At 35.3% G+C, this 50039-nt stretch carries 39 protein-coding genes and 2 pseudogenes; 18 read left to right on the top strand and 23 right to left on the bottom strand.

The window, feature by feature from the left end:
• Positions 1-29 precede the first annotated feature (29 nt).
• Positions 30-602: pseudogene (locus A9G40_RS03160) on the bottom strand (IS5 family transposase); the annotation flags it as partial.
• Between the two features lie 149 nt (positions 603-751).
• Positions 752-2335 carry a glutamine-hydrolyzing GMP synthase gene (gene guaA, locus A9G40_RS03155; protein WP_065581860.1) on the bottom strand — a complete coding sequence of 528 codons (1584 nt, stop codon included), beginning with the start codon at positions 2333-2335 and terminating at the stop codon, positions 752-754.
• 271 nt (positions 2336-2606) lie between these two features.
• Here guaA and A9G40_RS03150 point away from each other — a divergent pair, with 271 nt between their 5' ends.
• Both A9G40_RS03150 and A9G40_RS03145 read left to right on the top strand, forming a co-directional pair.
• Positions 2607-3038, top strand: coding sequence for a hypothetical protein (locus A9G40_RS03150; protein WP_065567570.1), 432 nt, complete (start codon positions 2607-2609; stop codon positions 3036-3038).
• A 3-nt stretch (positions 3039-3041) separates the two neighbouring features.
• Positions 3042-3509: a MarR family winged helix-turn-helix transcriptional regulator gene (locus tag A9G40_RS03145; protein ID WP_065567571.1), complete on the top strand. Its 468-nt coding sequence runs from the start codon at positions 3042-3044 to the stop codon at positions 3507-3509.
• 223 nt (positions 3510-3732) lie between these two features.
• Here A9G40_RS03145 and pta read toward each other — a convergent pair whose 3' ends face one another.
• The gene (gene pta / locus A9G40_RS03140) at positions 3733-5883 is read right to left on the bottom strand and encodes a phosphate acetyltransferase (RefSeq protein WP_065581859.1); all 2151 of its coding nucleotides are present in this window, start codon (positions 5881-5883) and stop codon (positions 3733-3735) included.
• A 66-nt stretch (positions 5884-5949) separates the two neighbouring features.
• Entirely contained in the window at positions 5950-7155 is a 1206-nt protein-coding gene (locus A9G40_RS03135; RefSeq protein ID WP_065581858.1) for an acetate kinase, read from the bottom strand.
• 194 nt (positions 7156-7349) lie between these two features.
• Here A9G40_RS03135 and yfbV point away from each other — a divergent pair, with 194 nt between their 5' ends.
• Genes yfbV through A9G40_RS03120 form a run of 3 tightly spaced genes read left to right on the top strand, consistent with a single transcriptional unit; the run spans position 7350 to position 9065 of the window.
• Complete coding sequence (yfbV, locus tag A9G40_RS03130; protein WP_065581857.1) at positions 7350-7811, top strand: terminus macrodomain insulation protein YfbV; 462 nt, start codon at positions 7350-7352, stop codon at positions 7809-7811.
• Positions 7812-7816: 5 nt separating this feature from the next.
• Positions 7817-8329: a primosomal replication protein PriC gene (gene priC / locus A9G40_RS03125; RefSeq protein ID WP_065581856.1), complete on the top strand. Its 513-nt coding sequence runs from the start codon at positions 7817-7819 to the stop codon at positions 8327-8329.
• Positions 8330-8372: 43 nt separating this feature from the next.
• Positions 8373-9065, top strand: a complete 693-nt coding sequence (locus tag A9G40_RS03120) for a hypothetical protein (RefSeq protein WP_065581855.1) — start codon at positions 8373-8375, stop codon at positions 9063-9065.
• Positions 9066-9255: 190 nt separating this feature from the next.
• On the opposite strand, the gene A9G40_RS03115 is transcribed toward A9G40_RS03120, so the two are convergent.
• The 5 genes from A9G40_RS03115 to rluD all read right to left on the bottom strand — a co-directional run bounded on the left by A9G40_RS03115 (position 9256) and on the right by rluD (position 14614).
• Positions 9256-9657 carry a hypothetical protein gene (locus A9G40_RS03115; RefSeq protein WP_065581854.1) on the bottom strand — a complete coding sequence of 134 codons (402 nt, stop codon included), beginning with the start codon at positions 9655-9657 and terminating at the stop codon, positions 9256-9258.
• Positions 9658-9766: 109 nt separating this feature from the next.
• The gene (locus tag A9G40_RS14565) at positions 9767-9985 is read right to left on the bottom strand and encodes a DUF7710 domain-containing protein (RefSeq protein WP_141671974.1); all 219 of its coding nucleotides are present in this window, start codon (positions 9983-9985) and stop codon (positions 9767-9769) included.
• Positions 9986-10411: 426 nt separating this feature from the next.
• Positions 10412-11626 carry a hypothetical protein gene (locus tag A9G40_RS03105; protein ID WP_141675178.1) on the bottom strand — a complete coding sequence of 405 codons (1215 nt, stop codon included), beginning with the start codon at positions 11624-11626 and terminating at the stop codon, positions 10412-10414.
• A 1237-nt stretch (positions 11627-12863) separates the two neighbouring features.
• Positions 12864-13631, bottom strand: a complete 768-nt coding sequence (gene pgeF, locus A9G40_RS03100) for a peptidoglycan editing factor PgeF (RefSeq protein ID WP_065581863.1) — start codon at positions 13629-13631, stop codon at positions 12864-12866.
• A gap of 8 nt (positions 13632-13639) precedes the next feature.
• Positions 13640-14614 (bottom strand): 23S rRNA pseudouridine(1911/1915/1917) synthase RluD, encoded by a 975-nt coding sequence (gene rluD, locus A9G40_RS03095; protein ID WP_065581851.1) that lies wholly within the window; start codon positions 14612-14614, stop codon positions 13640-13642.
• A 91-nt stretch (positions 14615-14705) separates the two neighbouring features.
• Between rluD and bamD the strand changes: the two are divergent.
• The 6 genes and pseudogenes from bamD to infA all read left to right on the top strand — a co-directional run.
• Positions 14706-15428: pseudogene (bamD, locus tag A9G40_RS03090) on the top strand (outer membrane protein assembly factor BamD); the annotation flags it as partial.
• A 391-nt stretch (positions 15429-15819) separates the two neighbouring features.
• The gene (leuS, locus tag A9G40_RS03085; protein WP_065581849.1) at positions 15820-18402 is read left to right on the top strand and encodes a leucine--tRNA ligase; all 2583 of its coding nucleotides are present in this window, start codon (positions 15820-15822) and stop codon (positions 18400-18402) included.
• 35 nt (positions 18403-18437) lie between these two features.
• Positions 18438-18932 carry an LPS assembly lipoprotein LptE gene (lptE, locus tag A9G40_RS03080; protein ID WP_065581848.1) on the top strand — a complete coding sequence of 165 codons (495 nt, stop codon included), beginning with the start codon at positions 18438-18440 and terminating at the stop codon, positions 18930-18932.
• 7 nt (positions 18933-18939) lie between these two features.
• Positions 18940-19944, top strand: coding sequence for a DNA polymerase III subunit delta (gene holA / locus A9G40_RS03075; RefSeq protein ID WP_065581847.1), 1005 nt, complete (start codon positions 18940-18942; stop codon positions 19942-19944).
• A complete protein-coding gene (nadD, locus tag A9G40_RS03070) occupies positions 19938-20591 on the top strand; it encodes a nicotinate-nucleotide adenylyltransferase (RefSeq protein WP_065581846.1) in 654 nt (217 codons plus the stop codon). Before holA ends, nadD begins: the two co-directional genes overlap by 7 nt.
• Positions 20592-20812: 221 nt before the next feature.
• Positions 20813-21031: a translation initiation factor IF-1 gene (gene infA / locus A9G40_RS03065; protein WP_025315083.1), complete on the top strand. Its 219-nt coding sequence runs from the start codon at positions 20813-20815 to the stop codon at positions 21029-21031.
• 111 nt (positions 21032-21142) lie between these two features.
• Here infA and A9G40_RS03060 read toward each other — a convergent pair whose 3' ends face one another.
• A complete protein-coding gene (locus tag A9G40_RS03060; RefSeq protein ID WP_065581845.1) occupies positions 21143-22585 on the bottom strand; it encodes an amino acid permease in 1443 nt (480 codons plus the stop codon).
• A gap of 205 nt (positions 22586-22790) precedes the next feature.
• Positions 22791-23057, bottom strand: a complete 267-nt coding sequence (locus tag A9G40_RS03055) for a YkgJ family cysteine cluster protein (protein WP_065580500.1) — start codon at positions 23055-23057, stop codon at positions 22791-22793.
• Between the two features lie 117 nt (positions 23058-23174).
• Between A9G40_RS03055 and efpL the strand changes: the two genes are divergently transcribed.
• Entirely contained in the window at positions 23175-23747 is a 573-nt protein-coding gene (gene efpL / locus A9G40_RS03050) for an elongation factor P-like protein EfpL (protein ID WP_065567057.1), read from the top strand.
• 14 nt (positions 23748-23761) lie between these two features.
• A complete protein-coding gene (gene ttcA, locus A9G40_RS03045; RefSeq protein ID WP_065581844.1) occupies positions 23762-24655 on the top strand; it encodes a tRNA 2-thiocytidine(32) synthetase TtcA in 894 nt (297 codons plus the stop codon).
• Positions 24656-25246: 591 nt separating this feature from the next.
• On the opposite strand, the gene glnE is transcribed toward ttcA, so the two are convergent.
• The 6 genes from glnE to aceE all read right to left on the bottom strand — a co-directional run bounded on the left by glnE (position 25247) and on the right by aceE (position 36566).
• Entirely contained in the window at positions 25247-28087 is a 2841-nt protein-coding gene (gene glnE / locus A9G40_RS03040) for a bifunctional [glutamate--ammonia ligase]-adenylyl-L-tyrosine phosphorylase/[glutamate--ammonia-ligase] adenylyltransferase (RefSeq protein ID WP_065581843.1), read from the bottom strand.
• Between the two features lie 458 nt (positions 28088-28545).
• Positions 28546-29538 (bottom strand): hypothetical protein, encoded by a 993-nt coding sequence (locus A9G40_RS14560; RefSeq protein ID WP_141675177.1) that lies wholly within the window; start codon positions 29536-29538, stop codon positions 28546-28548.
• 13 nt (positions 29539-29551) lie between these two features.
• Positions 29552-30496, bottom strand: a complete 945-nt coding sequence (locus A9G40_RS03030; RefSeq protein ID WP_065581841.1) for a CYTH domain-containing protein — start codon at positions 30494-30496, stop codon at positions 29552-29554.
• A 369-nt stretch (positions 30497-30865) separates the two neighbouring features.
• Positions 30866-32290: a dihydrolipoyl dehydrogenase gene (lpdA, locus tag A9G40_RS03025; protein ID WP_065581840.1), complete on the bottom strand. Its 1425-nt coding sequence runs from the start codon at positions 32288-32290 to the stop codon at positions 30866-30868.
• 16 nt (positions 32291-32306) lie between these two features.
• Entirely contained in the window at positions 32307-33887 is a 1581-nt protein-coding gene (aceF, locus tag A9G40_RS03020; RefSeq protein ID WP_081302128.1) for a pyruvate dehydrogenase complex dihydrolipoyllysine-residue acetyltransferase, read from the bottom strand.
• Positions 33888-33899: 12 nt separating this feature from the next.
• A complete protein-coding gene (gene aceE / locus A9G40_RS03015) occupies positions 33900-36566 on the bottom strand; it encodes a pyruvate dehydrogenase (acetyl-transferring), homodimeric type (protein WP_065581839.1) in 2667 nt (888 codons plus the stop codon).
• Positions 36567-36932: 366 nt separating this feature from the next.
• Here aceE and lipB point away from each other — a divergent pair, with 366 nt between their 5' ends.
• Both lipB and lipA read left to right on the top strand, forming a co-directional pair.
• The gene (gene lipB, locus A9G40_RS03010; RefSeq protein ID WP_065581838.1) at positions 36933-37553 is read left to right on the top strand and encodes a lipoyl(octanoyl) transferase LipB; all 621 of its coding nucleotides are present in this window, start codon (positions 36933-36935) and stop codon (positions 37551-37553) included.
• A 10-nt stretch (positions 37554-37563) separates the two neighbouring features.
• Positions 37564-38523: a lipoyl synthase gene (gene lipA, locus A9G40_RS03005; protein WP_065581837.1), complete on the top strand. Its 960-nt coding sequence runs from the start codon at positions 37564-37566 to the stop codon at positions 38521-38523.
• A gap of 35 nt (positions 38524-38558) precedes the next feature.
• On the opposite strand, the gene A9G40_RS03000 is transcribed toward lipA, so the two are convergent.
• A complete protein-coding gene (locus A9G40_RS03000; protein WP_065581836.1) occupies positions 38559-40331 on the bottom strand; it encodes a DUF3413 domain-containing protein in 1773 nt (590 codons plus the stop codon).
• Between the two features lie 309 nt (positions 40332-40640).
• Between A9G40_RS03000 and A9G40_RS02995 the strand changes: the two genes are divergently transcribed.
• From A9G40_RS02995 to A9G40_RS02985, 3 genes are all read left to right on the top strand, one after another.
• A complete protein-coding gene (locus tag A9G40_RS02995; RefSeq protein ID WP_065581862.1) occupies positions 40641-42293 on the top strand; it encodes an AAA family ATPase in 1653 nt (550 codons plus the stop codon).
• 114 nt (positions 42294-42407) lie between these two features.
• Entirely contained in the window at positions 42408-42929 is a 522-nt protein-coding gene (gene fabA / locus A9G40_RS02990) for a bifunctional 3-hydroxydecanoyl-ACP dehydratase/trans-2-decenoyl-ACP isomerase (RefSeq protein WP_065581835.1), read from the top strand.
• 237 nt (positions 42930-43166) lie between these two features.
• Positions 43167-43646, top strand: a complete 480-nt coding sequence (locus A9G40_RS02985) for a thermonuclease family protein (protein WP_065581861.1) — start codon at positions 43167-43169, stop codon at positions 43644-43646.
• A 20-nt stretch (positions 43647-43666) separates the two neighbouring features.
• On the opposite strand, the gene A9G40_RS02980 is transcribed toward A9G40_RS02985, so the two are convergent.
• From A9G40_RS02980 to A9G40_RS02960, 5 genes are all read right to left on the bottom strand, one after another.
• The gene (locus A9G40_RS02980; RefSeq protein WP_065581834.1) at positions 43667-43945 is read right to left on the bottom strand and encodes a DUF5339 domain-containing protein; all 279 of its coding nucleotides are present in this window, start codon (positions 43943-43945) and stop codon (positions 43667-43669) included.
• 167 nt (positions 43946-44112) lie between these two features.
• Complete coding sequence (gene cspE, locus A9G40_RS02975; protein WP_034909833.1) at positions 44113-44322, bottom strand: transcription antiterminator/RNA stability regulator CspE; 210 nt, start codon at positions 44320-44322, stop codon at positions 44113-44115.
• A gap of 577 nt (positions 44323-44899) precedes the next feature.
• A complete protein-coding gene (locus A9G40_RS02970) occupies positions 44900-46585 on the bottom strand; it encodes a hypothetical protein (protein WP_065581833.1) in 1686 nt (561 codons plus the stop codon).
• Positions 46586-47171: 586 nt separating this feature from the next.
• Complete coding sequence (proC, locus tag A9G40_RS02965; protein ID WP_065581832.1) at positions 47172-47981, bottom strand: pyrroline-5-carboxylate reductase; 810 nt, start codon at positions 47979-47981, stop codon at positions 47172-47174.
• A gap of 342 nt (positions 47982-48323) precedes the next feature.
• Complete coding sequence (locus A9G40_RS02960; protein ID WP_141675176.1) at positions 48324-49724, bottom strand: hypothetical protein; 1401 nt, start codon at positions 49722-49724, stop codon at positions 48324-48326.
• Between the last annotated feature and the right edge of the window lie 315 nt (positions 49725-50039).

Here is a 50039-nt window from a genome sequence, read left to right as displayed (position 1 = left end):
CTTGTATTTCTCTACCGTCGATGGCTTTAAGGCTTTTTTCCGTTTAATTCTCTTTCTGCGTTGATGGCTTGATTAAGCGCATCAATATATTGACTGGGCTCAACAATACGCTGCTCATTACGTGCTTTGCCTTTATTGGCATTTGCTTTTAGGTGAGTACTGTCCGTATATAATACCCGACCACTTATCAACCCTTTGGCAATGGCCTGCTCAACAATATTATCAAAAATCTGTTGATAGATTTCACTGTCATTAAACCGACGGCGACGATTTTGACTAAGTGTTGAGGCGTCAATCACTTTTTCGGTTAATCCCATTCCCAGAAACCAGCGGTAAGCTAAATTCACCTGAATTTCCTGAACCAGACGACGTTCACTGGGGATACCGAAAAGATACCCCAATAGCATGATTTTAAACAGTCTGACCGGATCTTCTGCCGGACGACCGTTATTCGGGCAATAAAGTGGTGCTACCGCTTCTCGAATAAATTCAAAATCAATGACTTTAGCTATTTTACGAACAAGATGATTTTGGGGGACAAGCGCATCTAGTGAGATTTGCTCTATTTTTTCTGGTGTCGCTGGAGTTGGTTTTTTTAGCATAGAAGAACTTCTCTTATAGTGGACTCCTCTCTATTAGATCAAAGAACTCGCCAAAAAGCGAGTTCTTTGTCATCAATCTGAAGCCTTGTTATACAAGGCTTAATATTAATAAAAAAGACTATAATAAGATCCTATAAGATGGATTGCAATTACTCCCATTCTATCGTCGCAGGGGGCTTTCCACTTATATCATACACAACACGCGATATACCGTTGACTTCGTTGATTATACGGTTTGATACGCGTCCTAAGAAGTCATAAGGTAAATGAGCCCAATGAGCTGTCATAAAGTCGATAGTTTCAACGGCACGCAGTGAAACAACCCAATCATATTTACGCCCATCGCCCATCACACCAACAGAGCGTACCGGTAGAAATACGGTAAACGCTTGGCTTACTTTATGATATAACTCAGCTTTGTAAAGTTCTTCGATAAAGATAGCATCGGCCTTGCGTAATAAGTCACAATACTCTTTTTTAACTTCACCAAGCACGCGAACACCAAGACCTGGGCCTGGGAATGGGTGGCGATAAAGCATATCATAAGGCAAGCCCAGTTCTAAGCCCACTTTACGTACTTCATCTTTAAATAATTCTCGTAGGGGTTCAACTAAGCCCATTTTCATATCTTCAGGTAAGCCACCAACATTATGGTGTGATTTGATCACATGTGCTTTACCTGTATCCGCAGCAGCAGATTCAATAACATCAGGATAGATTGTACCTTGAGCTAACCATTTTACATCTTTTAATTTTGCTGCTTCTTCATCAAATACCTCAACAAATTCACGGCCAATAATTTTACGTTTAGCTTCAGGATCAACTTCGCCTTTTAATGCAGTCATAAAACGATCTTCAGCATTAACCGCGATAATATTCAAACCAAATTTATCGCCAAACATGTCCATTACTTGTTGTGCTTCATTTAAACGTAATAAACCATGATCAACAAAAACACACGTTAACTGATCACCTATTGCCTGGTGTAATAATAACGCAGTAACGGATGAATCAACACCGCCAGATAAACCTAATAGTACTTTATCGTTACCAACTTTCTCTTTTATACGAGCTACCGCATCGGTAATAATTGAAGATGGCGTCCATAATTTTTCACAATGGCAAATATCAATTACAAAACGTTGCAATAGTTCAAAACCTTTCACCGTATGAGTGACTTCTGGATGGAATTGCACACCATAAAACTGTTTTTCATCATTTGCCATAATCGCATATGGGCAAGTTTCTGTTTGACCGATTAAGGTAAAAGTATCTGGTAATGATGTGACTTTATCACCATGACTCATCCAAACATCAAGTTGATCAATACCCGTATCGCTTATACTATCTAAAATGCCTTCAGTTAATTTAGATTTTGCAACAATATCAACTTTCGCGTAACCAAATTCACGCTGATTAGAAGCGGTAACTTGCCCCCCCTGCCCTACTTGAATTGCCATAGTCTGCATACCATAACAGATCCCAAGTACAGGTACGCCAGCATTAAAAACATATTCAGGTGCTCGTGGGCTGTTAGCTTCGGTCGTGCTTTCTGGTCCACCCGATAAAATGATACCTTTAGGATTGAATTTTTTAATTTTTTCTTCTGACACATCCCATGGCCAAAGTTCACAATACACACCAATTTCACGAATTCGGCGAGCAATTAACTGAGTAACTTGAGAACCAAAATCAAGGATTAAAATACGCTGCTGGTGGATGTCTTTTTTCATCAATTTTATTCCTAAACTATGAACTAATACAAAATTAGGCTGATATTGTACCATTTACCAATTAAATTGAGAGTATTAATTAAAAACAATTATAAATATTTTATATTATTAATAATTTTGAAATCATCTTATTACAAAGTCCAATATCTAGTCATCAAATTAACCTTGTAATAAGTCAACAAATCAAAAACTTGAATTTTCTTTACTTAATTAATAAGTAAACTTATAATAAGCAAACTTATGACAAGATAACTTATTAAAAGGAGACACTATGAATACCATTTCAATTTCTTTCATATTACCAACCAAAGCTAAACCAACTCAAATTTGGCAATACTATACTGATCTTAATTTAAGAAAATTATGGGAAACTGATCTTGAAGACTTTCGTATATTTGGTGACTTAAAAACAGGGTCTAAAGGTATTTTCAAATTACAAAATATACCGGAAATGGAAGTGACTTTATCAAAGATTATTGATGAGCAAGAATTTACAGAACAATTTGATATGCCTGAAATAGGTTTACTGTTTTTCTCACATCAAATTATTGAAATATCGCATAATCAATATGCATTAAAATCAGAAATTTCTCTAAAACCGGATCCAAAAATGGATACTAAAGCATCCTATGATTTTATAAAACAGATTTCAGATGATATTATAGATAAAACTTACAAATTAAATGGCTTAGTTGAAGGGTAAATTATGACAAAGGACAATAAGTTTTTGACTCAATTCCAAACTGATTCTGAATCTATTGGTTTTATTTTTATGAAAACTTATTCGTCCTGGCATACGAATATCAAAAATTGCTTGAAAAAACAGTCTATCACTCATCCTCAATTTATAGTGCTTGCAACGCTTGCTTATCTATCACAGCAACCAGACGAAATAACACAAGTTATTTTATCAAATAAAACAAATATCGATGTGATGACAATTTCCCAAATATTAGAGAATTTAGAAAAAAAAGATTATATAAAACGCTCTTGCTCAATTAAAGATAGTCGAGCAAAATCCATTCAATTAACACAAAAAGGATTGAATAAAGCAAATGAAACTGTACCTTTGGTTGAACAAATAGATAAAGATTTTTTTTCAACATTACAAGGTGATAAAGAACAATTTATGGAAATGTTATTAACACTATTAAAAACCAACATGAAGGGATAAAATCATTTATAAATTTTTATTATTTATTGTTTTTATCAACTTTGAATGCATCAACTTGACTTAAAATAAGTTTTTGAAGACTTTGTCTCAAATTTCTAGAACAAAATACTTTAAAACTAAATCGTTATAACTCAAGCTGTTAAAGCTCATTACTTGACTAAATTTAATTAAAAAAGGTGATATTACATCACCTTTTATCTATAGTTAGAACGTTTTGCTAAACTTATTTTGCAGCGTTTTGTTCTTGTGCTGATTGAATTGCAGTTAATGCAATGGTGTAAACAATATCGTCAACTAATGCACCACGAGATAAGTCATTAACTGGTTTACGCATACCTTGTAACATTGGGCCAATCGAAACAAGATCAGCTGAACGCTGTACAGCTTTATAAGTCGTATTACCGGTATTAAGATCAGGGAAGATAAACACAGTCGCTTTACCTGCTACTTGTGAATTTGGCGCTTTCGATTTTGCTACATCTGGCATTACCGCGGCATCATATTGCAATGGACCATCGATCATAAGATCTGGACGTTTTTCTTGAGCAATGCGAGTTGCTTCTTTCACTTTTTCAACATCAGCACCTTGACCCGAGCTACCTGTTGAGTAAGAGATCATCGCAACGCGTGGTTCAATACCAAAGGCGATTGCTGTATCAGCTGATTGAATCGCAATTTCGGCTAACTCTTGTGCATTTGGATCTGGATTAATTGCGCAGTCGCCATAAATATACACTTGATCAGGCATTAACATAAAGAATACTGATGAAACAAGTGAACTACCCGGGGCAGTTTTAATTAATTGTAATGGTGGACGGATAGTATTAGCAGTTGTATGCACAGCACCTGACACTAAACCATCAACTTCATTTGCTTCAAGCATCATTGTACCAAGTACTACATTATCAGCTAATTGCTCACGAGCAATTACTTCTGTCATACCTTTATTTTTACGTAATTCAACTAAACGAGGTACATATTTTTCACGAATTAATTCAGGATCAACAATTTCAACACCTTGACCTAAACTCACACCTTGAGAAGCGGCAACTTTACGCACTTCGTCCGGATTTCCAATTAATACGCATTTAGCGATATTTCGCTCAGCACAAATTGCGGCTGCTTTAACTGTTCTTGGTTCATCACCTTCTGGTAATACCACTACTTTTTTCGCATTACGCGCAAGTTCAGTTAATTGGTAACGGAATGCAGGAGGAGACAGACGACGTGCAGAATTTACTACTTCATTTAATGATTTAACCCATTTAGCATCGATATGATCAGCCACATAGTTTTGGGTGTTTTCCATACGTTCTTTGTCATCAGCAGGGATTTCTAAATTGAATTGTTGTAAATTAATCGACGTTTGGAAAGTGTTAGTTTTAACTGTAAATACAGGTAACCCCGTATCAAAAGCAGGTTGGCATAATTTTGCGATTTTTTCGTCGATTTCGTAACCACCCGTTAAAAGCACACCACCAATAGCCACACCATTCATAGCAGCTAGACTAATCGTCACTAATACATCAGCACGATCGGCAGAAGTCACTAACAGTGCATTTGGTTGTAGATGACTGATAATGTTAGGCACACTACGTGAGCAAAAAGATATATGTTTAATGCGACGGTTTTTGATATCACCTTCATTAATAATTTTTGCGTCAAAATGTTTAGCAATATCAATAGAACGACAAGCACTTAAATCCATATTCCAAGGAATACATCCAAGTACTGGCAATGGGCTATGTGCATTTAAATCATCGATAGTGATTTTTTTATCATCAAATTTAGGAGTGTGATAAATTTCAGCAACATCAGGACGAGCAAGGCTTTGTTCTTCAACTGGCGCATTAACTTTATTAACAATCACACCAACGATTTTTTCGTTTTTAATGCCACCAAAGTTAGATCGAGCAATTTCAATGCGATCTCTAAGTTGCTCTGGCGTATCTTTGCCCATATTGACCACAAAAATAATTTCGGCACCAAGCGTTTTAGCGATATTATTATTGAGTTCATTAGCAAAAGGATAATCAGACGTGGGTACAATACCCTCAACCAAAACAACATCAGCACCTTTCGTGTTTTCGGCATAAAGGGCTACGATCTCTTCCATTAACACATCTTGTTGATTTAAACCTAATAGGTTTTCAACATGGCTCATTTTAAGCGGTTTTAGTGTTGGGATTGAAGTGTTATGACTAACTAACGTTGTGGTATTGTCTGGCGCATCGCCACCCGCTCTAGGTTGTGCTACTGGTTTGAACACGTTTAAGTTAATACCTTGACGCTCCATAGCTCGAATAACACCAAGACTCACGCCCGTTAATCCAACATTGGTACCAGTAGGAATGAGCATAATAGTACGAGACATAATTGTTACCTCTTAATTCTTTTTATATAAAAAACAAACCGCCATTTAGGCGGTTTTAAATATTTATTACGCAGTTAGGCGCGCAGCATCTTGAGCAATAACAAGCTCTTCATTAGTTGGGATTACCATCGCAATAGCTGAACCATCTTTAGTAATTGTTCCACCTTTACCAAAACGCGCAGCTAAGTTACGCTCTTGATCAAGTTCAAAGCCAAGAATGCTTAATTTTTGTAATGCCATACGACGAACTTCTTCAGAATTTTCCCCAATACCGCCAGTAAAGACGATAGCATCTAAACGACCGTCTAATAACATTGCATAACCACCAATATATTTCACTAAACGATGAACAAAAACATCTAAAGCATTTTTGGCATCTTCATTAGTATCATAATTATCGGTGACATAACGGCAGTCACTGCTTACACCTGTCAAACCTAATAAACCTGATTTTTTGTTTAAAAGATTGTTAATATCGGCAACTGACATTTTTAAATTGTCGTGTAAGAAGAACATAATAGCAGGATCAATATCACCGCTGCGTGTACCCATAACTAAACCTTCGAGTGGCGTTAACCCCATTGAAGTTTCAATACATTCACCATTTTTGACGGCAGTAATTGATGCACCATTACCTAAATGACAAGTGATCACATTCGTTTGGTCAACAGGTTTATTTAATAATCTTGCAGCTTCACGGCTAACATAATAATGGCTAGTACCGTGCGCACCATAACGACGAACGCCATGCTTAGTATAAAGCTCATTAGGAAGAGCATATAAATAAGCTTCTTTTGGCATAGTTGTATGGAATGCAGTATCAAACACAGCCACATTTTTATTTTTTAAGTGTGGAAAAGCCTCAAATGCCTCACGAATACCGATTAAATGTGCAGGATTATGTAACGGCGCAAAAGCAGATGCTTCTTCGATTCCTTTTAATACTGAATCATCAATAACAACTGACTGGGTATATTTTTCGCCACCATGAACAATACGATGACCAATAGACTTAATACTATCTAATAATTCTGGTTTTTGTGGGAAGATACTATTAACGATAAATTTAATTGCTTCACTATGTGCAGCGCCTGCACCTAAAGATGCTTCACCTTTAACACCATCAAGTTTCCACTTAATGCGTGCATCAGGCAGGTTAAAACATTCGGCTAATCCAGAAAGAAACTCATCACCGTTTTCAGGGTTAATAATAGCAAATTTTAATGATGAACTTCCGCAATTAAGAACAAGAGCGTTATTACTTGATGACATAGTAATTCCTATAGATTGAATAAAAAGATATATACCAATCAAAATTGGTAACTAAGCACATGATTTAAAATCAATGTGACTACGCTAAGGTGACTTCTGGTATCTTACTTTTTGAGATAGAATAATGAGAGTCCCCAATTTGAATGGTACTATTTTAAGATAATAACAAGTGAATGTCGAGGAATCGGAAAAATATGAATGTAATAAGCACATTTAAAGCAGGTCAACGATATATAAAGCTTTGCCCGACAGATAAACAATTAGCATATTCATTTCCTGAATTAAAAATCATTAACTACATAAAAACTACAAGCAAATACTTACCACCAATCGTTATTGGTTTGCTAGTTTGGCAATATTACATGCCAGCACAAATTGCGGTAACAGCAATAACCGTACTATTTACTTTAAGCTTACCGCTACAAGGGATATATTGGCTAGGTAAACGAGCGCTATCACCACTCCCTCTTAATTTAATTGATTGCTATAACCAGTTAAAAGCAAAATTAGTTGCGAAAAAAATCGTCGCTGAGAATAGCCCTGAAGTCAACAAATTAACGTTTGAAGAATTTATGAAACTGATCAAACTTGCAAAAGAACATTTAGGCGACTATTTTGGTCAAGATAATGATAACTCACCTTATGATAAAGGCTAATATCCATGGCAGATTTAATTAATACTCTACAAAATCAAATTGACCGACTTGAACAGCAAATCAGTTTAGCCAACGAACAACAATATCAAGAGCCTTATTTTGACGAACAATTATTTCAAACCAATAACATTGTCACAGACAAAGCCTTTTATCTTGCAAAGATCAAACAAACATATCAAGCGTTAATGGCTAATATCAAATCAGAAAAAGTTGAACAAATCACCTTTTTATCAGACACATTAGTCAACCAAATTGCCGCCCTAACACGCGAACTTGCTACCCACAACTTACGTCGCAAAGATCTAAAAAACATTTTTGAAGAAACATTAGCCCAAAAACACATGCGCCATTTAGATTATTTACGTCGATTACAAGAGATGAAATATGAACTAGAATTATCACCTGATGTGATCAACCAAAGCAAAATTGCTGCGCTTGATAACCGCATCTACCGCTGTGAACAAGCCATTAACAAGATTGAATTAGAAATGGAAAATGATGGGAATTTAGCTGAATAAACATAGATTAAAATACATAGATTAAAATAAGTCGTGAAAATTTATGGAACAAAAATTTAAAAATTATCGTATTGATGCTATTGATAACATTCAAAAAAAAACCTTTAAGCCACTTTCTAGCGATGGAAATATTCGATTTCGATATAATGCTGTATATAAAATTATAATGATTGCTTTTTATATTTTACTAGTCATTAACTGGATTTATTACTCATTCAAAGTAGGTAGGGAAACAATTCTTTCAGATTTTTTTAATACTAGTTACTGCATTTTTTCGATAGTAATTAGTTTTATTATCGCTCTCTTCTTTTATTTAATGACTAAACCAAATTTAATTGCGGTGAAAGTTCCCATACCACGGTGGGAAAGAATTAAATTCTTGCTAGGGCATTTTTTTCAATTTTTTCTATGCTCGATTTTTATTACAATTTGCCTACCAATCAATTTAGTTCATCTCTACCCGGGAAATACATATAATTATTTGACAGATTATGAAATTACAACACCGGGGCCCCAAAAACGGCACTATCATCGCTACGCTAACGGTATAAAAATTCATGATCCATATACATCAAAAAAATTTTTTCTACCATTTACAAAAAAAAATGACGCTGATATTTACCCTAAAAAATTATTGGTAACCATTAAAAGTAATTTTTGGGGATCTTATCTTATTGATTACAAACTATATGATAAAGCGCCTCAATTACCTAAAAATAACGTGATTGATAATTAAAACTCTCTTAAAACATCAGTATTATCAAATAATCGTGAGGCAATTGTGCCAATTTCAGCGAAATACAAACATGATTATAATTATTAATAGTATTGAGTGAATATTGAATAATAAGGCAATAATTTCCAGCAATTATCGTTAATACCTGTTTTTTTAATACCAATAAAATTTGCCAAAAAACTATTAATTTTTATCTATTAATCATTACTTTTACTGAACTATTAAGAAAAATATCGTTAATATATTTTATTAACAAAGTTTGATCTATTTGGCCAAATTCAATCACTATTTTTTTTGCTTTCACTTCATCAACTTTATGCTTATTTATTGCTATAGTAAGTATATTGGCTTTCAACACAATACTGTTAATTGCACTAGATATTTCCATTTCAGTTAGATGTGTTTGAATGCCTATTGACTTATCTACTTCACCATCATCAAATCTAGAAAGAATCAAATAATGATTTGGTGATACAGGATCGTTACCCATCCCAATAATAAGCACTTCATCTTCGGTATAGCAATTAACGGTTGTTGCTAAAAACCTTACTTCACAGTTCAACATATTATCAACACGTTGATCTTCTTGCATGTTATTTTCCTTACAACATTTACACTAGCTATCATATTTGCTAATGCCTATAATGGCTTAAATTGCAATCTCCTAAATAACAATGGCCTAAATAACCTTAACATGACGATTATCTAACACCTTTTTGATAATGGTAGTGCTCAAGCATTGGCTCATTATTTTCAATACACCAATCATAACCACCAATATCTATTGGCATCTTAGTTAAAATGCCCGTTAATTTATTAAATTTTATCCAATTGTCCGCATTTTCAAGTGATGAAAAAACAGCAGATACCGTTGATACCCCGTCTTTCTTAAAAACCCAAACCCAACTATATTCTTTCATACATTTCACCTTATTAGCTATTTTGGTCTTTTTCCCCTTAGTAATGATTTTCCTATAAAATAGTATAGTTAAAAAGGAAAATTGCTCTATGATGAAAATTAAAAGAGTAAATATTGATATTGTAATCAGCTTACCAACAGGACGGTTTATCCACTTTCTGTAATCACTCAGAAAGGTATTATCCTCAACCACATTCTTATCCACGGCAATTGAAGTACGCATATCAACCTAATAATCCATTTTCCCCAAGCCAACACAGCCAAATTGCATTATCAGTTGCGCAATTTGGTCGCTTACGCAACCAAATGCTTTAGTTTACTCGCCCGCTTCGTAAGCTCAAAGTTTACTTTTGGCGATGCAACCATTCACTAGCTACTTAACCCTATTTGCTCTATCTCCTCACGTCCAAGGATTAAAAAATGAGGGCTAAGGTCTAAGGGACGAGACGCAAACAACAAAAAGATTGTTTCTCGGGTTGCCCCTGTTGACGTCACCCATGTTCGATTGCACACCGAACTGAGAGCTACCAACCGTGTCACTAGTCCAGCAACCGTAGTAGGTAAAGCGAGCACTTTCGTAAATGCCCATACTACCCCACTCGGTAAAAAAACCAGCATTAATGTGACGCTGGTAATAATTATCTGCAGAAGAAGGAGTAGCACCAATGAAACCATTACCATACAAATCACTCGCATTAGTTAAATCTCTTACCCTAGGCAGACTATAACCTATACTATTACACCAAGCTTCTTGATTAGAAGCTGAATCATATTTAGTTCCACGGTTAACGAACCACTGCTTTAATACAAATCCATACTTGATGACGGCGTTACCACCACTGTCTCGGCCGACTAACTCGAATGTTGCAGGTAAAGACGGGCGAAGTATATTACCTGGAGAACTTGAATTCCACTCCGTTGAAGTAGCGTGAGGACCAATTAAAGTGACGCGTACGCTTGTACCTGATAGATCAGGCGTCATTATTGTAGTAATGCCACTATGTGTGACAGCATCCCATGATAACGGTTCACTACCAACAATATCTAACTCAAAGTACAAATTATGTGCCCCAGTAGTAGGAAAGTTTAAATCATAAGATGATGGGTTAGTGGACTGGACGAGAAAACCCTTCTCAGGATTCCATATGGATGGCGGACCCGCATTCTCTCCTATACCATATTCTAAAATAGGACGTACAAAGCTCACCTGCGGTGATACCTTTGGGCTAATATAATAGGTCGCACTACTAGTGTTAAAGCGGCTACTATTAGGAACACCGTAACGTGTACTTAAAGTGCCACTAGTATTGGCTAATGTTACTTTATAAGGAGCATCATGTACTGTTAATACCTTATTACGCGCTACTAATTGGTTATTTTTATCCGTAATTGAGACGGTTAGCGCTCCAGTCGCACTAACCTCATTAACTCCCTGACCATCGCCATCATCATCACGCCAATAATTATTAGGCGGGCCGATAAGTGAGTTTAAAGCGATTGAATTGGTATTAACTGGCACAAACATGTCAATGTTAGCAAAACTCTCACCAACATTAGGTAACCTGATAGGATTCGTGGCACTTGAAGTATTTGTTTGAGGAGTAAAAACTCGATCGTCTGATAACTTGATACTTAACAACATATCCATATTTATGGCCTTTGTCCGCCCACCGTCGAATGTCAAATACGGCACACTACCCTCTATAATGTTCGTGCTTTTTGCCGATAGTGCCTGTGCAGTCAATGAACATAACAACAACCACGGTAACAATAACCATTTTTGCCTTAACGAAAAGTTTGATTTTGTGGGTTTAATTAAATTGCATATATAAAAGTAATTTTTGAGACTAGCTAAAAGATTGAAGACCAAGAATAGCCAATACTGAGGACTAAAAGAACACTGCATTACGTTTTTCCTATTACATAATATTTTGTTTTATTTTATATTAATTACTTATTCTGCGTATAATATCGCTTATTCGATCCGTTTTTTGATCAAATAAATTATAATTGCTAAAATTTTTTCGCTCCTTTTTTGTGTATTTTTAGATTGTTTTTTGTAAATTTTATTTACAAAAACAGCACAAATTTTAGAAAGGTTAGATCGCTAGTGTTTTGTGTTTTGATTGCATCGACAAATTCTTGGGATGAAGTATTCTATTATCATTATTTTGAGAGCATTTTACATTTACCAATAAAACTTGTTCTTCTTGCTATTGATGAAAACGTCCGAAAATCCCCCTCAAAATAAACCATTTCCCCATTAAAAATCAGTCAGAAAAGCCATTGATTTTATTGAAGTTTTTATTTTGTTTTTTTATAAAAATCAACGGTTTTTTATCGACAAAGGCTAACGCCCTGCCTTATTCGGTATCAGAATGTACTACCAGCAAAGCGAGTTTAGCACGCCAAACAAGGATGTTTGGCGAGGTTTACTTGATTGGGAATAATTTTGTCAGGAATAAATCAGTGCTGGTGCGTTAAACTCAAGTGCAACAGTGGTCTAAATTCTTGCGAAAAAATTTGAACATCTGAGGGTAACGAAAATGACTTTGAAAAGCCAAGCATTATGGATGATATGAGTAACTATAAGTAGACCACATTTTGCACCATGTGAATATAGGAGGATTTCGCATAAAATCCCTTGCTAAACACCATCATCAGTTGCTTATTATATCCTCAAATCTTAAAACATCCGAAACCAAACTCCACCCCAAAAAAGTTTTTTACCCTTAAAAAATTATTCAGAAAAACCATTGATTTTATTGGAGTTTTTATTTTTATAAAAATCAACAGCTTTTGCCTACAAAGGCTCATGCCGTGCCCTATTCGACATCAAAACATATCATCGACAGTATAAGAGCTGTTTTGATTGCTTTTTACTCAAACCAAATCATTGATGCCATTCTGCCAGTTCTGTTTTCACGGCGGTACGAAAAGAATTTATCTTGTTCAGTATAAGTGCAATAATCACCACCAAAAATTTGCGTTATTCCCATCATTTGTAAGCGCTGTTTAGCAATTAAATAAAGGTCGGCTAGGTACTTTTGTTCTGTAGGATTGATTAATTTGAACGCGAATTGTGCTTTTTTATCGACTTTTTCAAATTGCTGTTTGACTTCAATACCGACTTCAAACTTTTTGGCACTGATAGTAGGGCCTAACCAAGCAATGATATTTGCTGGCGAGCTGGCAAATTTCTTAACCGTTTCTTCTAATATGCCATTACATAATCCTCGCCAACCTGCATGGGTTGCGGCGACTTCGTCACCATTTGTTGTGCAAAATAATACAGGCATACAGTCTGCGGTTAGTACTACACTAACTTGTTTGGGTTGATTAGTATATGACGCATCGGCTTCAAGTGTTTGATTCAAATCGATGTTAGCTGTTGGCGGTTGTAATGGCATTTGTGAGATATCAAGCACTGAGGTGCTGTGGGTTTGTATTAGCCAATGCGGTTCGCTAGGTATTTGTTCCGCTTGCATAATGCGACGGCGATTTTCCGCAACATCTTCTACGTTATCCCCCGTTCGATCACCCATATTTAAACTTGCAAATGATGCTAAGCTAACACCGCCACTACGTGTTGTAGTAAAGGCACGAATATTTTTTGGCGCCGTCCAATATGGGTAAATCGATTTAATCATATTTATCACCAATCAAGTTCATCTTTATGTTGTTCAGTATCTTGTTGCAATGCTTGAATCAATTTTTGCATATCATCAGGAATAGGCGCATGCCATTCCATCAGTTCACCTGTAATTGGGTGGAATAATCGCAACATGGTAGCATGTAGTGCTTGCCTATCAAAATCACGAAGCGTTTGAATAAATAAGTCGCTAGCACCTTTTGGCGGCCTTGGACGCCCACCATAAAGAGGATCGCCAATTAGTGGGTGCGCAATATGGGCCATATGAACTCGGATTTGATGAGTTCGCCCTGTTTCTAGTCTTAAGCGTAAGCGTGTGTGCAAGCGATATTTTTCCATCACTCGATAATGTGTAACAGCGGGTTTGCCAGTTGGAAAAACAGCCATGTGAGTTCGTTTAGTTGGATGACGTGTGATAGGCTGATCAACTGTGCCACCTGCGGTTATAATACCCATAGCAACAGCTTCGTATTCGCGCGTGATTTCGCGTAGTTGGAGCGCTTCAACTAAGTGCGTTTGAGCAGTAATAGTTTTAGCAACAACCATTAAGCCCGTGGTATCTTTATCGAGCCGATGCACTATCCCTGCGCGCGGCACTCGGGATATTTCTGGATAATGGTAGAGCAAGGCATTGAGCACTGTACCATTAGGGTTACCTGCGCCAGGATGTACCACTAAATCTCGAGGTTTGTTGATCACTAAAATATCGTCATCTTCATAAACTACATCGAGTTTTATATTTTCAGGTTGGTGATGGGTTTCTTCTTCAATTTCGGCATTGATTATTATTTTTTCACCACCCAGTACTCTTTCCTTGGGTTTATTGACGATCACATTGTTGACAGTGACTTTATTATTGACAATCCAATCTTTTATTCTAGATCGTGAGTAATCAGGGAAAAGTGCTGATAATGCTTGATCTAAACGCATTCCTAGCTGGTTTTGTTCTATTTCAGTTGATAATTTTAACTCGTGCATGTGTAATTTATCTATTTTAAGCTGTTTTGTTTTAGAGTATTATATACCAATCATAGCTTTTAATGTTTAATTATATTTGGATTAAAACTGAATGAAATTGCGTTTACACTCTTTGTTAGCTATCGCTTTAAGTGGCATGTTAATTGGATGTACATCATCTAAACCTGATGTTGAAAATGTGCCTGAAATTGAGCTTCATAATAAAGCGAAATCAGATCTTGAAAATGGTAATATTAAATCCAGTATTGCTATATTAGAGGCTATGGACAAAAATTATCCATTTGGTCCTTATTCTCAACAAGTACAACTTGATTTAATTTATGCTTACTACAAGTCTGCCGATTTTCCGTTAGCGATTGCCTCAATCGACCGATTTTTAAAATTAAATCCAACGCACCCTAATGTAGATTGGATTATTTATATGCGTGGCATTTCAAATATGGCACAAGACGATAATATGATTCAAGGCTGGTTTAATGTTGATCGCTCAGACCGCGATGCAGATTATGCAGCTGCTGCATTTAAAGACTTTAATTACTTAGTATCTAGTTTTCCAAACAGCCCCTATACTGCCGATGCACAAAAACGCCTTGTATTTTTGAAAAATAGATTAGCCCGCTATCAGTTGAAAGTAGCGCAGTTCTATACTAAACGCGGTGCTTATGTAGCAGTAATTAATCGTGTGACAGATATGTTAACGATGTTCCCCGATACCGATTCGACTAAAAAAGCATTGCTATTAATGCGTAATGCTTATAATGAACTAGGCTTAGTAAACGAAACCCAAAAAGTTGATACACTGATCCAAGCAAATCTTCACAACATGCCGAAAGAAGAGCAACGTTCATTCTTATCATATTTTACTAGCATTTTTAATGGCGGTTAGGCTGTTTTGAATTTGACAGCCCACCAATTGATAATTTTACCTAATATTAATTGCTATTTACATTTTATTAAATAGCAATTGGTTTTTCTGGTTATAGCCAATCAGCTTAAATGACTATAGCTTATTAATTGATTAAATCTCAGCAAAAATATCCTCTTTAACTTATCACTTATTATTCTTTAAATTGATTGTAGTTATTTAAATTCATCATGACAAAAATCAATGCACCAATTCATATATCATTTGTAAAACGAATCAATAACCAATACAATTAGCGACATATTTTTATTAGCAATAATAGATAGGACATTAACTCGTCATGCAAGAACAATATCGCCCTGATGAAATCGAAGCCACTGTACAAAAACACTGGCAAGAAAATAAAACCTTTCACGTTACTGAAGATCCATCAAAAGAGAAGTACTACTGCTTATCAATGCTCCCTTACCCTTCTGGGCGCTTGCATCTTGGCCATGTTCGTAACTATACCATTGGTGATACCATTTCACGTTATCAGCGCTTAAACGGTAAAAATGTACTACAGCCTATCGGTTGGGATGCGTTTGGTTTGCCTGCTGAAGGTGCTGCTGTTAAAAATAATAGTGCTCCTGCAAAATGGACTTATGAAAATATTGCTTATATGAAAAAGCAATTACAGCTTTTAGGCTTTGGTTATGATTGGGATCGTGAAGTGACCACTTGTCGTCCCGAATACTATAAATGGGAACAATGGTTCTTCACTAAACTATTTGAAAAAGGCTTAGTTTATAAAAAAACCTCAGCAGTTAACTGGTGCCCTAACGATCAAACGGTTCTTGCTAATGAGCAAGTGGTTGAAGGTTGCTGCTGGCGTTGTAACACCCCTGTTGAGCGTAAAGAGATCCCGCAATGGTTTATTAAAATTACTGCTTATGCCGAAGAATTGCTTAATGATCTAGACACATTAGAAAGTTGGCCAGAGCAAGTTAAAACCATGCAACGTAACTGGATTGGTCGTTCTGAAGGGGTCGAATTTGATTTTGCTGTTGAAAATTACGCTGATAAGTTACGCGTCTACACAACACGCCCTGATACGTTAATGGGCGTTAGCTTTGTCTCCGTTGCCGCAGAGCATCCGCTTGCTCAATTAGCAGCCAAAAACGATCCTAAAATTGCTGAGTTTGTCGCTGAATGTAAAAACACTAAAACAGCCGAAGCCGATATGGCAACCATGGAAAAGAAAGGTATTGCTACTGGTTTTTATGCTATTCACCCTTTAACAGGTAAAAAAGTCCCTGTTTGGATTGCCAATTTTGTGTTAATTGAATATGGCACAGGCGCAGTAATGGCGGTTCCTGCCCATGACGAGCGTGATTATGAGTTTGCTTCTAAATATAACTTGCCAATTAACTCCGTTATTTTAAACCAAGACGGCAATGCACCTGATGTATCTGAGCAAGCCTATACTGAGCATGGGATCCTATTTAATTCTGGTGAGTTTGATGGCCTTAATTTTGAACAAGCATTCAATGCCATTGCTGATAAGCTAATAGGATTGGGTATTGGTCAACGTAAAGTTAACTACCGTTTACGCGACTGGGGTGTTTCACGCCAACGCTATTGGGGAGCGCCAATTCCAATGGTGACACTTGAAGATGGTACAACCATACCTACTCCAGCAGATCAATTACCAGTTATTTTACCTGAAGATGTCGAAATGAATGGCATTACCAGCCCGATTAAGGCCGATCCTAACTGGGCAAAAACAACTGTAAACGGACAAAACGCACTGCGTGAAACTGATACTTTTGATACTTTTATGGAATCATCTTGGTATTATGCTCGTTATACTTGCCCACACTATGACAAAGGCATGTTAGATGAAAACGCGGCAAACTATTGGTTACCTGTTGATCAATATGTCGGTGGTATTGAACATGCTATTATGCATTTACTTTATTTTAGATTCTTCCATAAATTAATGCGTGATTTTGGTTTGGTATCATCAGACGAACCAGCAAAACGCTTGCTATGCCAAGGCATGGTATTAGCAGATGCATTTTACTACACAAGTCCAACGAATGAACGTATTTGGGTGTCACCAACTGAAGTCACGATTGAACGTGATGAGAAAGGACGCATTGCTAAAGCCATTGACAGTAAAGGTAATGAGCTTGTTCATGCTGGCATGACGAAGATGTCAAAATCGAAAAATAATGGTATCGATCCACAAGAAATGGTTGAAAAATACGGTGCGGATACCGTTCGGTTGTTTATGATGTTTGCTTCGCCTGCTGATATGACACTGGAATGGCAAGAGTCTGGCGTTGAAGGTGCTAACCGATTTATTAAACGTGTCTGGCGTTTAGTTTACGAACATGCCCAAAAGGGACAAACAGCTAAACTTGATATTGCAAGTTTAAATAGCGAACAAAAAACATTACGTCGTGAATTACATAAAACCATTGCGAAAGTGAGTGATGATATTGGCCGTAGACAAACCTTTAATACGGCTATTGCTGCTGTGATGGAGTTTATGAATCGCTTACAAAAAGCGCCACAAGAAACCGAGCAAGATCGAGCTCTAATGGGTGAGGCATTAAATGCAATTGTTCGATTACTTTACCCTATGATGCCTCACGCCTGTTTTGTTATGTGGCAAGCTTTAGGCCATAGCGAATCGATCGATAACACTACATGGCCTATCGCTGATGAATCGGCAATGGTTGAAGATGAAAAGCTCATTGTTGTGCAAATTAATGGTAAAGTTCGCGGTAAATTTACTGTGCCAGCTAATGCCGATCAAGATTTTGTTATGGCACAAGCAAAACAAGAGCCTAACATCCAAAAATATTTGATCGATGTTGCTATCCGTAAGGTGATTTACGTACCAGGTAAATTGTTAAACCTTGTTGTTGGTTAATATTGTTTGATAACTCAATTTAGGCGGTTATAAGTATGAGAAAATATTTAGCATTCATTATGTTATTAACAATATCCTTAACAGGATGTGGATTTCATCTACAACATGAGCCAGAAGTACCTGAACGTTTCAAAACGATGTCTTATGTAAGTTATGATCCTTATGGCCGCCTGTCTCGCGATATTAAAGAGTTATTGCACGATAACCAAGTGACTCTAGCTAATAATAATGCTTCAGAGCAATTGCCATCGCTAAGAATGATAAGCGAAAATCTAAGTCGCAATACCATTTCGATTTATCAGGATGGTAAAGCTGCCGAATATCAATTAGTCTTAGCTGTTGAAGCGCAAGTTGTTATTGCAGGCCAACAGACATACCCAATTAATGTTCGTGTATTTAGAACGTTCTTTGACAATCCATCTGAAGCACTAGCAAAAACGGTCGAGCAAGATTTAATTGAAAACGAGATGTTTAAACAGGCAGCTAAACAAATCATTCGTAAATTAAAATCAATTGATGCGGTAAATTAACGTTATCATGATTAAAATTAGTGCCGATCAAATTAGCCATAAATTAGGATCACCTTATTATTTGATTTTAGGTAGTGATCCTTATTTACAGCATTATACGCAAACTGAGTTACGAAACGCTTTTAAACTTGCTGGCTTTGATGAACAGCTTACTTTTGTTATTGATAATCAAACTGATTGGATAGCCATTTTTGATTGCTGCCAAGCAATGAATTTATTTTCAAGCAACACTTTGCTTCTACTTGATTTTGGTGAGAATTCATTAAATGCAGGCATTACCGCTAAACTTAATACGCTCAGCGAGATTTTAACGCCTGATATTGCACTGATAATCACGCTCAATAAAATGACTAAAGCCCAAGAAAATGCAATTTGGTATAAAGCTTTATCGGATAAATTAGTCGTTGTCAATTGTGCCACACCCGATACCTTACAACTACCACAATGGGTTGAAAATCATTTACAGCAACAACAAATTGCTATTGAGCCTAAAGCAATAGATCTACTTTGCTATTATTATGAGGGCAATTTGCTTGCATTAACGCAAATTATTGCACAGCTAAAATTGTTGTATCCCGATCACATCATTTCTTATGACGAAGTCGAAAGCAATATTAATGATTCAGCAATATTTACGCCCTATCATTGGACTGATGCATTAATGGCCAATAAAATAAAAAGGGCTATGCATATTTTACAGCAGTTAAAGATGAATGAATTTGAGCCATTAATCTTGTTGCGAATTATTCAACGTGAGCTAATACTGATCATTAATTTAAAAAAAGGGTTACAGCAAAAATCTTTAAAACAGGTTTTTGATGAATATAAAATTTGGCAAAATAAAAGAACGATTTATACCAATTATCTAAATCGTTGTGATATTAAAAGCTTATTTAATTTACTAGCCAAACTGACTGAAATTGAAATCAGTCTAAAACATAATAATCAAGTTCAAATATGGGACGAAATATTTAATTTATCAATGCAATTTATGGGATTAGATAAATGTTGAACGCATTATTAGGAGGGACTTTTGATCCAATCCATTATGGACATCTTCGTCCTGCTATTTCATTAGCAAATGAAGTGGGATTAAAGCAAATTAGTTTATTGCCTAATCATATTCCACCCCATAAACCTCAACCCGAAGCCAATACTGAACAACGTTTAACAATGTTAAAATTAGCTATCGAAGATTTACCTTTATTTGCGTTAGATATAAGAGAGATCGTTCCTAGAGCATCAAAACGCCCGTCTTACACTATTGAAACACTTCAAGCGTGGCGAGAAGAAAAGGGAAATAGTAATGGACTGGCGTTTATTATGGGGCAAGATTCATTATTGAGCTTGCCAACTTGGAACAAATGGAAAACACTGCTCGATTACTGCCATTTGTTAATTTGCCGTAGACCAGGTTATGCACAAAATACCAATAACATTGAGCTACAACAATGGATTGATGAACATAGTACAACCAAAGTTGAACAATTACATGACTCACCTCATGGCTATATCTTTTTTGCGCATACACCACTTGAAGATATTTCAGCAACGGAAATTAGGCGAAATATTAACAATCAAGCACGTTGTGAAAAGTTATTGCCACCTCAAGTATGGCACTATATTCAGCAACAAAGACTTTATAATATAAAGAAATAGTAGAAAGGGCTTTACATCTGACAGTTTTTTCGGCATTATTTCGCCGCTGTATTTATATATTCTAAACTCAGTTTTTTTGTGTTTATACTTAGCTTGTTAGGCTTTTCATCAAATACCGATAAGGTAAGATAAAAGTGTAACATTATTGTTTTGTCATTAAGCACTTTACATGGCAAATCAATTAAGTATATTTAATTTGTATTTATTATTAAGAGGCCCCAATGGCAAAAGAAGATAACATTGAAATGCAAGGTACCATACTTGATACACTTCCAAACACGATGTTTCGTGTTGAACTTGAAAATGGTCATGTCGTTACTGCACATATTTCTGGTAAGATGCGAAAAAATTATATTCGTATTCTCACTGGCGATAAAGTTACTGTTGAAATGACGCCTTACGATCTATCTAAAGCACGTATCATCTTCCGTAGTCGCTAATATCGTTATCTAAATAAACTATTTAAAAGTATAACGGTTTATTTATCTCTTTTTTAATAAAAAATCCGTCGACCTTTGTCGACGGATGAGTGATAAATTTAAACTAGCGATTTAATCTTCTTTAGAAAAGTTCATCTGATCGTATTTAACCCATTTTGTCTTTTTGACTATTTTGTAACTAAAATAAATTACTAAAAATAGCGGTAAACCAATATAGGTTGCAATCACGCCATTCCAGTCAATGGTGTCTTGTAAAAATGCTTCGTAATTCTGACCTAAAGTAATAATCAAACATAGTACAAAAGCAAAAATAGGCCCCAATGGGAATAAGTTTGAGCGATATGGTAATTTATTAAGATCATGACCTTGAGCAATATAACCTTTTCTAAAACGATAATGGCTAATGGCGATACCAAGCCAAGCAATAAAGCCCGTCATACCCGACATGTTCAGCAACCACAGATAAACTTCTTGATCTTTGTACATAGATGTTAAGAAACAAAGCATAGCGACAAATGTCGTTACTAGTAGCGCCACTCGAGGCACCCCTGATGACGATAATTTTCCAAAAATTTTCGGAGCCTTACCTTCTTTAGCTAAGGCATAAAGCATTCGAGTTGACGCATACAATCCTGAATTACCAGCAGAAAGAACTGATGTCAAAATAACAGCATTCATTAATGCCGCAGCTGACAGTAACCCTGCATTTTGGAATACTAAAGTAAATGGGCTTACACTAATGTCGGTTTCGTTATTGCGCAACAAATTAGGATCAGTATATGGAATAATTAAACTAATGACTAAGATTGCAAAGATATAAAATAACAAGATTCGCCAAAATACTTGTTTCATTGCTTTAGGGATGTTTTTTTCTGGAGAACTTGATTCACCCGCAGCAATACCTATCAGCTCTGTGCCTTGGAACGAAAACCCAACCACCATAGCTACGCCAATCATTGATGAAAATCCACCAACAAACGGAGCGTCACCTACTTGCCAATTGTGCCAACCTGCACCTTGTGCTCCACCCAAAATACCGACAATCATGAGCAACCCAACAGCAATAAAAAGAACAACAGTGACAACTTTAATTAGTGAAAACCAAAATTCTGCTTCACCAAAGCCTTTAACCGAAATATAGTTAAGGCAAAAGATAATGCTTAAAAATAGAAAGCTCCAAAGCCAACTATAACTACCTAAATCTATCCAATATGAGATCACCAATTGCGCTGCAACTAAGTCAACCGCAACAGTAATTGCCCAGTTGTACCAATAATTCCAGCCAATAGCAAAACCAAATGCCTCATCGACATAACGTGATCCATAAGTTGCAAATGTTCCTGAAACGGGAAGGTAAGCAGCCAATTCACCCAAGCTTGTCATTAAAAAGTAAACCATTACGCCGATAATGGCATAAGAAAGTAGTGCCCCTCCTGGGCCTGCCTGCGCAACTGTTGCACCAGATGCAACAAATAATCCTGTACCAATGGAACCACCAATGGCAATCATGGTTAAATGACGAGCCTTTAAATCTCGTTTTAATTTATTTTTCATAGCAATATTCTTCTTTATTAAAGAGAGTCAATTTTATAGCGTATACGTATTTTCAACACGTTACATTCTTAGCTGTCAACTGGCAGCTCAAAATTTATATTAATCATTACAGATAAAATAAAATGCGCAGAAGTGTATCAAAAAAAAAGCATGACGAGATAAATAATTTTAATAATAAATCTCATTTGTTAAATAGAAGCAATACTTACCCACGTGTAAGTTGTTCTAATTGAGTTAAATAATCCAATGCTTGCTCACGATTATCACCGCACATCTCGTAACAGGGTTGTAACCGCTCACAAACCGATGGTCTTGATGCAAGCCCAAATAGCTGGCATTTAAAATCTTCACCTAAATGAATACAAGCAATACCAGCTATTTTACCATTAGGCATACCAGGAATATGAGAAGAAATTGATGGTGCAATACAACAAGCACCACAATTTTCTCGACATTGAAATAAATTTGCCATCATTTTTCCTTTAATTTAAAGCTTATTAATAAATTTAGTTGGTGACAATAACAAGTTAGCGTTAAAATAGCGAGTTAATTTTTTAACTCTATTTTTAATAATCGCGAAGAAAATATTATGGCTAAAGCAAATGAAATAAAACGTGGCGATGCAGTCACCTATAATGGCAAATTATTACTCGTTAAAGATATTGATGTTCAAAGCCCTAGTGCTCGTGGTGCCAGTACGCTTTATAAAATGCGTTTTACTGACGTCAAAAATGGCGGCAAAGTCGAAGAACGATTTAAAGGAGATGATATCCTCGAAACCATTGAACTGTCTCGCCGTCCTGTTAGTTTTTCTTATGTTGATGGGGATGAATATGTGTTTATGGATAATGAAGATTACACATCATTTATTTTCAAAAAAGAACAAATTGAAGATGAGCTTTTATTTATTCCTGAGGGCGGAATGGATGGAATTCAAGTATTAATGGCGGACGACGAAGTCATCGCATTAGAGCTACCACAAACTGTCGATTTAGAAATTGTTGAAACATCGCCAAGTATTAAAGGCGCTTCAGCAAGCGCACGAACTAAACCTGCAACATTATCAACGGGTCTTGTTATTCAAGTTCCTGAGTATATTGATAATAATGAAAAAGTCAAAATTCACATCGCTGAGCGTCGCTATATGAGCCGAGCGGAATAACTAATAAGATTGTGATGAATACATATAATCAAAATAAACTACATAAACGATTGCGTCGCCTAACGGGCGAAGCAATCGCTGATTTTAATATGATCGAACAAGGCGATCGTATTATGGTTTGCCTATCAGGTGGTAAAGATAGTTATACTTTGCTTGATATTCTTATTAATTTAAAAATCAGTGCCCCAATAAATTTCGAATTAATTGCGGTTAATTTAGATCAGAAACAACCTGGTTTTCCCGAACACGTTTTACCAGAGTATTTAAATTCGCTTGGTATTGAGTATAAAATCGTCCAAGAAAATACCTATGGCATTGTTAAAGAAAAAATCCCTGAAGGCAAAACAACTTGTTCTTTATGCTCACGCCTTCGTCGGGGAATTTTATATCGCACTGCGACCGAGCTTGGCGCAACTAAAATTGCGCTTGGGCATCATCGTGATGATATATTAGAAACACTGTTTTTAAATATGTTCTATGGTGGCAAACTTAAAGCAATGCCCCCTAAGTTAATGAATGATTCGGGTGAACATATCATTATCCGACCGCTGGCTTACTGTAAAGAAAAAGATATTGCTAAATATGCGCAAATTAAGCAATTCCCGATTATTCCTTGTAATCTTTGTGGTTCACAACCCAACTTACAAAGACAAGTCATTAAAGAAATGCTAAATGAGTGGGATAGGAAGTTTCCTGGCCGGATAGAAACCATGTTTCGAGCCACGCAAAATATCACCCTATCCCATTTGTGTGATACTAATTTATTTGATTTTAAAGGGATCCAAAAAGGTGATAGTGCTATTAATGGTGGTGACATCGCTTTTGACCGCGAAGATATCGCACCAATCAGCTTTGATGCTTCAGATCTTGAAGATCAGGATCTGATTTTGTGGAAAGAAGTAAAATAGTGGCTTAATACTTAATATTGTAGACTCACACCGCTTCCTCATGAATGCCACTAATGTGGCATTTATTTTTTATTAATATCACTCAACATGTTTTAAAACTTTACCGTTGTGAAGAAATTTTAGTGAATATATACGTAGATAATACATGCGATTGAGTAAAAAATTTTACAAATTCAGTTGCTATGTACAAAGTAATAGTTTTAAAAAGCTTATTGGATAATTTGAAATTAAGCCTTTCTAAAAACAATTATTTAATCTATCCATTACTGGCAGCTAAAATTTTCAGCCATTAATAATATTAAAACAACATTTTCCACAAATGCTTGCAAAATCCCTCTCCTTTAGTATTTTATTATTGCTTTATTTCATGGCGAAATAATCGAAAATAACAAGCTTCTTTATTTTCATTACTATAAAATATTACCTAATCAAGTATCGTGGTTCAAAGGTAAACAATTCATCCCCCATGATGAGCCTTCTCATTCTAGCCGTTGTGAGGCTATCATGATAAATGACTTAATGCTTTTCTCCGCTTTTGACTACAAGCCTCGCCTCATCGTTGAAAGTAACAAAATAATAATATTTTACTCACTACATTAACCACTTACGCCAGCTTTGATTAACAATATTTTTTACTTGACTGAATTGCGAATCATCAACAGTACTTGGTAAAGCTTGTAATGCCAATTGATGAATTTTATTGCGCATGTCAATATAAGCTTGTGTTAGTTGCTGGGCTTCGTTGCTATCCATAATTTGGTAATTTGTTGCGAGTTCTAAAATACGAACGTTGTCGCTCCATGTTGTCATTTTTGGGTATTGATAAGCATAATTAAGTACAAGATATTGCGATAAAAATTCAATATCACCAATTCCCCCTTCATCAATTTTTAAATTAAACAAATGCGTGTGTGATGTGCTAAGGTGGGCTCTCATTTTTTCGCGCATTTGCCGAACTTCTGTTTTTAAGGTATTTTGATCTCGCTTTTTACAAAGTACATTATGACGAATTTGGTTAAAACGTTTTATTAATTCACTTTCGCCATATACGGCTCTGGCTCGTACTAATGCTTGATGTTCCCAAGTCCAAGCTTCATTCATCTGGTAATCCTCAAATGAATTTAAGCTACACGCAAGTAACCCAGCATTTCCCTGAGGGCGGAGCCTTACATCGACTTCATATAAAATACCAAAGCTAGTACGTACATTAAATAGGTGAATAATTCGTTGTACTAAACGCAAATAAAATTGACGACTGTCGATCTGTTTTTCGCCTTTGGTCATGCTATTTACTGGGCAATCGTGTAAAAAGACTAAATCAAGATCGGAACCATAACCTAGCTCCCAGCCACCTAATTTGCCATAAGCAACAACAACTAATCCTTTGTCATTAGCAGATAAATGTTCTGGCTGACCATAACGGGCGGTTATTTGATTCCACGCCATTTGTATAACAAAATCGAGTAATGCTTCGGCCACATAGGTTAGGTGATCACTGACTTTCATGGTGGTTAATACATGTTCAACATCTGCGGTAGCAATATGGAGTAATTGCATTTGCTTAAATTGTCGTAATGCTTCCAGTTGTTGTTCTTCATCATCCACTTGAATACGAAGTAAATATTGATAAAGTTGGCTTTTATATTCGTGTGGTACAATCGTTTGGTGTAGCGAATTAACATCAATAAGTTCATCAAGCAATATGGGGTAATGAGCAAGTTGATCACTGATCATTGGCGATGCACTGCATAAGCGAATCACCTGTTTTAATGCGACTGGATATTCTAGTAATAACTCTAAATAGGTAGTACGACTAACAATATTAACTAGCAAAGGAAAAATTCTCGATAAAATAACTATTGCTTGTTTTTCATTACAAATGGATTCTAATAATCTAGGCATCAATTGATCGAGTATTTCACGCCCCCGTACACCAATAGTACGTTTACCGATATCATCACGAAATTGTACAAGCATTTGCCAAAGTTGATTTACATCATCATCTGAATAAGATGGCAGTATTGCTTTTACATCATTTAATTGTAGATCGGGTACCCAAAGATCATCGAACTGATCATTGTATTGTTTTGCCGTGGATGATGTCGATTCATGCTCACCAATAAGCTGATTAAATATTTGGCGATTAGCTTGCATACGCTTAGTTAAGTCACGTTGAAAATCAGCCCAGTTAGCCAATCCCATACCGCTGGCTAGGCGTAACTGATCAAGTTCATCATCTGGCAAGGTTTGAGTTTGTTCATCGTTAATAGCTTGCAGTAAGTTTTCACAACGGCGTAAAAAAAGATAGTTTTCACGTAATGCGGTTACTTCATCAGTGTTGAGCAATGATTCTTGTTCAATAACCTGTAAAGCCGTGAGCAGTGAACGGGTTTGTAACCCCACTACTCGCCCACCACGTATAAGCTGAAAGACTTGCACAATAAACTCAACTTCCCGAATTCCTCCAGCACCAAGCTTAATATTATTTTTTAAACTGCGACGACGTACTTCACGTTCAATCATGCTTTTCATATTACGCAATGACTGTAAGACGCTAAAGTCGATATAACGGCGATACACAAAGGGTTTTAGCATTTGGTAAAGTTCATTAACATAAGGCGATTGCTGATCCCCAAGTATTTTAGCTTTAACCATTGCATAACGCTCCCAATCACGACCTTGCTCTTGGTAGTAGTCTTCCATAGATGAAAAACTTAACACCAAAGGTCCGCCATCGCCTAGCGGGCGCAAGCGCATATCAACACGATAAACAAAGCCGTCTTCGGTAATTTGATCAAGTGCTTTAATTAAGCGTTGTCCTAATCGAGTGAAGAATACACTATTATCAAGCTCTCGTCGCCCACCTTGCGTTTGCCCATGCTCTGGGTAAGCAAAAATCAAATCAATATCAGACGAAAAATTAAGTTCTCCACCACCAAGCTTACCCATACCTAAAACCAGCAAGGGTTGTAATTTACCTTGCGCATTACAAGGAGTGCCCCACTCTTTACAACTCAGGTCATAAAGCCAATCACGAGCCGTAACAATAATCACTTCTGCCAACTCGCTTAATTGTAATAAAATTTGCTCATCACAACTGATATGGGTTAATTGAGACCATGCTAATCGAACTAAAATATAACGCCTAAATTGCCGTAATTCTTTCATTAATTCAGTTTCATCTGAAACTAAGGTTAATATTTTAGTTAACCAATTTTGGTAATATTGTCGTTCGTCGGCTTTCGGTGGATTGTTTGCTATCTCAGAGAGCCACTGTGGGAATCGATAAAAAGCATCCACTAAAAAATCACTTTGTACTAAAATATCAAGATTAGCTTGCACTTCATCTGGCTGGCATTGTTTAAGTTGCGAGATAACTTTTTGCTTTTGTTGTTCAAGCAAAAGGCAAAGTGGTAGATTAAATTCCGACATGGGTAAACTCTCTTAGAAATATTGTTACTAAAAGTAAAATCACCAAAATAAGCCTCTATTATAAATAACTTTTGTCATTGATATAGTATTTATATAAAAAATAAAAGTTTGTAGAAAAATAGTGACGTATGCTTTTTATTGTTATTTTATCAAAAGATCTTAAAGATAATTCACTATATATTGAGTATCTTATTTAAGATTCGTTATTTACTTCAAGTGGTTAATTTTGATTTAAGGCAGGTAATTATTTTTACCATTTAAACGGTATAGACATATTGAATGTTTTTTACAAAATAGGGAATCCCTCATAATTAATAGATAGCTAATCATCAGGTAATTTATTCGCTACTTTTGGGTGTACTATTTTGTAAGATGAGCTACATCAATGGAGCTTATTTAATAAAAGAAAAATCTTAAAATTCTATCGTATCAATGTTCAATACGATAGAATGATGATCTTATTTGCTAAAAAATATCTTTACTACTTTGCGAACAACGAGCCAACCAATCAAACATAACACAACAAAAAATGCTATAATATAAGAGAATGCAATAGCTAAAATTTGTTTATCATTCAATGATTCAACCATCTTATCAAGCCATCCCAAATTCATAAAATAGGTATTGATAAAAAAAACAATTATAGATAGTAGCAAGGTTACACTAAAAGCAATAGCAGAACTAAAAGCTAAATTTTTTAGTTGAAGTTTAGACCCGACAGAAGTAAATTGTTTGCGTAAAGCAATGTAGCCAACGGTATTACATATTAGTAAAAAAATTGAATGAAAACTCATCGCAAAAATATCTGATTCGAAAAGAAAATCAGGAAGTAAAAAGTAATTCAAAAAGAATAAGACAATAACCAAATAATAAAAATTAAATAACAAGATAAATAAAGATAAATGAATTTTTTGACTATACTTTGGAGGTAATGCAATCATTTCCAGTTCCGTTACAAAAACTGAACGCAATAGTTTTATCCCTAAACAAATACCCATGAATATCCAAATATAACTAACAAACCGCAATATTCCTATATAAAACCTATAGGTATAAAAGAAGTATGATTCCAACAAGTAATTATTCAAAAATACGCCTGTCTGCTGGGCAAATATAATTTGATAAGCATATAAACCAATTATTATCAAAAGTACTATTGTAAATGCATATAAAAGATTATTTGCGTTGACTCGATAAATAAAATATTTGTTTAATACTATTGCTGAAGTAATAAAAACTAGAACCAGATTCGCTAATTGATTAAAAGTATTAGTTAAAATTAGGTTATTTAATAATGATATACTATAACTATTTGAACTAAATAAAACCAATACTTCATCGCTATGAAAATCACTATTAACAAAAAGCACACATCCAATCGTAAAGATGCTATCAAGAATCCAATAAAAGAGTACAAAAAAGAACGGTAATTTAAAAAAAGAGAATTTCATCTATTTTAGTCCATTAATTAAGAGTCAGATTCGCAATCAATGCCAGTTTTAACCTTGTGTTCAGTTCACTAAAAGCAAACTTTTTTATTGAGTTAAAAGACAATAATGCCTCTTGCCATTGAGTAAATTCAGGTTCAAGAGATAGATTTTTATCAGTTAATACATTGCTAATCTGGTTTAAAGTTTGTTGATAAAAATTTAAGTTGTTAGTTTCTAACGCATATTCTTCATTTTGTTGCCAAAAATTGAGTAGTTGAGTTAAATTTTGATGCATTTTAATATCAAACTGACAGCTTTTCAATGGTGAATTTTTAAGCAACAAATAACCTCTAGCGGCTTTACTTTGTGAAAAAAGATGTAAATGAAATCGACTTAATTCAAGCGCAAAATTGAGCAAATCTTGTTTATTACCCTGTTTGAGTTCAAGTTCGACTTCTTGAATAATTTTAACCTTTTGGTTTGACTTAATTTCTCCTTGATCTAAAGCGACTTCAATTTCGCTACTTGCAAACGAAATCAACCAAGTTTGACGTTTGAAGTCAGTACTAAACAATGGCAATAAATCTTGTTGTAACTGGGCAATATTACAATTATCAGGTAATGCCGCATGTGGTAATAGTGTTAAATCAAGTTCTGAGTTAGGTAAGTTGACATTAAATTCTATTCGTTCATGTAAACCAGCCACTGATTTGCTATCTCGCTTTAAGGTGATTTCAAACTTTTTTTGGTGATTTTCTTCACATCCTCTTACTCGCAGACCACAATGGTTATTACGTAAGTAATAATCACTTGTGTCATAATAAGTATTAGTCAAGTTGAGTTTTGTAGCGCGTCGTTTTACTGATGATATTGCCGAAAATTCGGCTTCGTCACTATCAGCCCATTGTTCCAAAAAACATTTTAAATTAGCAATATCATTGTCATTGATTTCAAATTTTAATTCGATTTCGTTACTCATTATTCTGTTTTATCTTAGTTATTTTGCTATATGATATATTGAACAGTTAAAGAAATATACTTAATCATTAATTAAAAATTGAATCTTGGAGTTGAGTTAAATCCCAAAATTGTGAAAAAAAACACTAAAATTAGGACGATTAAATTTAAATGAAAAATATTAGCAATTACGCAAACTATCATGACAAATAGATTACCTACTCTTTCATTCAATTTTATTAAGATCCATACAAAGTATGTTTAATTAAGTTTTATTAAAACACTTTATTTTCTGAAGCGTTTTGACAAACAAATTTATTTTAAGGCAAATAAAAATGCCGTTAGTTTGAGCTAATGGCATTTTACTAAGTAAATTAATGACTTGTTGTCACTATTTTTTCTTTGCTTTGGCATTAGGTAAATCGGTGACTGAGCCTTCATAAATTTCAGAAGCTAAGCCGATCGATTCATGCAATGTTGGGTGAGCATGGATAGTTAATGCAATATCTTCGGCATCACAGCCCATTTCAACAGCTAAGGTGATTTCACCTAGTAATTCACCGCCATTCACGCCAACAACCGCACCACCTAGCAAGCGATTATCTGCTTTATTAAAGATGAGTTTTGTCATCCCTTCTGAACAATCCGAAGCAATAGCGCGCCCTGAAGCAGCCCATGGGAAGATTGATACTTCATAATCAATGCCTTTTTCTTTCGCTTCTTTTTCAGTTAAGCCCACCCACGCCACTTCAGGTTCAGTATAGGCAATAGAAGGAATGGTTTTTGGATCGAAGAAGTGTTTTTTACCAGCAATCACTTCTGCTGCCACATGCCCTTCGTGTACACCTTTATGCGCAAGCATTGGCTGACCCACAATATCACCAATGGCATAAATGTGTGGTACGTTAGTGCGCATCTGTTTATCCACTTCGATAAATCCACGATCAGTAACGTTAACACCTGCTTTTTCTGCACTAATTAACTTACCATTTGGCGTACGACCAATCGCCACTAATACCGCATCATAAGTATGGGTTTCGGTGGTGCCGTCTTTCTTTTCCATGGTGACGTAAATTGCATCATGTTTGGCTTCAACGGTGGTCACTTTGGTTTCTAATCGTAAAGTGAATTTCTTTTGGATCTGCTTAGTAAAGACTTTGATCACATCTTTATCAGCAGCTGGGATCACTTGGTCAAACATTTCAACCACATCGACTTCTGAACCTAATGCATGGTATACAGTCCCCATTTCAAGACCAATAATTCCGCCACCCATCAATAATAATTTTTTAGGAATGGTGGTTAGCGCTAAGGCATCTGTTGAATCCCAAATACGCGGATCATCATGTGGAATAAAAGGTAACTTAATTGGACGAGAACCCGCTGCAATAATCGCATTATCAAAGGTAATTTTAGTGATCCCTTTTGAAGAAGTCACCTCCATAGTATGGCTACCAGTAAACTGAGCTTCACCTTGAATCACATTGACTTTGCGCATTTTTGCCATGCCAGCAAGTCCGTTAGTCAGCTGGCTAATGACTTTTTCTTTCCAGCCACGCACTTTGTCTAATTCAAGTCTCGGGGTACCAAAATGGATACCATGTTCAGTTAATGATTTTGCTTCATCCATTACTTTAGCAACATGAAGTAATGCTTTTGATGGAATACAACCTACATTTAAACAGACACCACCCAGTGTTGAATAACGTTCAACAAGGGTAACATCTAGTCCAAGGTCGGCTGCGCGGAACGCAGCGGAATAACCCGCTGGTCCTGCTCCTAAAACCACAACTTGTGTTTTAACATCTTGACTCATAATTTGATCTCCTTAATTACATCACTAAACGACGTAAGTCGGATAAGACGTTAACAATATGGCTTAAGAAGCGCGCACCATCCGCACCATCAATAACACGATGATCGAATGATAATGATAAAGGCAACATTAAGCGTGGTGTAAACTCTTTGCCATTCCATACTGGTTTCATGCTAGAACGAGATACGCCTAAAATGCCCACTTCTGGCGCATTGACAATTGGTGTAAACGAGGTTGTACCAATACCACCAAGGCTAGAAATAGTGAAACATCCACCTTGCATATCGCTACCAGTCAATTTACCTTCACGCGCTTTTTTAGAAATTGCCGCAAGTTCTCGAGAAAGCTCAACAATGCCTTTTTTATCAACATCTTTAAACACTGGCACAACAAGACCGTTTGGTGTATCAACAGCTACACCAATATTAATGTATTTTTTGATAATTAGCGTTTGAGCATCTTCAGATAATGAGCTATTAAAGCGAGGATACGCTGTTAATGCGCTAGCTACCGCCTTCATGATAAACACTAAAGGTGTGATCTTAAGGTCAAGCTTCTTCTTATCAGCTTCTGCATTTTGTTGCTTACGGAATGCCTCTAAATCAGTAATATCGGTTTCATCAAACTCCGTCACATGTGGAATCATGACCCAGTTACGGTGTAAATTTGCACCTGATACTTTTTGGATTTTAGTTAATGGTAGGCTTTCAACTTCACCAAATTTACTAAAATCAACTTTCGGCCATGGTAATAAACCAGGTAATGCCCCACCAGCAGCGCCACTTTCAACTTGTTTAACTGCGTTTTTAACGTAGGCTTGAATGTCTTCACGCAAAATACGGTTTTTAGGACCTGTCGCGGTGACTTTAGCAAGATTTACGCCAAATTCACGCGCTAAACGACGTACTGATGGAGTTGCATGCGCATAAGCATCATTTTCAACAAAGTCATTGCCTGATGATACAGGCGCTGATTGTGCGGTAACAGGCGCTGGTGCGACTTTTTCAGCAACAGGTGCTGGAGCAACCGGCGCTGTTTGAGTAGCTGGCGCTGCACTAGTTGTGGTTTCAAATTCCATAATTTTGGAACCTGTTTTCACCTTATCGCCCACTTTCACTGTGATACTTTTAACGATGCCGGCAATGGTTGCGGGTACTTCCATTGAAGCTTTATCACCTTCAACGGTAATTAACGAATCATCAACAGATATAGTATCGCCAACTTTTACTAAAATTTCGGTCACTTCAACTTCGTCGCCACCGATATCAGGTACATTGACATCAACAGTTTGACTCACTACAGCAGCAGTTGGTGCGACTTCAACTTTTGGTGCTTCTTGTGCTGGAGCCGCAGGCTCTGCACCGCCCTGTTCATCAAAGACCATAATGTCCACACCCGTTTGGACTTTATCGCCAATTTTTACCGAAATAGATTTAACAATACCAGCTTGTGGTGCTGGAATTTCCATTGATGCTTTATCACCTTCAACAGTCATAATTGACTGATCAGCTTCAACTTTGTCGCCTATTTTAACCAGAATTTCGGTTACTTCTACTTCGTCACCACCGATATCAGGTAATTTGATTTGAATACTCATTATAATAACCTCTTATGCAATTCGTGGATTAAGTTTATCGGCATTGATTTCAAATTTTTTGATCGCATCTTCAACAACGCTAACTTCAATATCGCCACGTTTAGCAAGTTCACCCAATGCTGCAACCACAACATAAGATGCATCGACTTCAAAGTGATGACGTAAATTTTCACGGCTATCACTGCGACCAAAGCCGTCTGTACCGAGCACTCGATAACTTTCAGCTGGTACAAATCCACGAATTTGCTCAGCAAACAATTTCATATAATCAGTTGAAACCACTGCTGGATTGTTATTCATAATTTGAGCAACATAAGGCACTTTTGGTGTTTCACTTGGATGTAACATATTATATCGTTCACAATCTTGACCATCACGAGCAAGTTCAGTAAATGATGTTACGCTATAAACTTCAGAACTAATACCATAGTTTTTAGCTAAGATGTCAGCCGCATCACGTACATGACGTAAAATCGAACCAGAACCTAATAACTGAACAGTCGGTTTACCTTTTTGACCTTCAACAGTATCAAGTTTATAAATACCACGACGAATGCCTTCTTCTGCACCTTCTGGCATTGCAGGCTGTGCATAGTTTTCATTGAGTGTTGTAATATAGTAGTAAACGTTTTCTTGTTCGCCATACATACGACGTAAACCATCTTGCATAATAACCGCAACTTCATAAGCATAAGCAGGATCATATGAGATACAGTTAGGTATGGTTAATGATTGAATGTGGCTGTGACCATCTTGATGTTGTAAGCCTTCACCATTTAATGTTGTACGACCTGATGTACCACCGATCATAAATCCGCGTGCTTGTTGATCGCCAGCTGCCCACATTAAATCGCCAATACGTTGGAAACCAAACATAGAATAATAAATATAGAATGGAATCATTGGGAAATCATTGGTGCTATATGATGTCGCAGCAGCTAACCATGAAGCCGTTGCACCACATTCATTAATCCCTTCTTGTAAAATTTGACCTTTTTCGTCTTCACGATAATAAGCAACTTGCTCTTTATCTTGTGGCGTATATTGTTGCCCATGTGGATTATAAATCCCAATTTGACGGAATAAGCCTTCCATACCAAAAGTACGCGCTTCATCAGCCAAAATAGGTACTAAGCGTGGTGCTAATTCTTTATCCTTAAGCATGATGTTAAGTGCACGGACAAACGCAATTGTGGTTGAAATTTCTTTTGACTGTGCTTCAAGTAATGACGAAAATTCGCTTAATGATGGAATAGAGATCGTACCAGAGAATTTGGTTAATCTTGATGGAACATAGCCATGTAATGCATTACGACGTTCATGAATATATTTGTATTCTGGCGTGTGTTCCTCAAATTTGATATAAGGTAATTTTTCAAGTGCTTCATCTGTTACAGGAATATTGAAGAAATCACGAACATGGCGAACGCCATCCATATTCATTTTTTTCACTTGGTGGGCAATATTTTTAGCTTCAGCTGCATCACCCATACCATAGCCTTTAATTGTGTGAGCAAGAATGACTGTTGGACGATCTTTAGTCTCTTTTGCTCGTTGGAATGCTGCAAACATTTTAGCTGGATCTTGACCACCACGGTTTAATCTGAAGATTTCTTCATCAGTCATATCTTTAACTAGCTCTGCTGTTTCAGGATATTTACCAAAGAAATGCTCGCGAACATAAGCACCGTCTTTTGATTTTAATGTTTGATAATCACCATCAAGTGTTTCATTCATTAGTCGAATTAACTTACCAGATTTATCTTTTTGTAGAAGTTTATCCCAACGGTCACCCCAAAGAACTTTAATCACATTCCAGCCTGCACCAGCAAAAACACCTTCTAATTCATTAATGATCTTACCGTTGCCTGTTACCGGTCCATCTAAACGTTGTAAATTACAGTTGATAACAAATACCAAATTATCCAGTTTTTCACGTGTTGCAACGGTAATTGCGCCTTTTGATTCAGGCTCATCCATCTCACCATCGCCTAAGAAAGCATAGACAGTTTGTTCAGAAGTATCTTTCAGTCCCCGATTTTCTAAATATTTTAAAAAACGTGCTTGATAAATAGCACTAATAGGACCAAGCCCCATTGATACTGTTGGGAATTGCCAAAATTCAGGGAGTAATTTAGGGTGAGGGTAAGAAGGCAGTCCTTTACCATGTACTTCTTGGCGGAAATTATCAAGTTGTTCTTCGGTTAAACGACCTTCAATAAATGCGCGTGAATAAACACCTGGTGAAATATGCCCTTGGAAATAAACTAGATCACCACCATCTTTTTCATTGCGTGCACGGAAAAAATGGTTAAAGCAAACTTCATAAAACGTAGCAGCAGACTGGAACGATGCCATATGACCACCTAGTTCCAGATCTTTTTTTGATGCCCTTAGCACCATCATAATTGCATTCCAGCGAACAATTGAACGAATGCGGCGTTCTATTTCCCAATCGCCAGGATAAGCAGGTTGTTCTTCTACTGGGATAGTATTGACATAATTACTTGTTGAAGAACCAAAAAGTAGTGGAACACCACCATCTCTCGCTTTATTGACTATTTGTTCAATAATATATTGTGCACGTTCGATACCTTCTTCGCGAATAATTGAATCAAGACTCTTGAGCCAATCTTGTGTTTCAATGGGATCGATATCATTCACTTGCATATCCGACATATAAAAACCTCTTTTTTGTTTAGAAAAATGCAGTATTTGCTATCCTTAGCTATAAATAACTATATAAATTACAACCCTGCATTATGGAGTTTCATCGCATAAGTCTGCCACTTTCATAAAAAAAGTAAAGCAAACCAAAGCTTAGAAAAGAATGTTAATTCCTATCAAATTAATCAACTATTCCAATACTAATAATAAAATAAATGTTATTTATCTGATAAATAACTAAATTTTACTTAATAATAAATTTAAATATTATTCCTAGCAGCTATACTGAGAATAACTACAAGTTGTCAAATTATTATGAAATCTGTTATATACTTGTAAAAATTTCGATAATATTACTTGAAGACAATAGAAAAAACTATGATCATTAATAATGTCATAATCAAAGACTTAAAAATTAAACCATATGTGTATACCTATCAAGCTATGCATGACTTTACAAAACAACGTAATGAGCATTCTCTTGATGAAATCTGGTTAGTCGAGCATGAACCCATATTTACCCAAGGTAAAGTTGGTAAAGCAGAACATTTATTAAATCGGACAAATATCCCAGTTATTCAGACCGATCGCGGTGGTCAAATTACTTACCATGCTCCAGGTCAACAAATCATGTATATTTTATTTGATTTAAAAAGACTTAAGATAGGTATCCGAGATATAGTTAGTTATTTAGAAAATAGTGTCATTCAAACATTACTCCATTATGGTATTATAGCTCATGCAAAGTCTAATGCACCGGGAGTATATATTAACGAAAAAAAAATTTGTTCACTTGGTTTGCATATCAGTCGTGGCTGCACTTTACATGGGCTTGCATTCAATGTTGATATGGATCTTTCCCCTTTTAATAACATTAACCCTTGTGGCTACGCCGGATTACAAATGACGCAACTAAAAGAATATGTGTCTCAAATTAATCATAAAGAGATAAAACAACTATTAACTAATAATTTTATTAAGCAGTTACCTCAAAAATAAGATACCAATTATGCAAAATAATGAAATAACACTCAGAAGCTCAAAATATCGTGATGCTGACAAAACACGCTTAATCCCAACAATCACATTAGAAGATGCAACGCCACTTAAAAAACCTGAATGGATGCGAATTAAGCTATCTGCTCACTCTGATAATATTGCACATATCAAAAACACCATGCGCAAACATGGATTGCATTCAGTCTGTGAAGAAGCCTCTTGCCCTAACTTAGCTGAATGCTTTAACCATGGTACAGCTACTTTTATGATTTTGGGCGATATTTGTACCCGCCGTTGCCCATTTTGTGATGTAGCTCATGGTAGACCATTACCACCAGACAGTAAAGAACCAATTAAGCTAGCGCAAACCATTCAAGAAATGAAATTACGCTATGTTGTTATTACCTCGGTTGATAGGGATGATTTAAAAGATGGTGGAGCTAGCCATTTTGCTAATTGTACTCGAGAAATTAGAGCATTAAACCCAAATATAAAAGTTGAAACACTCACACCTGACTTTCGTGGCTGTATTAATGAAGCAATTGAAGTGTTAAGCAATAACCCACCTGATGTGTTTAATCATAACTTAGAAAATATCCCACGTTTATATAAAAAGATCCGTCCTGGTGCTAACTATGAAGGATCCCTCAAATTACTGGCTAGGTTTAAAGAGCGGCATCCAGAAATTCCAACAAAATCGGGGTTGATGGTTGGACTAGGTGAAACAAACAAAGAGTTAATTCAAGTATTAAAGGATTTACGTAGTCATGGTGTGACTATGTTAACGCTGGGCCAATATTTACAACCGAGTAAATATCATTTACCAGTTGAACGTTATGTGTCACCACAAGAATTTGAAGAATTGAAGCAAACAGCATTAAATATGGGATTTACCCATGCTGCTTGCGGGCCTTTTGTGCGTTCGTCTTATCATGCCGATTTACAAGCAATGGGCAAAGAGGTGAAGTAATTCACCTCTTTTTATTATTCTATTCAAAAGCTAAATCAATTATCCACGACCATAAAACGGCGATTTTCAGTGACGATTTGCAAAAAGATTGGTAAGCTAATTTTTTCTTCTTTTTGCAACTTACCATTAATATCATAAATTTTAGAACGACCAAAAGCATCTAAAACAACCGTTTTATCATCATAAAGTGCAGCTATAGTATTTTCATCACCAGCAACTAGCCATTGTCTAGGCTTTCGAGTAAATAAGTTTTTACCTTGACTATATTGTTGAGGTGGCGTAGTAACATAAAATACCTCTTGCATTAATGTAAGCATAATATCAGTTTGCGAAGTTGCTTCTGTTATTTGAGCACTTTCTTTATTCGGCCATGATATAATCAATGGTACTTTTAATGATTCCCTCTTAAAGCCACTACTTGTATTGCGTGATGCTACTTTCTTCACCTCGTCAATTTTAATATCATTCGTACCAGTAATAATAATCACCGTATCATTGTAAGCATTCGATAATCTTAAATAAGCAATTAAGGATTCAATATACTGATCTAACTTTTTAGCTTCTGATTGAAGATCAGATATCGCAATTTTTTTGTTTTTATCACCTAACGAATATTGGATGATAGAAAATAAAGGTGCATGATTATCAAGATGATTCTGTTCTTCATGCCATGCTCTCCAATTTTCGGTTATTTGTTTATTGGATTGTTTTTTAGGCTCTGGTATTGAAAAATTAGATAATAATGCAGAACGATATAAAGGTTCAGCAAAACCGTCTGCTGAAAACAGACCTAAATTATAGCGCTGTTTAGTCACAACCTCGAACAATACTGAAGGTTTATGTCCAACTAAAATACTATTATAGTAGTTAGGATCTAATCCGTAAAATAATGAAAAGTCATTCAAATATGACTGATTACTTGCACCATAATGATTTGTAAAGGTAATATTATCTTGAGCAAATGCATTCAACCTAGGCATATGTTTAGTTAATAAATTTGTATTCCACCCATCAATAACAATCATAAGCACATTATTTTTTATCGGTTGTTTATCATAAACAAGGCGTCCTAATGGGTATTCAATTGCCATCGCAAAAGGATTGCCTTCTTGAGCAACACGATCGCGATAACCGTTTTCTTTTATAAAGCCATATCGTTCAAGAAAATGGCGAGCAGTTAAAGGATAAGAAAGCGGAAGGCTTGAGCGTTGCATGGTAATAGGTCGATAAAAATTAGCATCAGCCCAGCTATGGATCAAATGTGAGGCAACGAAGCAAATAATAAAAAAAATCACTACTGGTTTTGCATAGCATTTGCGTTTATTTAAGCTACGTAGTTTTTTCCAGCTCCATAATGAAAATAAAATCTCAATCAATAAAACAAAGGGAATGGCAATAAATACCGTACTTAAATAAGAAACTTTTTGCGATGAGAATAATTGCCAAATCGACAAATTAAGATGCATTCTAAAATGCGAAAAAACTTCAATATCAATAATCAGTAACGAAATACCGACTGTTGCAAAGATCGTTGCAATAATCCTTTGCCATCGAGACGAATGAATAAAAAAACTTAACGGAAAAAGTAGAACTAAATAAGCAACAAAGGTCAAATAACTGAAATGGCCAATAGCACTAATGATTGCATAAAACCGTCCCATAAAAGTACGAGGCCAATCAGCAATAAGTAAATATTGACTACCAAGCAAAATTACAACAAAAATATTAAACAACGTAAACCAATGCCCCCAGCTAACAATTTGTGAGGCACGATCGTCTTTGAAGTAAGTATTTTTGATTTTGAGCATGTTTAGTCGTTGATAATGGTGATAGTGAAGCTAAATAAACAATAAATTTTGACTTAGTTTACCTGATTTTGAAAAATCTTTCTGTAAATTTTTTATTTGTTAGCATAAAGATTTTGGTAAGCTGTTGGCGATACTTCGGATACTTGTTATAATTTCAAGATGAAATAAGCTAACAAAAAGACAATAATTTTGGCCATTACACAACTCAACGCACAACAAATCCAACCTGATTTATCTTATTTTTCTAAACGCAAAAACACGACGAATACTTCAACAGTATTAGCATCAGAAAAATCAGAACATTTACTCATGTGGCAACCTCGCGCTGCATCTGCTTTATCCCTGTTATGCTCCCCAAAAAGAGAATGTTATAGCCCACGTTTTATATTGCTTAAAGCACCTGAAAGTGAGCTTCTTTTTGATTTACTAAGGCAAGCCATTAAATGTGATTTATCACCAGCCCCGCTCGGTTATAGTTATTTTTTTAGCGAAAGTAAAATTACACTAACCAAAGCGAAAAGCAAGCAAGATAATTTTGCAGCTCAAGACAATTGTTTATTTGCCTCTTCTGTTGATACTGAAAAACTTTTTGGTTGTGTTAGACAACCTGAACATGGTCCAATTAAATTACAAGCAGGCCTTGTTCATCGTGCTAATGGTGGCGTTTTAATTTTAGGTCTTCGCTCGTTACTTAGCCAACCATCGCTATGGACAAAGCTAAAGCAAATGGTCATAAAACAAGAATTTGAGTGGAGTTCATCTGACGAATCTCATCCTCTACCCTTATCTATTCCGCCTATGCCACTTGATTTACGTATTATTTTAGTCGGGGATAGATTAAGTTTAGCAGAATTACAAGATTTCGAACCTGAATTTTATTCAACATCTATTTACACTGAATTTGAAAATGAATTACAGATTAAATCATCTGAACAACTTGAACACTGGGTTAAATACTTAAAATTTATTGCCCATAAACAGCAATTACCTGATATTGATACCTCGGCTATAGCAAAAATTTACAAAGTAGCAACTCGCTATACTGGTGACCAATATTACCTCCCCTTGTCTGTTGATTGGGTTAATTCATTATTAGTCAATGCAACTTACTTTATGCAAAATAATGTAATAGATGAATCAGCGATTACAACTGCGATAAAGAAAAAGTCATGGCACGAAGATTATTTGCAAGATAGAGTGCATGATGAAATCTTTAGTAATCAAATAATGATTAATACGAAAGATCAAGTCGTTGGACAAATAAATGGTTTATCGGTAATTGAATATCCTGGACATCCAAAAGCGATTGGTGAACCGACACGTTTAAGTTGCCTTATTCATTTTGGCGATGGTGAACTCATTGATATTGAACGCAAAACAGAATTAGCTGGTAATATTCATTCAAAAGGAATGATGATAATGCAGGCCTTTATCATGTCTGAGTTTGCATTTAATCACCAATTACCTTTTTCGACTTCTTTGGTTTTTGAACAATCATATAGTGAAATTGATGGTGATAGTGCTTCACTTGCCGGACTTTGTGCAATCATTAGCGCTTTATCTCAGCAACCTATCGATCAGCAATTGGCTGTAACCGGTTCAGTGGATCAATTTGGTCATGTTCAAGCAATTGGTGGTGTTAACGAAAAAATTGAAGGATTTTTTGCCGTTTGTCAGCATCAAGGCTTAACAGGTCAACAAGGAGTGATCATACCAGCTACCAATCAACGCCATCTAAGTTTAAGTGATAAAGTCATTGAAGCTATTGAACAAGAGAAGTTTTCAATATGGACAGTTGAACATATTGCCGATGCTCTTTATTTGCTTACAGGTATTCCGTATAAAGATAAAAGTAATATCAATCTTTACCAATTAATTCACGCACGTATGCAGGCAGCATTATTACAAGACAAAAAACAAGATAGTTGGCTAACTAAATGGCAAAAATATTGCAAAAAGTAACAATACCCAATAAACTTTAGCCCAAAATTTTATTCATTATGGAATAAATAAGAACTAGGTAACTTTCAATTTTTTTAAGCATGTTTTAATTTATATTAAATAAAAGGTTTTTTTATGACATTTGAACGTAAATCATCGTACGATAAAGCAGATTTAATTAAATCAGGAAATAATGAACTATTTGGCCATGATGGTCCTCCATTACCATCTGATTTAATGTTAATGATGGATCGTGTTATCGAGATGAATGAAAACGGTGGTAATTTTGGTAAAGGTTTTGTCGAGGCGGAACTTGATATTAATCCTGATTTATGGTTTTTTAAATGTCATTTTAAAAACGATCCAGTTATGCCTGGCTGCCTAGGACTTGATGCTATGTGGCAATTAGTGGGATTTTATTTAGGCTGGATTGGCGGTAAAGGTAAAGGACGAGCTTTAGGTGTTGGTGAAGTAAAATTCACCGGACAAGTATTACCAACAAATAAAAAAGTGACTTATAAAATCCATTTTAAACGCGTAATTAACCGTAAATTAATTATGGGTATTGGTGATGGTGAAGTTTTTGTTGATGGAAAATTAATTTACCAAGCATCTGATTTAAAAGTAGGTTTATTCCAAGATACCAATACTTTTTAATTTAAAAGTCTCCCTACCTCAATCAGCCATACACAATATAAGTGTGGCTGAATATAATGCTATTTTCTTATTAAAAATAATTTATCATTGCTAAGTTAGATTTTGCTTATCATAGTGTAAACACATAAGCAGTCATGAAATAAACGACTAACTATCAAGTAAAAATATCATCACAATGTCATAAGTTTCAATAATCAATGTATAATGCTACAAATAATTATACCTTTTTTATTTATCATGAATTGTTTAAAACACTTATTGATTTTTATTATTTTGTTTTGTTTATCAAATACACTAGCTTATGCCGATTTCAGTGGTAAAGTTGTCAGAGTGATTGATGGAGACACAGTAGATATTTTGACGGTAAAAAAGCAAAAAATTCGTGTTCGATTACTTGATATTGATGCGCCAGAAAGAGGGCAAGCCTTTGGTGATGCATCACGAGAACATTTAGCCTCACTCATTGCGGGTAAAAATGTTTTTGTTAAAGAAAATAAAAAAGATATCTATAAAAGAACTTTAGGTACTATCTTTTTTAATAAGGTGAATATCAATGCCAAAATGGTAGAAAGTGGTTATGCTTGGGCTTATCGTTATAAAGGGATCGCTGACAACAAGATAATGGTAAAATTAGAGGAAAATGCAAAACAAAACAAAAAAGGGCTATGGAAAGATAAATATCCAATAGCCCCTTGGGATTTTCGTCATAATCAATGATAAATTGGCTTATAAAACACTTATTTTTTAATTAAAATTGCATCAATTTGTTTAAGTAAATTGATGCCTTGTTTACAAGCTGATTCTTGTTCAGTTTCTGGCATTGAAGGAATTTGTTGTTTAGCGTTTTCTAAATTTTGTTTTATCATATTGGTTTGTTGCTTTGTTGCAGTATTTTCAGGGATAGCTTTCACTATACTGTCAACTTTATCAAAATAAGCATTACATGATTGAGATGAATCAGCCATAGCAACCGACGAAAGACCTAATAATGCAATAGATAATACTAACTTTTTCATTATTTTCTTTGTATCATATGTTTATTCATGACCTCATTAAAAATGAGAATAATCTATGTTATAAAATAGCTAATTAATGATAAAGGATTTAAGGCGGGAAGTCTAATAACTAAACATCTTACCAGTAAATGTTTACTGATAAGATAATAAAAGATAAGGCGTAAATCTTAGATAATGGTTACATCTGCTGCCGCAGGGCCACGAGGACTGTCTTGAATTGAGAATTCTACTTGTTGACCTTCGCCTAACGTTTTGAATCCATCACCAGAAATTGCCGAAAAATGTACAAATACATCTTTACTACCATCAGCAGGTGAAATAAAACCAAAACCTTTACTTTCGTTGAACCACTTAACTTGACCAGTTTTCTTAGACATAATAATCTTCCTATAAATAAATTAATCTTAGCCACTAAGGCTATATTCAAAAACATAAAACCTAGATTACTCATTAACACTAAGAAGAAGATACTGAAGAAAACTAATCTTTAAGACATAGTAAACTACAAACTACATATATCGAAATGTTACAAAATAAATCCGCATGTCGTATGCTTGGGTCTATTTACTCATAATTAGTTTACTAATGCAAGCAATCTTTTAAAAGATTTATTAGTCACTCACAAATAAAACAATCAATAATTGCTAATCCAATCACATAACATTATAAATTTAAAGCTTATTTTCTTAATAATCCATATTTAACAGAGCCATCAATTAACTCATTAATAAATATTAACCAAAAAGCTAGAATCTTTCCAGTTGCACTAACAACGATACCAATTAAATTTTAGCACAATCTCGGTTTTAACAATAAAACTCAGTAATGTTTGTAAAATAATTAATTCTTTATCAGTAATTTCTGTATTTGATGCGACCAACTATTTAGCAGAAGATAGAGACTTTTCCTGCTAAATAGTTACAATTAAATGTATGTTCAAAACATAAATACCAATTAAGGAGTAACGCAGGCTACTCTATAATCTTGATCCGAATGATCTCTATCACCAACACCACCAGTATTGGCCTCTACAACATAATTATAGTGCCAACGATTTTGATCATCTGAAGTCCAATAAATGGCTCTAGAATCTCCCCAAGCGGGATCGCCAACACGAAAATATTCCCAATCACTGTCTTTATAGTAAAGCTGTGTCATACGCCCCCATTCACTAAATAATCCCCCCATCCAATAACCATTCGCTTTATAACTAATTTTTCTTAGATAAAACGGTTCAACTATACCTATTTGCCAGTTGACTCTACTGGCCCTTCCATTAGTAAAATCAAGTACTTTTGTTATCCGATACCCACCACCATTAAAATTATTACAAAATGCTACTGCATTTTGATACCCACCTGCACCACCACCTTTTTTAGCTATATACCAACGCTCAAGCTTAAAACTATATAATGGTTGATTATTTGCATCTCGCCAATAAAATGTCGAAGGTGTAAAAGCTCCGGGATTTTCTAAACTTGGACCCGTTAAGGTAATTTTGACTAAACCAGTAGGAGAACTATTTTCCCTATGTAATTTGAGCGTTACTCCTCCTTTGGAAATTGTATCACCATTCGTATTAATAAATTCTTGTGCTTTCATTCCTGCAACACTCAAGTAAAAAAATAAATTATGAGAGCCTGTGGTTGGAAAGTTTGCCCCAGGATTCGCTGGATTATAAGCATAAAATCCTCTGTACTTATTCCATTCGCCATTACCTGCGTTAATAGATGAAATCGCACCATTATAAGGGATTTTACCCGAGTGAAAATCAAACTCTAAATTTGGTTTTGCGTAACAAAACTTAGGTTTATCTACCTTTGGATAAAGGAAATAGGTATGTTTTCCTCCCGTAAAATGACCTCCTTGAGATGGTATGCCATATTCTGTTTCAATACTCATATCCCCAACTTCTAACGTCAATTTATAAGGTGCATCACACCCATTGAGTAAGCTATTGGCATTGTGCTTCACATAATCAGTAATATCTTGCCCTTCTATATTTTCCCATTTTATTTTTAATTTACTCGAATTGACACGATGAAATGTATCGCCATCATCATCCTTCCAATAATCATTGTCATCAATGACTTTATCTGCCAATACCTCTGGATAATTTTCATGAGGCACTAATGTCTTGATATCTGAAAAAGTGGCTGAAAGTTTATCTAATACTAATGGTTTTTCCATACTTGAGCTATCATTTGATACAGTAACAATTTTGTTTCCAGGCAATGTTACTGATAATAAGGGACTAACTGAATCTGCATGAGTCGCACCGCCATCAAAGGTTAAATAGGGCGAACTACCATGGATCTTTTTTACCGTCACAGCGGATAATGCTGACATAGCATTATTCGATATCATTAATCCAAATAATGCCCAAATTGCTTGGGAAATATAACGTTTAATCTGTGAATTGGGTGATATTATGCACAAACAAGCTTGATGACAAACAAATTGTATAAAAACTTTAAAAAACAGCGGTATATGTAAAGTTATTTTTTTTAGTTGTTCAAATTGTGTGCTGTGTGCTGTGTGCTGTGTGCTGTGTGCTGTGTGCTGTGTGCTGTGTGCTGTGTGCTGTGTGCTGTGTGCTGTGTGCTGTGTGCTGTGTGCTGTGTGCTGTTCTTTCTTCATTATATCATTTCCTATCTCATTTTTCAAAAATTTCCCACTTGCTTTTGTCTTTATAAAATTAAATTAACAAGCTTAGTAACTAATAATTTATTAATTACTCTTTCTTAATTCACTTTTAATATATTTTATTTTTAGAGCCTGAAATAAATAGCTAATAACTAGCATAAATAATGCATTAGATTATAAACATAAAAACGTATCGCTTTAAAGTAAATAAACTTATTTTTTGTTAAGATTTGTAAATTTAGCTTTTTTATTTATGAATTATATTGATAGAGTTAAATTTATAGCTGATAATCGAAAATTAAAAGTCTGTAATATTTTGTTAAATATTTTCGCACATCAACAATATAATAACTAGTATTAATTTACTAGTTATTATTTTACCTATTCAAATCATCAAGTATTTGTTGCCATTTTTTAAATTAATATTGTTCATAGCTAAAGAAAGATGTTTTATTCACTCTTCATTAAACACTTTTTCTATATTGCTCACGCCCAACAATGATTAATATTTAATCATATTTTTTGTTTTGCAATGCCATTAAAATTACTTAATAAATATAAAATATAGATAATTTTATATTTACTTTTCCGCAAGATATTTAGATTTATTAACCGTTGCTTCCACAGCATCAATCACAGCTGACCGAAAGCCTTTAGCTTCAAGCATTTGCACTCCCTCAATTGTAGTGCCAGCAGGTGAGCAGACCATATCTTTTAATTCACCTGGATGTTTACCTGTTTCTAATAATAGTTTTGCCGATCCTAAAACTGCTTGGGCAGCAAACTTGTAAGCTTGTTTTCTTGATAATCCGCTTTTAACCGCGCCATCAGCTAGTGCTTCAATAAACATAAACACAAAAGCGGGGGAAGATCCACTTGCACCAATAACTGCGTCAATTAAATCTTCAGGAACAACTTCTGTTTCACCAATACAATTTAATAATTGTTGAACAGCAGATAATTCTTCATCCGTAATTTCGGTATTGGGAGTAATTGAACACATTGCGGCATTAACAAGTGCTGGTGTGTTTGGCATAACTCGTATAATTTTTTGCTCATAACCTACACATTTAGCAATTGTTTTAATGGTAACACCTGCCGCAATTGAAATAACGATGGTATTTTTCTTTAACTCTTTTTGAATATCAACAAGTACATCAACAATCACATTAGGTTTAACCGCAATAAAAACTATATCGGCCTCACGAGCAACATCTCTTGCTGAATCGAGATTATTGACTGAATAAGTTTGATTAAGAACTTGACCTTTTTCCGGATGATGATCATAAACATAAATTTGTGTTCCTGGCACAATATTACTACCCAAAATACCTTGCAATATGGCATTTCCCATGTTACCTAAACCAATAAAACCAATTTTTTTTTCCATTTATTTATCACCTTTTAATATCAATGCTTTTTCACAATTATAGAATATTTTTTTGATACAAAACTCACTTTATAACAATATAGTTTATTGTTAACTATATTCATAAGTATTTTTAAATCTAAAACTAATTTCTATTAAAGTGTGTGATCAATAGTTGTTAAACATTTTACTTTTTAAATAAGAAAAGTAGCATTTGCTGGCGTATTGTCTAAAAACTAATTAGCAATCAGATTAGTTCTTAGTTTACATCTGTATGAACTCTATTGATTATCTAGACAAAAATTGGGTTCTTTACTTGCCTAAATAATCATGATTAGATCTGTTTTAGATGATAACTACAAATTAAGGAGTAACGCAGGCTACTCTATAATCTTGATCTGAATGCCCTCTATCACCAACAAGCCCATTATTAGCCTCTACAACAAAATTAGTGCCCTTGTATTTTTGATCTGATGTCCAATAATATGCACGGTTAGTTGCATCCTTCCACTCCGGATCACCTACTTGAAAAAACTCCCAATCACTGTCTTTGTAGTAAATTTGAGTCATACGCCCCCATTCGCTAAGTAATCCTCCCATCCAATAACCATTTTCTTTATAACTAATTTTTCGTAAATAAGTTTCGTCTATTATACCATTTTGCCAATCAACACTTCCTGCTCGATTTGAATTAGAAAAGTCCAGCACTTTAATTACACGATACCCGCCACCATTAAAATTATTACAAAACGTTACAGCATTTTGATAACCGCCTGCACCGCCTTTTTTAGCTACATACCAACGCTCTAATCTAAAACTATACAATGGGCCATTGTTTTTATCGTGTAAATAAAATGTTGAAGGAATAAAGGAACCAGGGTTATTCTCCTTAGGGCCCATTAAGGTAATTTTGACTAACCCTGTCGGTAGCGTATTTTCAGCATTTAACGCTAATGTTACCCCTCCCTTCGAAATTGTTCGACCATTCTTATTCACAATATCTTGTGCTTTCATTCCTGCAACACTCAAGTAAAAAAATAAATTATGAGATCCTGTGGTTGGAAAATTTGCTCCAGAATTCGCTGGATTATAAGCATAAAACCCCCTATGCTTATTCCACTCGCCATTTCCTGCGTTAATAGAAGAAATCGCGCCGTCATAAGGGAGTTCGCTAGAATGAAGATCAAACTCTAAATTCGGTTTTGCGTAACAAAACTTAGGTTTATCAATTTTAGGATAAATATAATAGGTATGTTTCCCACCTGTAAATTTACCACTTTTTGATGGTATACCATATTGAGTCACTATTTCAATATCATCTAATTTTAAGGTCAGTTTATAAGGCGCATCACACCCATTCAATACGCTATTTGAGTTGTTTTTTACATAACTAGTTATATCTTGACCTTCCAAATTTTGCCAGTTAATAGTTAATTTACTTGTGCTTGTGTGATTAAGCTTATCGCCATCATCATCTTGCCAATAACCATTATTATCAATAACTTCATCGGTTAATATATTTGGATAGTTTTTAAATGGTACCAATGTTTTTATATCAGCAAAAGTAGCAGATTTTTTATCTAATATTATCGGACTTTCCATACTTGATTCATCTTCTAATGCATTAATAACTTTATTATCAGGCAGCGTAATTGACAATAATGGAGAAACAGAATCAGCATGCGAACGTCCACCATCAAAAGTTAAGTATGGCGCACTACCATAAATCTCTTTTGTTGTTACAGCAGATAAAATTGACGCCACGTTATTAGATATTATTAAACCGAATAGCGCCATCATAATTTTGAAAACATTATGTCTAATATTTAAAAGAATATGTATTAACTCAAGAATATTACCATATGCTTTAGTTATTTTTATTAAAAATACAGGTTTTATTTGTTGTGCAAAATTTAAAAATATTATTAGGTGTGTATTATGATAAGGAAAGCACTGGAAAACCTTAAAAAATGATGAAATCCATAATGGTAGTGTTAACTTTCGGCATTGTTCAAATGTGTGTGCCTGTGTGCCTGTGTGCCTGTGTGCCTGTGTGCCTGTGTGCCTGTGTGCCTGTGT

It is taken from the genome of Gilliamella sp. Nev3-1, from assembly GCF_001690435.1.
Taxonomy (GTDB): domain Bacteria; phylum Pseudomonadota; class Gammaproteobacteria; order Enterobacterales; family Orbaceae; genus Gilliamella; species Gilliamella apicola_C.
The sequence above is the reverse complement of the archived record's forward strand: the minus strand, read 5'-3'. Positions and strand labels throughout refer to the sequence as shown.

What these genes read in the sequence shown, in the direction of transcription:
- guaA (WP_065581860.1), bottom strand. Translation starts at nt 2,335, where the DNA reads ATGAAAAAAGACATCCACCAGCAGCGTATTTTAATCCTTGATTTTGGT.
- A9G40_RS03150 (WP_065567570.1), top strand. Translation starts at nt 2,607, where the DNA reads ATGAATACCATTTCAATTTCTTTCATATTACCAACCAAAGCTAAACCA.
- A9G40_RS03145 (WP_065567571.1), top strand. Translation starts at nt 3,042, where the DNA reads ATGACAAAGGACAATAAGTTTTTGACTCAATTCCAAACTGATTCTGAA.
- pta (WP_065581859.1), bottom strand. Translation starts at nt 5,883, where the DNA reads ATGTCTCGTACTATTATGCTCATTCCTACTGGTACCAATGTTGGATTA.
- A9G40_RS03135 (WP_065581858.1), bottom strand. Translation starts at nt 7,155, where the DNA reads ATGTCATCAAGTAATAACGCTCTTGTTCTTAATTGCGGAAGTTCATCA.
- yfbV (WP_065581857.1), top strand. Translation starts at nt 7,350, where the DNA reads ATGAATGTAATAAGCACATTTAAAGCAGGTCAACGATATATAAAGCTT.
- priC (WP_065581856.1), top strand. Translation starts at nt 7,817, where the DNA reads ATGGCAGATTTAATTAATACTCTACAAAATCAAATTGACCGACTTGAA.
- A9G40_RS03120 (WP_065581855.1), top strand. Translation starts at nt 8,373, where the DNA reads ATGGAACAAAAATTTAAAAATTATCGTATTGATGCTATTGATAACATT.
- A9G40_RS03115 (WP_065581854.1), bottom strand. Translation starts at nt 9,657, where the DNA reads ATGCAAGAAGATCAACGTGTTGATAATATGTTGAACTGTGAAGTAAGG.
- A9G40_RS14565 (WP_141671974.1), bottom strand. Translation starts at nt 9,985, where the DNA reads ATGAAAGAATATAGTTGGGTTTGGGTTTTTAAGAAAGACGGGGTATCA.
- A9G40_RS03105 (WP_141675178.1), bottom strand. Translation starts at nt 11,626, where the DNA reads ATGTTGTTAAGTATCAAGTTATCAGACGATCGAGTTTTTACTCCTCAA.
- rluD (WP_065581851.1), bottom strand. Translation starts at nt 14,614, where the DNA reads ATGCACGAGTTAAAATTATCAACTGAAATAGAACAAAACCAGCTAGGA.
- leuS (WP_065581849.1), top strand. Translation starts at nt 15,820, where the DNA reads ATGCAAGAACAATATCGCCCTGATGAAATCGAAGCCACTGTACAAAAA.
- lptE (WP_065581848.1), top strand. Translation starts at nt 18,438, where the DNA reads ATGAGAAAATATTTAGCATTCATTATGTTATTAACAATATCCTTAACA.
- holA (WP_065581847.1), top strand. Translation starts at nt 18,940, where the DNA reads ATGATTAAAATTAGTGCCGATCAAATTAGCCATAAATTAGGATCACCT.
- nadD (WP_065581846.1), top strand. Translation starts at nt 19,938, where the DNA reads ATGTTGAACGCATTATTAGGAGGGACTTTTGATCCAATCCATTATGGA.
- infA (WP_025315083.1), top strand. Translation starts at nt 20,813, where the DNA reads ATGGCAAAAGAAGATAACATTGAAATGCAAGGTACCATACTTGATACA.
- A9G40_RS03060 (WP_065581845.1), bottom strand. Translation starts at nt 22,585, where the DNA reads ATGAAAAATAAATTAAAACGAGATTTAAAGGCTCGTCATTTAACCATG.
- A9G40_RS03055 (WP_065580500.1), bottom strand. Translation starts at nt 23,057, where the DNA reads ATGGCAAATTTATTTCAATGTCGAGAAAATTGTGGTGCTTGTTGTATT.
- efpL (WP_065567057.1), top strand. Translation starts at nt 23,175, where the DNA reads ATGGCTAAAGCAAATGAAATAAAACGTGGCGATGCAGTCACCTATAAT.
- ttcA (WP_065581844.1), top strand. Translation starts at nt 23,762, where the DNA reads ATGAATACATATAATCAAAATAAACTACATAAACGATTGCGTCGCCTA.
- glnE (WP_065581843.1), bottom strand. Translation starts at nt 28,087, where the DNA reads ATGTCGGAATTTAATCTACCACTTTGCCTTTTGCTTGAACAACAAAAG.
- A9G40_RS14560 (WP_141675177.1), bottom strand. Translation starts at nt 29,538, where the DNA reads ATGAAATTCTCTTTTTTTAAATTACCGTTCTTTTTTGTACTCTTTTAT.
- A9G40_RS03030 (WP_065581841.1), bottom strand. Translation starts at nt 30,496, where the DNA reads ATGAGTAACGAAATCGAATTAAAATTTGAAATCAATGACAATGATATT.
- lpdA (WP_065581840.1), bottom strand. Translation starts at nt 32,290, where the DNA reads ATGAGTCAAGATGTTAAAACACAAGTTGTGGTTTTAGGAGCAGGACCA.
- aceF (WP_081302128.1), bottom strand. Translation starts at nt 33,887, where the DNA reads ATGAGTATTCAAATCAAATTACCTGATATCGGTGGTGACGAAGTAGAA.
- aceE (WP_065581839.1), bottom strand. Translation starts at nt 36,566, where the DNA reads ATGTCGGATATGCAAGTGAATGATATCGATCCCATTGAAACACAAGAT.
- lipB (WP_065581838.1), top strand. Translation starts at nt 36,933, where the DNA reads ATGATCATTAATAATGTCATAATCAAAGACTTAAAAATTAAACCATAT.
- lipA (WP_065581837.1), top strand. Translation starts at nt 37,564, where the DNA reads ATGCAAAATAATGAAATAACACTCAGAAGCTCAAAATATCGTGATGCT.
- A9G40_RS03000 (WP_065581836.1), bottom strand. Translation starts at nt 40,331, where the DNA reads ATGCTCAAAATCAAAAATACTTACTTCAAAGACGATCGTGCCTCACAA.
- A9G40_RS02995 (WP_065581862.1), top strand. Translation starts at nt 40,641, where the DNA reads ATGTGGCAACCTCGCGCTGCATCTGCTTTATCCCTGTTATGCTCCCCA.
- fabA (WP_065581835.1), top strand. Translation starts at nt 42,408, where the DNA reads ATGACATTTGAACGTAAATCATCGTACGATAAAGCAGATTTAATTAAA.
- A9G40_RS02985 (WP_065581861.1), top strand. Translation starts at nt 43,167, where the DNA reads ATGAATTGTTTAAAACACTTATTGATTTTTATTATTTTGTTTTGTTTA.
- A9G40_RS02980 (WP_065581834.1), bottom strand. Translation starts at nt 43,945, where the DNA reads ATGAAAAAGTTAGTATTATCTATTGCATTATTAGGTCTTTCGTCGGTT.
- cspE (WP_034909833.1), bottom strand. Translation starts at nt 44,322, where the DNA reads ATGTCTAAGAAAACTGGTCAAGTTAAGTGGTTCAACGAAAGTAAAGGT.
- A9G40_RS02970 (WP_065581833.1), bottom strand. Translation starts at nt 46,585, where the DNA reads ATGAAGAAAGAACAGCACACAGCACACAGCACACAGCACACAGCACAC.
- proC (WP_065581832.1), bottom strand. Translation starts at nt 47,981, where the DNA reads ATGGAAAAAAAAATTGGTTTTATTGGTTTAGGTAACATGGGAAATGCC.